Genomic DNA, 56,285 nt, shown 5'->3' on the forward strand with positions numbered 1-56,285 from the left:
ATATAGGGGTCGTCCGGGCCGAAGATGTGAGTCGTCAGCGTCTCGAACCCGTCCGCGCTGATGATGTCGTGCAGGTGAGCCGGGCGGTAGGGGTGACGGCCCAGCCCCTTGAGAAGGTTGCCAACCGCGCCATCGTCGGGAATGGGGTAGAACTTGGGCTTCACGCCCTTGAACCAGTATTCGCCCTGATCATTGTTGCGAAACACGCCACGCAGGTTGAAATCCGGCTGAATGCCCTTCTGCTGCACGTCGTAGAAGCCTTCGTCATTGGCTTGCCTGACATCGATCTTCGCATGCGCGATCGGGCTGCCGTCGGTCGTCAGGATGCGGCCTTTCACCAGCATCGGATCGCCTTTCTGATCAAGACAGATATCAGCGCCCAGCAACAATTTCGGCGCATCCGCGAAATGGAACCGACCAAGCACGGTCGATTCCGATGCGCCCGACGGCTTGCGGTTGTTGGTCGCATCCACCAGCATCGACACGCCCGTCACGTCGGACAGCAGGATGTATTCCTGACGCCATTCGTTGCACATCTGATCGGTCTTGGTCAAAAACATGATCGCCTTGAACCACTCCTCCTGCGTCGGATCGAACGGGCGCGGATCGGGACAGGGCGTCTGCAGGGCAATCGCAGCCGCGCGGCCAATGTCTTTGGTCGTCCAGTCAAGTTCCTGCAATGCCGGTGGCGCACCAATCGCCACGCAAAATCCCAAAGCCCCCCGCGCAGGATCGCATGAGTGGCGGCGTGAGGCGTGCCGAAACTTCCCGCGAAGACACGCGCCAGCTTGTGATAAAGCGCCATGACAACGTGACCCAGCGACGTCGAACGCAACCATTCCTCCTGCGGGGTGAACAGGACAAACGCGCTGGCATGGCCCAGTCGCGCCACGTCATCACCGGTCTGCGCCAGCGTGCCCGCGCCGGACGCGATGCGGGTTGCGATGCCCGGAAAGACGAAGCACTGCGAGACGTTCATCATGCGGTCCCGTCGAATACCGGACGTTGCGCGGCCATGTCGGCGATCATCCGACGGATCATCGCGATTTCCGGGGCGGCGACCGTGTGCGGACGACCCGGCAGCATGTCGGTGCGCAGGCGCGCGCCGGCACGTGTCAGATCGCCCAGCATGTCGTGATAGCTGGCCGCCGGAATCCATGAGTCTGCGTCGCCGCAACTGGCATAGACCGGCAGGCCGGCGAGGTCGGTGATCGGCAGGTTGTCACCGCAGGTCCCCACACGACACCCCGTCAGCAGCGCCGCCGCGTCCACCACCGGCCCCTCGGGCATCAGATACTCCACGCTCAGGCAGGCACCTTGCGAAAAGCCTGCCAGCAGCACGGGCTTTCCGGCTGCCATGGCGACAGCCTCTGTCACCGCCTCGTCCAGTTGATCCAGCGCCGCGCCGAGTTCCGCACGACAGTCGTCGGTCAGCGGATCGATCGCCCGGGCAGCATACCAGCCGGTCGGACCTGACTGCGGCAGGACATAGTGAACGCCCGCCGCATTCAGTGGGCGCACGACCAACTGCTCCATGTCGTCGGGGCTTTGGCCACGACCGTGAACAAGCACGCAAACGATGTCCGCGACCCCTTCGGCCTTGATGATGCGCGACTGGCCCATTTTCAGAAATTCGCCGGCTCAAGCCCTTCTTCCATCTCGGCCCGACGGTCGGCGAACCACGGCGGGAACACCAGCGTCTGGCCGATGGCATCGGCGGGTTCGTCGCGCGCACAGCCTTCGGGCACCGTCCAGGCCAGCTCGAACAGGGCTCCGCCCGGACTGCGGACGTAACACGACTTGAAATACATGCGATCCTTCTGTTCCGAGATGTCGGTGAACCCCAGCCCCTCGATATGGGCGCGCAGGGACATCTGGTTTTCCTCGTCGCCGGTATTCAGCGCCATGTGATGGATCGTGCCCCCCGCAAGGGTCCATGTTCCCTGCGGGCGGTCTGGTTCGTGCAGCACCTCGACCATGCTGGTGGCACCGTTGTTGGTGGGGACGGCAAAGACCAGCCCTTCGTGATTGTCGGCCACCTTCTTCATCGGCAGCGCGATCGTGAGGAAGCCATCCATTGCGGTGCGGTCCATGACGGATATCGCGCCACCGTAGATGCCCTTGATCCCATGTTCCGCGCTGACACCCTGATCGGGGTTCGCGATCGGCTTGCGGCTGTCCCAGGGGTTTCCGACCAGCTCGTTGGGAAGGCCGCAGGGATGTTCGAACGCGACTCGATCGGCACCGAATCGTGTGGTCTTTTCGGCCTTCACGCCCTTTTCGTTCAGCCGGTTCATCCAATAGTCGCTCGCCCCGACCGGGATCGCCTGCTTGACAACCTTCGACTGGTTGGATCCGCGCCGCCCACGGACTCCGGGTTTCTTGAATGGAAACGTCGTGATGATGGTCGAGGCATCGCCGTTCTTCGCACCGTAATACAGGTGATAGACAGGCAACACGCCGTCGAACACCGCCGTGCGCTTGACCGAATACAGGCCCACCGTCTTGGTGTAGAAATCGTAATCCTCCTGCACCGGCGTCCGCCTGCCAGACCTCGATCTGCGCATCGGGCACAGGCGCACCGTCCAGATCGGAAAGCCTCACCTTCAAAGTCAACGGCACCCCGATGCCGTCCTGGCTGATGCTGTCGCCACTTTGCATTTGCGGCGCACCTGAACGGTAGAATGGTCCGAGGATCGTGCTTGGCGTGGTGCCCCGCGGACGTGGCGTGGCGACCAGAGCGATGGCCGCACTCAAGCCCATCGCGTCGGCCAGCAGGATCTACTCCTGCCGGTTCTCACTGCATGTCGTCTCGACCTCGGACAGAAAGTCGATGGTGGCTTTCAAACCGTCACGGCTGATCCGGTGTCGCGCGATGACGGTGTAAAGCGCCGGCAGCAGGTCTGACAGCGCGGCGGTCAACCGCGCATCGGGCGCATTTTGCAGACGTCTGGCGACGTCCGGCTGCGGAACATGCGGCACGCCCATGACATATCCTCCGTCCACGCGATCCCCTCCCGGACGCAGACTCGAAAGAATGTTATCAAAGCGATAATTGCAGTGAATGATTTTATGGGTGCCGGTCATACCGTATTGCTATGAAGTTTGACGAGAGGCATTTGGCTCAGCTTGCCGCCGTCGTCGACGCGGGTGGCGTGACAGAGGGCGCGCATCTGTTGGGCATGACCCAGCCCGCCGTGTCACGCACCTTGGCCGCCATGGAAAAGCGACTTGGGGAACGCCTTTTCCTGCCAGGTCGCCGCCCTCTGGTTCCGACGCTGATCTGACGACAGCTCGCCGCGCATGGCAAGGTCATCCTCGAAGCGTCGCGCAAGGCGTCGGAAACCGCGATCAGTTTCCGGGCCGGCAGTTCGGGCACCGTGCGGGTCGGTAAGGTCCCGTTCTTCATGAACGCCTTCATCTCTCGCATGATCGGCAGTTTCCAGCGCGTCGCACCGGATATCCGCGTCGACCAGACCTACGGCAATCAGCCCGACCTGCACGCCGACCTGCGGTCCGGGCAGATCGACCTTGCCATCTGTCCGACCGGCCTGATGCTGCCGGGGACCGATATCGCCTTTACCGAGATCCTGCCCGCCCGCAACGTCGTGGCGGCATCCAATCGGCATCCCCTGATCCAGAAGCGGCGGCCGACATCGGTCGACGTGCTGAACTATCCCTGGATTGCACCGCTGCCCGGCTCGCCCCTGCTTGCCGATCTGCACTCGATTCTGCTGTCGATCGGCATGAAAGAGGTTCAGATCCGTTATTCCGGAGGATCGCTGTTGTCGGTGATGAACTACCTGCAGGAGACTGACGCCCTGACCGTATTGCCTCACAGCGTCGTGTTCGCCTACCGCACGCTGGGTCAGATCCAGACGATTCCGATCCAGTTTCCGCAGCCCGACCGGGCGCTCGGCATCATGCAGATTGCCGGAGCACCCCAGATACCGGCCGCCGAGAAGTTGAAACGCTATATTTTCGGCGAATTCGAAGAGCTGAAGGTCGCGATCCAGAGACACGAAAACGCCGTCGTATGGGGCTGACGGCGGTGAAGCATGCACCTTGGGCTCTTGAGGGGTGCATGCTCCGCATCCATCCGACGCCCACGCCGCTTTCCCTGAAGTGGCATGAATAGATGACCTCTTGGTCAGTTGCTATTCCAACAGATATGAGGGGCCAGACCGGGCCTGCACATCGCACAATCCAAGCCCGGAACAGTGCTAGGCCCAGGACCCTCTTTCTGAGTATCGGTTTCAGGTTCAGCAGCGGTCACAGCGGGGGTAAGCGACACAGTGTTCACCTCATCCCTCGCAACCATTTGAACGACACCGCGCCCAAGGGCGCCGCCCCTTAGAATGACCACAATTCCGCCATCATACTGATCCATGGTCCCGGCAGAGTTGCCTCGAAGTCCCTGCGTTGAATCTTTTTTACGAGCATCACCCTGATAGGGTTCCCTGTGAATCACCTTAGGGTTGTATGCTCTTAAGATTTTGTCAACTTATGGTGCAATCTAAGGTGTGGCTGGTGGGGTATGGTTCTGTGATAATCGGGTACATGGTGGTCAGCATCGTCGCTGGCGTGATCGGCTCTGCCACAGCGCTCTTAATGGGTGCGTCGTTCTGGTTGGCGTTCTGGGTTTATACCCTTGTGGGGTTCACCACGATGATCGTGCTGCCTGTTGCGCATCTTGTTTCGACGAGAATCGTGCGCCACTCCAGTCCGCAAGCGGATAGCGCGACAACCGGGAACTTGGATACCGCTCATCCTGTCGCTCCGCCTGCGGACCGCGCGGCGAATCCTGCGATGACGATTCTTGCCGTCGATGACGATCCCTTCATTCTCGAACTCGTGACGGTCATCGGTGCGAATGCCGGCGATTTCAGAATCGTGACCGCTGCGTCTGGCCATGACGCACTGCGGCTTCTGGCTCAGCCCGAAATCACCTTCGATTACTTGCTGTTTGACATCAACATGCCGGACATGAACGGCATCGAGCTTTGTCGGCAAGTCCGACAGATGACCGCCTATCAGGATTCGCCAATCGTCATGCTTACGGCCAAGCGTGACATGGAGAATATGGGCGAGGCCTTCCGGGCCGGGGCCACCGATTATGTCACAAAGCCGTTCGAGGTCGACGAGTTGCTCAATCGCTTTCAGATGGCGCATCAGATGCTCAAGGCACCCTACGGTGCGAACACCGCGGCTACGAAGGACACCTTGGCCGCAGGACTGGATCATCCACAGATGCAAATGGCTGACACGCTCGTCGATCTCCGGGCGCTTTCGAACTACCTGACCCGATTGTCCCAGCAGGACGCGGCCATCGTTCAGGTCTTGGCCCTCAAGATTGACCAGGTAGAGGCGATGCGCGCCAGATACGCCCCTGCCCAATTCACGGCCTTGCTCGACGATGTCGCAGCGGCAGCGGCCGACTGTCTCGGTGTCGATCAGACCGTGATGTCCTACACCACAGACGATGACCTTGTGATTGCGACAAGTACTGCAACCCCGCAAGTCATGAGCGACCTCGAGGCCAACGTCCTCTGCTGCCTCATGGATCACGCGTTGGATGATGAGGGAGACGACGGCACCGGGACTGGATCCGTGTCCGTCGGCGGTCCGGTCTCACTTCAGGGGGCCAGAAGCCAGCGGGCAAGAATCGCAATCGACCGTGCGATTGGCTTGGCAGAAGATCAGGCGCTGTCCCGCCACAGAAACACGGTGGCCCGCACGTCCTCAGGGGCATGACATAGCCTGATCGAATCGGACCCGCAGTCCACCGCGACAGCAACGGCTGCGGCGGGCAACCTGCCATTCCCCGTGATCGAAAACCCGCAGACAGTCGACAAAGCAAAGCGTGGATTGCCGCCCCCTTGTCCGAAGGCGAAACAACAGACCCTCGGGCAATAGGTGCCCGCCGCCCCGAACGGGGTGCAGCCGTCTGCCCTCAAACCGCGCTACTTGTTAGGTACCGAGTCGGACCAGATTACGCACCACTGGACAACCCAGCAACGTCAAGGCCCAAGCCTTGCCGGACGACAGCGCATGTTCTGACAGTGTGGTGCCGCACGAGGGATTCGAACCCCCGACCCCATCATTACGAATGATGTGCTCTACCGACTGAGCTAGTGCGGCCTACGGGGGTGGCATTAGCACCCCGGGTCAGTCTGGAAAAGACCTATTTTGTGTTCGGCGGCGGATCGTCGACGGTCGTAACGTCAAGGACATCCACGTCGGTCGCTGTGACGGTCGCAGGGGTATGTCCGACAATCAGAGGCAGCATTTCGGTCCCGGCCGGCATCGAGACTTCCCCGCTGGGCGGGCGTTTCCATTCCAGCGTATCGAAGGCGGCGCAGTTGTTGCAGACCGGCGTCCAGGCGGCGTGGATGTGCTGGCAGTTGTCGCAGATCCATTGCGGCCCGCGCGGCGCAGTCAGGGCGCGGGTCAGCCAACCGCGCACGACGGCGTCGTCGGCACCCTCGCCGCGTTCGATCGCAGCCATCAGGGTCAGGCTGCGGGCGGTCGGGTCTTCGGTCACAAGATGGCCCAGCGCACGCTTTGCCTCGGGAAAGTGTTCGGCGGCGATGTGCAGTTCGGCCAGCAGCATCCGGGTTTCCGGATGGTCCGGGTTCTGCTTGGTCAGGGTGCGAAAGCGCTTCAATCGCGCCTCGGGTGCCTCGTTCGGGGCGATTTCGGCGAACGCCGCGGCGATGTCGGGGTGCGGATTCACACCCCATGTCTTGGACAGGATGCGGCTGGCCCCGCGCGGATTATCATTGGCAATCAAGGCACGGGCGGCCATGACGGTGGCGGGAATCAGGTCGGGCGACAGCTTGTTGGCCTGGATCGCCGCCTCGCGCGCCTCCATCGACTGGCCTTCGTCGAGGATGTCCTTCGCCTCTGACAGGGCAAGCACGGCATCGCGCCGCTTGTGAACGTCGCGGGGCAGGTTGCCCGATTTCAGCTTGGCCCCAAGAGTTTGACGCGCACCGGACCAGTCGGATTTCTCGGCCTGAAGCCGGAGCAGGGTGTTCTGGACCTCCTCGTGTTTCGGCTTGATCTCGAACGCCTTGCGGGCAAGACCCAGCGCGGTATCCGTGTCACCCTCGGCCAGCTTCTGATGCATCAGACCCCGCACACCGACGAAACGCGTCTCGTCCCGTTCCAGCAGTTTGCGATAGCTCGCCTCGGCGGTGCGGGTGTCGCCGGTCATCTCGGCGGCCTGTGCTGTCAGCAAGGTCGTCAATTCTGGCCGGTCAAGGTATTTGTCGGCGCGCTTCGCCTTGGTCATCGCCAGATGCCCCTCGCCCGCGGCAAGGGCGAACAGACCTTCCGATAGCGCCTCATAGCCCTTGCGTTCGCGGTTCCGGTCGAAGTGACGCGAGATTGCAGTTTCATCGCCGTTCAGGAAATGAAAGATCGCAGCCAGCAGCTTCAGCAGTTTCAGGCCCAGCCAGACAGCAACCACCAGCGTCACGAAGGCAAAGACAAGCTGCAACGCGCTCAGCGTGATCTCATAGCCCGCGACGGAAATATTGGCCCCACCGCGCATGTCCAGCAATTGCACTGCGCCCCAGGTCAGGCCGGTGACAACGGCAACGAAGACCAGAATCTTGAGGAATGTCGTGAACATGATGCGGCCTTCAGTTTGCGGTCAGGGAAGCGTCGAGCTGATCGGCAGCATCGACGGCGGCGGCGCGCGCCTCGGCCTGCGCGACCCAGTCGGACATCGCGGCACGCGCAGATTCGGGAAGGGTGGCGATCTCGGCCAAGGCATCGTTCAGGCGGCCGTTGCGCAGGGCGTCTTCGGCCCGCGACAGGATCGCGTCGGCGCTGGTCCCTTCGCGCGGGGCGACGGACCGCACGTTCAGCTGGTTACGCAGGAACGACCCGAAGGCACCGGTGTCATCACCCGCTTCTCCACTGTTGCGGGCGGCGGCAAGGGCTAAGCGAGAGGTTTCGGGGAATGTTTCGCGCAGGGTCGCCAGGGTCGGCGTGCCTTCGGCGACAACGGTCAGCGCTTCGGGCACCGGATCGGTCAGAACAGAGCCGAGATCGTCGAGCGCCGACTGCATTGGCGCACCGCTTTCAATGGCCCCCTGCACGCGGGCCAGCGCGGCGCGCGCGGTTTCCGTTCGCGCGGCGTCGACCGCCTCCTGCTGGATTTGCTCGGCTTCGGCGCGTGTCGTGTCCAGCTGCGCCTGAAGGTCGGCGCGCTGCTGTTCCAGTTCGGCCTGCTGAGCTGCGATCTGGTCGGACAGTTGCGCCACGGCCTGTTCCTGTGCCTGCTCGCCTATCACCGGGGCCTGTTCGCTGGCCGTCGCGATGCGCTCATCCAAGGCGGCAAGGCGTTCGTCAACGCTGGCGCTCAGGTCCGCGATGTCCTGCGTCACAGGCGAAAGATCGGGCGGCGGCGCGTTGGCGACTTCGGCCTGCAAAGCTTCGATCTGGCTGCGCAGACCCGCGATATCGGCCGCGGCGGTCTGGCCAACTTGCATGTAGGCTATGCCATAACCGATACCGCCGGCGATCAGGCCACCCAGCAGCATCGGAAAGAACACGCCGCGCCGCTTTTCGGGTGCCTGACCCGGTTCGCTGCGTGGGGGTGCGGGCGGTTCGGGTGTGGCGGGGGTTTGCGGCACGTCCTTGGCCGCTGCAGGTTCCGGCTCCGGGATCACGACAGTCTCCGACTTTGGCATCACATGCGGCGTCACGGTCGGCGGCGGCATCGCCATCTCGATCCGCGCGTCGGTGGCTGCGGTTTCGACGACCTCGGCCTCTGGCACCGGGTCCGTCGTCTGCCTTGCCTTCGGACTGCGCCGCTTTGCCGGTTCTGTCGCCACGGAATTCACCATCCTGTCGTTGCCGGCCACGTCTCCGGCCCTTGATCATGGAACGTTAGCCCGCACGGTCTGCACCCTCAAGGGTTACTCGCCCGTGCCGGCCAAGCCGCGCAGTACCGCGACGGTCATGTCCCTCATGTGATCTGCGTCGGGATGTCCCACGGTCAAGAGCGTCGCCGGCTTCATCGGTCTGAAAAGAGTGGCAACGGCAGGGCTGATCGCCACGACATGCAACGGCGCGGTGAACGAAAGGCCCAACAATCCCTGCGCAGAACGCGGAGAGAATACGGGCGCGACCAGCGGAATCGATCCGGCAGCCGCCAGCTGTAGTTCCTCCGGCACAGGCAGCGGAACCTGGTCATAGGCCTCGACTGTCGTGCAGCGCAGACCGGCCTCCGTCAGACGGGCCGCGACGGCACCACGCCGATGACGGCCGGCAATATGAACGAGGGGGCTGTGCGGTCGCCGTGACAGGACCAGCGCGACAAGGGACTCTGCATCGCCATCAGCGCTGTATGTCGCATAACCGCGCGCCTCCGCCGCCTCTGCCGTGGCCCGGCCCACGCACCAGGCGGTCAGCCCGTCACCCGGCGGTGCCTGTTCGACCGCGCGGGCAGAGGTAAACACGACGTTGCGCGTATCGGGCATGGCATACGGCAAGGGTTCGATCCGCAGCGCCGGGGACTGAATGACCGTCAATGTGTGGCCGTAGGCCACTGTCACTGTGTCGGCGAAGTCCGTGCCCGCAGGGGCCGGGCGGGTCATGATCAGGATGGCGTCCATCGCGGCCTTGTTGTCTGCGTGCCTCGCCAGTGTTACCTGAGAGGGTGACCGGCACAACAGGCGAGCCCCATGACCCGCACGATTCTTGGCATCGAAAGCAGTTGCGACGATACCGCCGCGGCCGTCGTGCGGCAGGATGCGACGGGTGCGCATATACTGTCCTCGGTCGTTTTCGGGCAGACGGGTCTTCATGCGGCATTCGGCGGCGTGGTGCCCGAAATCGCCGCCCGCGCCCATGCGGAAAAAGTGGATCTCAGCGTCGAACAGGCTCTATCTCAGGCGCATGTCGCCCTGCGCGATTGCGACGCCATTGCCGTGACGGCAGGTCCGGGACTAATTGGCGGCGTTCTGTCGGGCGTGATGTGCGCCAAAGGACTGTCCGCGGCGACCGGCTTGCCGCTGATCGGGGTGAATCACCTGGCGGGCCATGCCCTGACGCCGCGCCTGACGGACGCTGTCGATTTTCCCTACCTGATGCTGTTGGTGTCCGGCGGGCATTGCCAGTTCCTGATCGTGCATGACAACGACCGGTTCGAACGGATCGGCGGTACCATCGACGACGCGCCGGGTGAAGCCTTTGACAAGACCGCCCGCCTGCTTGGCTTGCCGCAACCGGGTGGCCCCGCGGTCGAACAGGCGGCCATGGCGGGCGATCCGAAACGCTTTGCCCTGCCGCGCCCGCTGCTGGATCGCGCCGATTGCGACATGAGCTTTTCTGGCTTGAAGACGGCATTGCTGCGCGCGCGTGACAGCGTGATTGGACCTGATCAGAGCCTGAAAGCCGGCGATCAGGCCGATCTTGCCGCCGGGTTTCAAGCCGCGATGACCGACGTGTTGCAGGCCAAGACGGCGCGCGCGCTTGACCGTTATCTTGCCTTGGCACCCGTCGCACCGGTGCTGGCTGTGGCAGGTGGCGTCGCGGCGAACCTGTCGATCCGCGCGGCGCTGACCCGCCTTTGCGAGGGTCGGAAAGTTCGCTTTGTCGCACCGCCCCTCGCGCTGTGTACCGACAACGCGGCGATGATCGCCTATGCGGCGCTACATCGGCTCGAATCCGGGGATTTCGACGATCTGACCCTCTCGGCGCGACCCCGTTGGCCGTTGGACGGCGCAGCGCCCGCGATGCTGGGATCGGGCAGGAAAGGAGCCAAGGCATGATCGCCGTCATGGGCGCCGGCGCGTTCGGCACGGCGCTGGCCATCGCGCTGGCCATCGACGGGCGAGACGTAACGTTATGGGCGCGCGATATCGGTGACATGCCGACAACGCGGCGCAGTCGGCGATTGTCGGACGTAACGCTGCCGGACACCATCGCCGTAACTGACGTCATCGCGGACGTCGCACCGGCCGATACCGTCTTGCTGGCGGTTCCAGCCCAGACCCTGCGCGACGTATTGACGGAATACACGGCCATTTTGTCAGGCAAGGCGCTTGTCGCCTGCTGCAAGGGCATCGACCTTCAGACCTTGACTGGCCCTGTGGCGACCATTGCGCGGACCTTGCCAGATGCCACACCCGCGATCCTGACCGGACCGTCCTTTGCCAACGACATTGCACGTGGCCTGCCGACTGCGCTGACGCTGGCCTGCGCCGACGACGCGGCGGGCCGGCGGTTGCAGGCGGCATTGTCAACGGGCACGCTGCGGCTCTACCGCTCGACCGATACCATCGGGGCGGAATTGGGTGGCGCGCTCAAGAACGTCATCGCCATTGCCTGCGGCGTGGCCATCGGCGCGGGGTTGGGCGACAGCGCACGCGCTGCGCTGATGACGCGCGGCTTTGCCGAGATGCAGCGGCTGGCCGAGGCTTTGGGGGCCGACCCGCAGACGCTGACCGGCTTGTCGGGACTGGGCGACCTTGCCCTGACCTGCACGTCGTCGCTCTCGCGCAACTATGGTTATGGCTTGGCGCTGGGGGCCGGCACCGATATCGACCCGACGATGACGGTAGAAGGCGCAGCGACCTCGCGGGCCGTCACACGGCTAGGTCAGGAACGCGGAATCGACCTGCCCGTCTGCGCCATCGTCGCGGCACTGACGGATCGCCGCATCGGTGTCGAAACGGCCTTGCAGACCCTGTTGAGGCGTCCGCTAAAAGAGGAATGACATGGCTTACTGGTTGTTCAAATCCGAACCCGATGTCTTTGGTTGGCATGACCTTGTCGCCAAGGGTGTGTCGGAATGGGACGGCGTGCGGAACTATCAGGCCCGGAACTTCATGCGCGATATGGCGGTGGGCGATGAGGGGTTCTTCTACCACTCCCGCACCGGACTGGAGATCGTGGGGATCATGACTGTCGCGGCCCAAGCCCATCCGGACAGCACTGCAGACGATCCGAAATGGGTCTGTATCGACGTGAAGCCGGACAAAGCTCTACCCAAGCCTGTGACGCTGGAGGCGATCAAGGCCGACCCGAAGTTGGCCGAGATGGTTCTGGTCAAGAACTCTCGGCTTTCCGTCCAGCCGGTCGCCCCGATCGAATGGGCACATATTTTGAAATTGGGCGGGCTCTGAACCATCGCGAATGGCGGGATGGGTCCGTCTCCGTCCGTGACGACCGGACTCCTGCTGGCGAAATTTAGGTGTAGACGGCTTCCTTGCCAAAGTGCTTGGTCAGAAGATAATAGACGACGGCACGGTATTTGTTGCGGTTCGATCGGCCATAGGTCTCGATCGCCTTCTGGACACCGCCCATCAGGTCCGGCCCGTCTTTCAGACCCAGTTTCTTTTTCAGGAAATCATCGACGATGCGCTGCAATTCCTGCGTGTCGCTGCCTGCCACGGTGCTGGCGTCATCGCTGTAGATCGACGGCCCGCAGCCGATGGTGACTTTCGTCAAAAGGTCCATGTCCGTCGTCATGCCGCATTTGTCCTTGATGTCTGCGGCGTACTTCGCGATCAGATCGTCACGTTTTCCCATGTCGTCCCCCATTTTTGTCCGACCATCAGGCGGTCTTGGCGCAACCGTAGGGGCATAATCTTAAACTGATCAATAAAAAACCGGCCCCAAGGGGCCGGTTTTCCCGCGGAACCGTGTTTCGGGGTCAATAGCGATAGTGTTCCGGCTTGAACGGACCATCGACGGTGACGCCGATATAGTCCGCCTGATCCTTTTTAAGCTCTGTCAGTTTCACCCCGATCCGGGCCAGATGCAGGCGGGCAACCTTTTCATCCAGCTTCTTGGGCAGGATGTAGACGCCGGGCTGATAGTCGTTGCCCTTGGTCCAAAGCTCGATCTGCGCGAGCACCTGATTGGTGAATGATGCGGACATGACGAAGGACGGGTGGCCGGTGGCGTTGCCAAGGTTCAGCAGGCGACCTTCGGACAACAGGATCAACCGGTGCCCGTTGGGCATCTCGATCATGTCGACCTGTTCCTTGATGTTCGTCCATTTGTGGTTCTTCAGCGCGGCGACCTGGATTTCATTGTCGAAGTGGCCAATGTTGCCGACGATCGCCATATCCTTCATCTCGCGCATATGTTCGATGCGGATGATGTCGCGGTTGCCGGTCGTAGTGATGAAGATGTCGGCAGTCTCGACGACATCTTCCAGCAGGACAACCTCGAACCCGTCCATCGCGGCCTGCAGCGCACAGATCGGATCGACTTCGGTGACTTTCACACGCGCACCGGCCCCGCGCAGGGACGCGGCGGACCCCTTGCCGACGTCCCCGTAACCGCAAACGACGGCGACCTTGCCGGCCATCATTGTATCGGTGGCGCGGCGGATGCCATCGACCAGCGACTCCTTGCAGCCATACTTGTTGTCGAACTTCGACTTGGTGACAGAGTCGTTCACGTTGATCGCGGGGAACGGCAATTGCCCGTTCTTGTGCAGGTCATAAAGCCTGTGCACGCCGGTCGTGGTTTCTTCGGACACACCCTTGATCGCGTCGCGCACCTTGGTGAACCAGCCGGGCGACTGCGCCATGCGCTTGGCGATCTGCTTCTTGATCACCTCTTCCTCTTCGGACTGCGGAACGGGGATGATGTCCTCGCCCGCTTCGGCCCGCGCACCCAGCAGGACGTAGAGCGTCGCGTCGCCGCCATCGTCGAGGATCATGTTCGCACCCTCAGGGAATTGGAACGACCGATCAAGGTAATCCCAATGCTCTTCAAGGCTCTGCCCCTTGATCGCAAAGACCGGCACACCGGCCTGAGCGATGGCGGCAGCGGCATGATCCTGGGTCGAGAAGATGTTGCAGGACGCCCAGCGCACGTCGGCACCGAGGGCAGTCAGCGTTTCGATCAGGACGGCGGTCTGGATCGTCATGTGCAGGGAACCGACGATGCGCGCGCCCTTCAGCGGCTTGGCTTGGCCATATTCCTCGCGGCAAGCCATCAGCCCCGGCATTTCGGTTTCGGCAATGTCCAGTTCCTTGCGGCCGTAGGCGGCAAGGTTGATGTCCTTCACGATATAGTCTTGCGTCATCTCGCGTGCTCCTTGCACTTCATCTTTGGGCTGGCCAATAACAGAACGCGCGTAGCGTGACAACGAACGCGGTGCCGCAGGAGGACCGACCATGAAGACACCCCGCGCGTGGCAACGGATGCTCTCGGGCCGCAGGCTCGATCTGCTGGACCCGACGCCTGTGGATATCGAGGTAGCCGACATCGCCCACGGACTTGCCTTCGTCGCGCGGTGGAACGGACAGACGCTGGGCGACTACGCCTATTCAGTCGCGGAACACTCGCTGCTGGTCGAAGAGATATTTGCCCGCCAGAACCCCGGCACATCGGCCCGCTGGCGGCTTGCCGCCCTGTTGCACGATGCCCCGGAATACGTGATCGGGGACATGATCTCTCCCGTCAAGGCTGCGGTCGGGCCGGGGTATTCGGAACTGGATGCACGGCTGACCGCGGCGATCCACTTGCGTTTCGGCCTGCCAGCCATGCTGCCCGCGAAGATCAAGAAACAGATCAAGTCCGCCGACAAGGTCTCTGCCTGGCTGGAGGCGGTGCAGATCGCGGGGTTTTCGACCGCCGAGGCGGACAGGTTCTTTGGCAAGCAGGACGCCGCCCTCGTCGAGACCTTGACCATCACCCTGCGACCGCCGGTCGCGGTGCGGAAGGATTATACCACCCGCCACGCAGCGCTGCTGGGTCAGATGTAGCGGTCGATCCTACTTCGGACTTCGCTTTGCCAGAATGCGCTGCAAGGTGCGGCGGTGCATGTTCAGGCGCCGCGCGGTTTCGCTGACGTTGCGGTCGCAAAGTTCGTAGACGCGCTGAATGTGTTCCCACCGCACGCGGTCTGCACTCATCGGATTGTCGGGCGGCGGCGGCAGTTCGTCCTTGCGGGCCAACAGCGCATTGGTCACATCCGTTGCATCGGCAGGCTTGGCCAGGTAGTCGATCGCGCCGATCTTGACGGCGGCGACAGCGGTGGCGATGGCACCGTAGCCCGTCAGCACGACGATGCGGGCATCGGGCCTGCGTTCACGCAGCAGTTCGACCACGTCCAGCCCGTTGCCATCCTCGAGCCGCAGGTCCACGACGGCATAGGCAGGCGGCCGCGCTGTCGCGATGGCACGACCGGCGGCAACCGATTCAGCGGTCTCCACGACGAAACCGCGTTTTTCCATCGCCTTTGCCAGCCGCTTGACGAAGGCCTCGTCATCATCGACCAGCAGCAGCGTCTTGTCCGGTCCGAGATCGAGCGGCTCTGTATCCATCGCGATATTCCTCAGGTGTTTGATCTGATTTAGCTTTGCGCAGTCCCCGGTCAACCGGCGTCGATGGCACAGGCGACCTGATCCGCGACCTGCTGCGGGGTGTCCTCGCGTCGAAAGAACGTGGCAAAGCCTTCGTCTGGCATCATCAGGTAAGTAAAGACGGAATGATTCATCAGATAGAATTCCGGATCGTCGTCGCCACGGGAATAGAAGACGCGGTAGGCATCGGCGGCGGCCTTAACCTGCTCTGCAGATCCGGTCAGCCCGATCATCTTGTCCGAGAAGTTCTGGACGTAGTCGCCCATGATCTCTGGCGTATCGCGCTCCGGGTCGATGGTGATGAAGACGGGCGTAACGCTGTGACCCGCCTCGGCCAGCAGATCGACCGCTTGCGCGTTGCGCGCGTTGTCGATGGGGCAGACATCGGGACAGAAGCTGTAACCGAAATAGATCAGCGTCGGCTCGGTGATGACTTCGGCATCGGTCACCGTCTCTCCCACGCCGTTGACCAGCGTGAACGGGCCGCCGATGTCCGCCCCGCCCGCCGTGTTGCCGAAACAGGATTGCGGATCGGCGCGGCCAAGCGTCACGGCATAGGTCACGCCCAGCAGCAAAAAGGCTGCGCATCCGGCAAGAATTGCGGTCAGACGTGTCATGGTCACCTCGATTTTCCAAGCGCCGCATTGATCGCGCATTGCGGGCTCCGTAACAATGGGACAAGCGCGCACATCCCCTTGATCCGAAAAGACCCTCCATGACCAGCGAAGACACCGACGTCCTGCAGGACCGGGAACGCAGCAACTGGGTCCGGCTGCGGACCCTGCTGATCCTGCGCTGGTGCGCCATCGGCGGCCAGATTGCCGCGATCATCGTCGCCACGCGCTACTATGGCCTGCTGATCGAACCGGGTCCGGTCGCCATGACCATCGGGGCCGCGATGGTGGCGAACCTGCTGACCAGCTTCGTCTATCCGGAAAACAAGCGTCTGTCCGAACGCGAAGCCAGTGCGATGATGGCCTTCGACATCGTGCAGCTTGCGGTGCTGCTTTACCTGACTGGCGGGTTGAACAACCCCTTTGCGCTGTTGATCCTGGCCCCCGTGACCATCGCGGCGACCGTTCTGCATTTGATGAGCTTCGTCGCACTGGGCCTGCTTGCAATCGTCATGATCTCAATCATCAGCGCCGTGTCGGTGCCGTTGCAGATGGCCGACGGGATGCTGCTTCTTTTGCCGCCGCTGTTCCACTTCGGGTTCTGGGTGTCGCTGGTCATCGGCGTCGTGTTCCTTGGGATCTACGCCCGGCAGGTCACGACCGAGATGAACAACATGGGCGATGCCCTGCTGGCGACGCAGCTTGCCCTCGCGCGTGAACAGAAGCTGACCGACCTGGGCGGCGTGGTGGCCGCCGCCGCGCATGAACTGGGGACGCCGCTTGCGACGATCAAGCTGGTCAGCAACGAACTGGTCGACGATCTGGCCGATCAGCCCGAATTGCGCGAGGATGCGCTGCTGATCCGCAGCCAGGCGGACCGATGCCGTGACATCCTGCATTCGATGGGTCGGGTCGGCAAGGACGACCTGCATCTGCGCACGGCTCCGCTGGAAACCGTGGTCCGCGAAAGCGCCGAACCGCACCTGCAGCGTGGTCGTGAGGTGAGTTTCGACATCGCCCCCGAAGAAGGCTGCACATTGCCGCAGCCCGAGATTTCGCGCCGGCCCGAGATCATTCACGGCCTGCGCAACCTGATCCAGAACGCGGTGGATTTCTCTCAGGGGGACGTGGCGATCACGGTCAGCTGGACCGATACGGTCATCATCGTGCGGATCGCCGACGATGGGCACGGCTTTCCGCAATCCGTGATCGGGCGTATCGGCGATCCCTTCGTGCGGCGACGGCGCGTGTCGCTCGACGGGTTCCGGCGACCGGGTTACGAAGGCATGGGGCTGGGCCTGTTCATCGCCAAGACGCTGCTCGAACGATCGGGCGCGCACCTTGACTTTGCCAACGGCCAACGGCGATCCGAAGATCCCGCCACAGGTGCCATCGTGACGGTGACATGGCCGATGAAGACACTTTCCAGAACGACGACCGGCCCCTATCCCGCCCTGGGGGAAAATCAACCCATAGTAGAATGACCCGGAAATCTTAAGCCTGCGTTAACCTCATCGGCAGATGGTTCGGGAGGTGCTGACCCAGGATTCGAGATGAACTTGACCAATGAATTGATGCGCTTCGGCGCGATCTTCGGTTTGTCGTTGACCGGATTGATCGCGACACTGCAGACCTTGCGCCTTTTGATATCGTGGCGGCGGCCCGCCCCGGCAAGCCCGCTGCCGCAGGTGGCGACGCCGGCCTTCCTGTTCGATCAGGATGCGCTGGTCGACGCATCGCCCAGCGGTGCCGCGCTGATCGCCGGCGCACCGGATGCCATGTCGGAACGCGAGGCGTTGATTTCAGTCCTCGCGCGCCAGTTTCCCGACATGCGCGACCGCATCGACATGTTGAAACCGGGGGACCGTGTGATTCTGCCGGCCACGACGGACCCCAGTCTGCGGCTGACGCTTTCGGAAACCCATGGTCTGACGCGCATCAGCCTCGGTGCAAGCGATGTGCAAACGGCAGCGCAGCAGTACGAGGATCTTGAACGCGCTTCCCTCATGAACGAGCTGAACCAGATCCGGGTGATCGTGCGTGACACGCCACAACTGATCTGGACGGAAGACGATCATGGCAAGTTGGTCTGGGCGAACGCCGCCTATCTGTCCTACGCCGACCGCATGATGCCCGTCGGCGATCACGCCGGACGTGTCTGGCCGGCCGAACGGCTGTTTGCCGATATCCAGCCGCCGATCCCGAACGATCCCGGCACCTTTGGCGGTCGGCACGCCTTGCAACTGCCGGGCGAAAAGGCGGAACACTGGTTCGACATCACCGCCGTGCCGCAGGACGGTTCTGTCAACTACTTCGCCATCGATGCCAACGCGACCATGCGGGCGGAACGCGCGCAGCACGAATTCCAGCAGACGCTGGGAAAGACGTTTGCCCAGTTGTCGACCGGGCTTGCGATCTTCAACCGCAAGCGGCAGCTTGCGATGTTCAACCCCGCCCTTCTGGACATGACGGCGCTTCCTTTCGCCTTCATGTCGAAAAGGCCCACAATCGACATGGTGCTGGACCGACTGCGCGAGATGCGCAAGCTGCCGGAGCCGAAGAACTACGCGACCTGGAAGGATCAATTCACCGCACTCGAGGCGGCGGCGAAGAACGGCACCTATTCCGAACGCTGGGACATGCCGGACGGCCAGACCTTTCGCGTGACCGGACGCCCGCACCCGGACGGTGCCCTGGCCTTCCTGTTCGAGGATATCAGCGCCGAGGTGTCGTTGACCCGCCGCTTCCGGGCCGAGATCGAGACGGGACAGGCCGTCCTGAACGCCCTGCCGGATGCGGTCGCCGTGTTTTCGCCCAGCAATACGCTGATGATGACGAACAGCGCCTACGACGCCATCTGGAAGGATGCGACGGATTCTCAGATGACGGTGCTTGATCTGCGCAGCGCCCTGCGGACCTGGAAGGCGCGGACGGCCCCCACCGGTCTCTGGCGCGAGCTGGAGGAATTCGGCCGCCTGCGTCACGATCGCCGCATGATCTCGGACCGGCTGGTGCTGACGAACGGCCGCTGCGTGGACTGCGAAGTGCAGGCCATTCCCGGCGGACTGACGCTGGTGCGGTTTACACCCGCGACCGACCGCGCCGACATCGGACGCCCCCTGCCGACCCAGACCCAGCCCCGGACTGCGACCGGCTGAATTGCCTTGCAGCGCCGGTCCGGTGATCTAGTCTAGCCGGCATGTCGCCCTCATTTCTTAGTCTGACGCTGGCGGATGCCGATGCGACCGCACGGCTGGCCGGCCTTTTGGCACCGCGTCTGACGGCGGGCGACACCATCCTGCTGGAAGGTGATATCGGGGCCGGCAAGACGACTTTCGCCCGCGCCCTGATCCGCGCCCGCCTGCGATCGCCGCAAGAGGATGTCCCATCGCCGACATTCACCCTCGTGCAGACCTATGTGGCTGACGATGCAGAGATCTGGCACTGCGATCTGTATCGCCTGACCGACCCGCAAGAGGTGCTTGAGCTTGGTCTGGATGACGCCTTTGCACAGGCGATCTGCCTGATCGAATGGCCTGACAGGCTTGGCCCCGATGCGCCGAAAGGGGCGCTGCTGTGCCACTTTTCCGCCTTCCCCGACCATCACGTCCTGCACCTGACAGGCAGCGCCGCATGGCAGGACCGGCTGGGCGATCTGCATGTCTGATCGGGGTCTCCGCACGTCGCGATTCCTGTCCGGCACACAGTGGCAGGATTGGAAGGCATTTCCGCTGGCCAGCGACGCCTCTGCCCGCCGCTACTGGCGCCTGACCGGGCCAGCGGGCCGCACGGCAATCCTGATGGACGCGGACCCCGCCACGGGAGAGAACGTGACGCCCTTCCTGGCCATCGCGCAATGGTTGATCGCCAACGGCCTGTCGGCTCCCGGTCTGCTGCATGGCAATGTGCCACAGGGCCTTTTGCTGATCGATGATCTTGGGCCTGAAACCGTGGCCGCCGCGGCCGCCAACGTGACCGAGGACATTCTTTACGATGCGGCCGTCGACGTACTTGTGGTGCTGGATCGCCTGACGCCGCCACCCGGTCTGAAAGTCATGACGCCCGGGGTCGGCGCAGAGATGGTCGCGATCACCGCCGAAGCCTATCACCCCTGCGACCCTGCCCCCCTTGTCGGTGCAATGCGCGACGCCCTTGCGGCACATGCACCGACGGCCAGCCACCTCGCCCTGCGGGACTACCATGCCGAGAACCTGATCTGGCAGCCCCAGGCTGCGGGCCTTCACCGGATCGGGCTGCTGGATTTTCAGGACGCCTTCGTCGCACCCCGCGGCTATGACCTTGCATCATTGCTGCGCGACATCCGCCGCACCGTGTCCGCCGCACAGGTGACGCGTCAGACGGCGCGCTTTGCCGCTGCCGTGGGGATCGATCCCGATGCCCTCGCGGCGCAGCTTGCCACCCTTGGCGCGCAACGCAACCTGCGCATTCTGGGCGTCTTTGCCCGCCTTGATGCACGCGGCAAGCCGCGCTATGCGGACATGTTGCCGCGCGTCTGGGACCAGTTGCTGGCCGACTTGGACCATCCGGCGCTGACCGATCTGCGGCGTATCGTCGTGACCATGCTCCCCCGACCGCAGGACCGCCGATGACCGACCGATTTCCCGTGATGCTTTTCGCTGCCGGTCTGGGGACGCGCATGGCACCGTTGACCGACCATCGGCCAAAGCCCCTGATGACCGTCGGCGACCGCACCTTGCTGGATCATGCGCTTGACCTGACGCAGGTGTCTTGCGTCGGACCCAAGGTCGTCAATGTGCATTATCTGGCCGACATGGTGCGCCAGCATCTTTCCGGTCAACACATCGCGATCTCGTCCGAAGACGCGCTGCTGCTGGACACGGGCGGCGGCCTGCGGCACGCGATGCCGCTGCTGGGCCAGGGCCCTGTGATGACGCTGAACACCGACGCCGTCTGGCGCGGACAAAATCCGCTGTCGCTGCTGGCCACCGCATGGCGACCGGACATGGAGGCGTTGCTGCTGCTGGTTCCACCGGCAGATGCCGTGGGTCACACGGGCAAAGGCGACTTCAGCATCGGTGCCGACGGCCGCCTGACCCGCGCACCCGGGGCCATCTACACTGGCGCGCAGATCATCCGCACGGACCGCCTGGGGGACGTGCCGCAGGACGTGTTTTCGCTGAACGTGATGTGGGACGCGATGGCGGCGCGGGGCGGGCTGTTCGGCGTGATCTACGACGGAGTCTGGTGCGATGTCGGTCGACCCGAAAGCATCGCGCTGGCCGAGACTTTGCTGGACTGCGCCGATGTTTGACCCGGCCCACCAGCCGCGCGTTTTCGGCCTGCAACCGGGCATCGATTTTGCCAAGGTCTTTGTGCAGGGGCTGACCGATCGCGCCGATGACCTGAGCCGCGTGCGCATCTTCGTGAACACTTCTCGGATGCAGCGGCGCATCCGAGAGGTGTTCGATGCCGGACCGGCGCGTCTTCTGCCCCGCGTGCAACTCGTCACCGACCTCGCTTTTGAAGGCACGCTGGCCGGGGTGCCTGCGCCGATTTCACCGCTGCGGCGACGGCTGGAGCTTTCGCGTGCCGTCAGCCGTTTGCTTGATGCAGCACCCGGCATCGCGCCACGGTCAGCGCTTTACGACCTGTCCGACAGCCTTGCCACGCTGATGGACGAAATGCATGGCGAAGGCGTCGACCCGCACACGCTTGCGAACCTCGATGTCAGCGACCAGTCGGGCCATTGGCAACGGTCGCTGCAATTCCTGAACATCCTGCGGGACTACTTTGGCGCTGGGATCGACACGCCCGACGTGGCCGCCCGGCAGCGTCTGGTAATCGACGCGATGATCGCGCGGTGGGCTGGCACGCCGCCGACGGACCCAGTCATCGTTGCGGGATCGACCGGATCGCGCGGTGCCACGGCCTTGCTGATGCAGGCGGTCGCGCGATTGCCGCAGGGGGCGGTGGTGCTGCCCGGCTTTGACCGCGACATGCCGCAACCCGTGTGGACCGGGATGGAGGAGCAGCTACACCACGAGGATCATCCGCAGTTTCGGTTTGCGCGGCTGATGTCGGCGCTGGACCTGAGGGCCGGCGACATCGTGGACTGGACCCCTGCCCCGCCGCCCTATGCAGCTCGTAACCGGTTGATTTCCCTGTCCCTGCGCCCTGCTCCCGTCACGGACCAATGGCGCACGGAAGGTGCGGACCTTGGCGACCTGCGCGACGCGACCGCGCAGATGACGCTGATCGAAACCGACAGCCCCCGTGCCGAGGCCGAGACCATTGCCCTGCGCCTGCGGCAGGCGGCGGCCGAGGGGCTGACTGCCGCCCTCATCACGCCGGACCGGATGCTGACCCGGCAGGTTGCCGCGGCGCTTGACCGTTGGCGGATCCGGCCGGACGACAGCGCCGGTCTGCCGCTGGCCCTGTCTGCGCCGGGTCGTCTGCTGACGCATGTCGTGCGCACGATGGGCCAACCCGTCACGGCAGAGGCGCTGCTGGTCCTGCTGAAACATCCGCTGACCCATACCGCCAGCCCCGACCGCAACCAGCACCTGCTGTGGACGCGGGAACTGGAGTTGCGGCTGCGGCGCAAGGGTCCACCCTACATCGGCCCTGCCACCGTGACCGACTGGGTCGCCGATCTGAAGCACCCGCAGGCGAGTCAGGCGGATTGGGCCGCCTGGGTCGGTCGCATCGTCGACCTTCTCGGGCATGACGGCACCCTGCCCATTGCCACCCATCTGGACGCGCATCTGGCGGCGGTCAACATGCTGGCCGCCGGCCCCACTGGCACCGGCACCGGAGAGTTGTTCTTGCAAGCCCCCGGTCGCGCGGCAAAGGGTGTTTGCGACGCGCTTGCCCGCGATGCCGACGCGGGCGGCGACATGGACCTGCGCGACTACGCCGCATTGTTCGCGGCCCTTCTGGCGCAGGGACAGGTGCGCGAACCAGAGGCGACTGACCCCCGCATCCTGATCTGGGGCACGCTCGAGGCGCGGGTTGGCGGTGCGGACCTTGTGATCCTGGGCGGGTTGAACGACGGCATCTGGCCCGGCACACCAAAGCCCGATCCCTGGCTGAACCGCGCGTTGCGACAACAGGCCGGCCTGCTGCTGCCGGAACGCCAGATCGGTCTGTCGGCGCATGATTACCAGCAAGCGGCCTGCGCCCCGCAGGTGGTCATCACGCGGTCGCGTCGCAGCGCCGATGCGGAAACCGTGCCGTCGCGCTGGGTCAACCGGCTGACGAACCTGATGGCGGGCCTGCCCGGCCAGAATGGACCAGAGGCGCTGACCGCCATGCGCGACCGGGGTGACGCCTGGATCGCGCGCGCCGCCGCGATTTCCGCGCCCGCAACGACTGTGGATCGCGCAAGGCGTCCGGCCCCCTGCCCGCCTGTTGCCGCACGGCCCAGGGACATTTCCGTCACGCAGATCAAGACGATGTATCGCGACCCCTACGCGATCTATGCGCAGAAGGTGCTGCGCCTGCGGGCCCTTGATCCGCTGCTGGCGGATGCGGATGCCCCGATGAAGGGAACGGTCTTTCACGAAATCCTCGAAACGTTCATCGCCCTGCGCCCCGACGCGGCGGCAGAGGATGCCGTCGATCAATTCCTGACCGTGGCCGTGGCGGTGCTGGACGTGCATTGCCCTTGGCCGACCGTGCGCCTGCAATGGCTGACGCAACTGCGCGCCCTCGCCCCCGGTTTTCTGGCAGAAGAGGCCCTGCGCCAACAGCAGGGCCGGATGCTGGAGCTGGAGGCCTGGGGCGCGATCGACGTGCCCGGCCCCGGCATGCGGCTGACCTGCAAGGCAGACCGGATGGACGAGACAGGTGCCGGTGTGATGATCTACGACTACAAGACCGGCGCGATCCCCTCGGTGAAGCAGCAGGCGAAATTTGACAAGCAGCTGCTGCTGGAGGCCGCGATGGTCGAACGCGGGGCCTTTGCAACGATCGGCACACAGAGCGTCGCAGGTGCTGCCTTCCTTGGCTTCAACGCGGCGATGAAGACGGTGCCCGCGCCGCTGGACGATCACCCGCCGATGAAGGTCTGGGCAGAGCTTGAGACCTTTCTGACCATGACGCAATCCGCCGACTGGGGCTATGTCGCCCGCCGGGCGCCTGCCCTGACCAGCTATGGCAGTTTTTACGATCACCTGTCACGCTACGGCGAATGGACGGACGCGGACCCGGCCATGCGCGAGGTGCTGGAATGATCCGCGACGATGCGACGCAAAATCAGGTAACGGCCGCCGATCCGACCCTGTCGACATGGCTGTCGGCCAATGCCGGATCGGGCAAGACCCGCGTGCTGACAGACCGCGTGGCGCGGCTGCTGCTGGAAGGCGTGTCCCCGCAGAACATCCTGTGCCTGACCTACACCAAAGCCGCCGCCGCCGAAATGCAGAACCGCCTGTTCAAACGGCTCGGCGGCTGGGCGATGCTGGACGACACGCCCTTGCGCGCGGACCTTGCGGACCTTGGCGTCGAGGGTGTCATCGCGCCCGAAAAGCTGTCCGCCGCGCGCCGCCTCTTCGCCCGCGCCATCGAAACGCCGGGCGGGCTGAAGATCCAGACAATCCACTCTTTCTGCGCCAGCATCCTGCGTCGTTTTCCGCTGGAAGCCGGGGTCAGTCCGAACTTTCGAGAGATCGAGGATCGCACCGCCGTCCTGATGCGTGGCGAGGTATTGGACGCCATCGCCCTGTCCTCCGACGCACCCTTGCTGGCCGAGGTGCTGCGATATTTCGGTGGCGGCGAGATCGACAAGCTGGTGCGCGAGATCACCAACCGTGCCAATGATTTCGCCCGCCCCGTCGACGAGGCTGTGCTGCGTGACACGCTTGGGATCGCGCCGGGGCAGACGATGGACAGGCTGCTGGCCGACGTCTTCAATCCCGACACGACCGAGATCATTCGCGATCTGATCCCCGCCTGTCGCACCGGGGGCGTCACCGACAACAAGGCCGCCGACAGGTTGGCAGGCGTCAATCTGACCCGGCCGACCGTCGCCGACCTGTTGACGCTGGAAGGTGTCTTTCTGTTCGGAGAGACGGCGGCTGCAGCCTTTGGCCCCAAGATCGGAAAATTTCCAACGAAGGCAATCCAGACCGTCCACCCCGACCTGACCGACGCGCTGAACGGCCTGATGGAGACCGTCGCCGCCCTGCGCGAAGATCGTCAGGCATTGATGGCCTTCGATCGCTCCGTGGCGCTGCACCGTTTCGCGCACGTCTTCGTCCACGCCTATGCGAGAAAAAAGACAGCGCTGGGCGTGCTGGATTTCGACGACCTGATCGGCAAGGCCCGCGATCTCTTGACCGACAAGGCCGTCGCCGCGTGGGTGCTGTTCCGGCTGGACGGCGGCATCGATCATCTGCTGGTGGACGAGGCGCAGGACACCTCGCCGGGGCAATGGGCCGTCGTGCAGCACCTGACGCGCGAATTCGTCAGCGGCGACGGAGCGCGGGACGCACGGCGCACGATCTTTGTCGTGGGTGACAAGAAGCAGTCGATCTATTCCTTTCAGGGGGCCGACCCGGCGGAATTCGACCGGATGCGCGGCTACTTCGACGCCGCGCTACGCCAGATCGAAGACCCCTTGCAGACCCGGACGCTGGCCCACTCTTTCCGGTCCTCCACCGCAATCCTGCGCGTGGTGGACGAAACCTTCGTGCGGGAACGGGCCGAAGGGTTGGGCGATGCGGCGCAGCACATCGCCTTCAACACCGGAATGCCGGGGCGCGTGGACCTTTGGCCGGTGATCAGCCCGGAAAAGGCAGAGGACGATCCCGAAGACGACTGGCTGAAGCCGGTAAACGAGGTCAGCAGCGATCACCATCTGGTGCAGATGGCCGACCGCGTGGCGAAACAGATCAAGCGCATGATCCTGGAAGAGACCTTGCCAGTCCGGCAAGGTGACACCTATGCCCGCCGCCCGGTGCGGGCGGGTGACGTTCTGATCCTCGTGCAAAGCCGCCAGACGCTGCTTTTTCCCGAACTGATCCGCGCCTGCAAACAGCAGGATCTGCCCATCGCCGGTGCGGACGTGTTGCGCGTGGGAGGGGAATTGGCGGTCAAGGACATCGCGGCGCTTCTGCGGTTCCTTGCGTTGCCAGAGGATGATCTCTCGCTTGCCGCCGCTCTCCGATCGCCCTTGTTCGGCGGGACCGAACAGCAGTTGTTCACGCTGGCGCATCGCAGGCCGGAGGGCAGCTTTCTGTGGCCCGCCCTGCGCGAGGCAACGGGGTTCGACGACACGAAGGCCATCATCCGCGACCTGCTGGACCAGGCGGATTTCCTGCGGCCCTACGACCTGATCGCGCGGATGTTGGTGCGGCATGGCGGACGACAGGCCCTGCTGGCGCGGTTAGGGGCAGAGGCGGAAGACGGCATCGACGCATTGCTTGCGCAGGCGCTGGCCTACGAGGCCGACAACACGCCAAGCCTGACCGGCTTTCTGACGTGGATGGACACGGACGACCTGACGGTCAAACGACAGGTTGATACGCAGGGCGACCAGATCCGCGTGATGACGGTGCATGGTGCCAAAGGGCTGGAGGCACCGATCGTGATCCTGCCCGACACCGCGGAACGTCCGAACCTTGTGAAAAACCAGGTGTTGCCGGGCGACGCGCCACTGTGGAAATGTGCGAAAGCCGAGATGCCAGCCGCCATGACCGGCCGCCATGACGCATTGGCGGCGGCACAGGCGCGCGAACGTCTGCGGCTGCTTTACGTCGCGATGACCCGCGCGGAAAGCTGGCTGATCGTCGGGGCGGCCGGCGATCTGGGCAAGTCCGGCACCGCCTGGCACGACATCGTGGCCGAGGGCATGGAACAGGCCGGCGCGTTCGGCGCCCTGGCGGGCGATCTTGCCATACAGCGGGTCGAACACGGGGCTTGGGACGCGGGGGCGGTCCTGCCCGGTCCCGCCCCGCGCATGGCCCGGCAACCTGCCGAAGCCTTGGCGGCCTTACCCGAGGTGCTAAGATCAGAATCGCTTTCACCGTCGAACCTGGGCGGCGACAAGACGATTGCCGGGGAATTCGACGATGGCGATGCGGCATCCCTGATCCGGGGCAGCCTGATCCATCTGCTGCTGGAACATCTGCCCGCCCTGCCCGCCGTGGACCGCCGCCCTGTCGGCCAACGTCTGATCGCGGCCTACCCCGAGGCGGACACGGTTCAGACTGACGACCTGATCGACGCGGCGCTGGGACTGATCGACGCTGCACATCTGTCAGCGCTTTACGCGCCCGAGACGCTGGCCGAGGTCGGTGTGACCGCCGATCTGCCCTCCCTTGGCCGGATGCACGGCAGCATCGATCGGTTGATCGTGACGCCCGACACCGTGACGGCAGTGGATTTCAAGACCAACCGCAACACGCCCGTCGGTGCCGATGACGTGCCGGAAGGATTGCTTCGCCAGATGGGGGCCTATGCCACAGCACTGGCGCAAATCTACCCTGATCGTCACATCCGCACCGCGATCCTCTGGACCCGTACCGCGACCCTGATGGACCTGCCAGCGGCGCTCACCTCTGCCGCCCTCGCCCGGTCGAGCCTTGACCTTCCGCAGGCGCGTTCATAGGTTCCAGCCCTGACATAATCCTATTGGAGAAGCCCCATGGCTACCACCGCCGTCACCGACGCCACCTTCGATGCCGAAGTGCGCCAGTCCGACATTCCCGTCGTCGTCGACTTCTGGGCGGAATGGTGCGGCCCCTGTAAGCAGATCGGCCCGGCGCTGGAAGAAATTTCGGAAGAGATGAAAGGCCGGGTCAAGATCGTGAAGGTGAACGTCGACGACAATCCGAATTCCCCCGCCCAGATGGGCGTGCGCGGCATTCCGGCGCTGTTCGTGTTCAAGAACGGTGAAGTCGTATCGAACAAGGCCGGCGCCGCCCCGAAGGCATCCATCAAGGGCTGGATCGAAGGCGCGATCTGATCGCTTTTTCAAAATGCTGAAGGGCGTCCCTCGGGGCGCCCTTTTTCGTTCAGACCGGCCAGCCGTGTCGACGCAGGACGCCGCGGATCTTGGTTGTGACTTCCTCCTGCGGGCGTCCCGCGTTGATCGACATCTCTTGCAGAAACCACCAGATGTACGACTCGAATCCACCGGAATTGCGCCGGGCAGCAAAGGCCTTGTCCTCGCCGTCCCGCGGCACGTTTCCAGCAATGTGGTGAAAGTCGACCTGCGCGAACAGGACGGCAGGCTTGCGAAAGAAGAAGCCCGCCAGCGCGACCGAGGAATTCTGCGTCACGACCATCTCGCAGGCGTTCAGACAGGTCACCATATCGCGCCGGCTGACGTTCACATTGGGGTAAGCCTTTCCCAGCGTTTCCAGCGCCTTGTGGTCGGCGGCCTCGTAACTTTCATTCGGGTGCAAGGTCACGATGACGTCGCTATCAGGAAATCGCTCTGCGGTGCGGGCGATCATCTCGACCGGGCTGCAAGACTGAAACGACCGATGCTGGCGGACTAGCCCCTGCAATGGGATGTAGATCGGACCGTGGGGCGCGGGCGTGTCGCTGGCATCCGGAAACAGCCGTTTGCGCCAGAATCCAAAGAACTTCTGCGCCTCGACCGCGTCCACCTCCTCCGGCTTGAAGGGGGTCAAGGCGACCTTCCATTCCCAGCGCCGCGCCGACGTCTCAATCTGCCAGAAGGGATAGAAGTAGGACCGGCGCATGGTCAGGGCGCGGGGATGGGTCGGATCGTCCATGTGGAAAAGCGCATAACCGGGCCGACGTTCAGAGGCACGCCGCGCGGCATCGGAATTCGCCTCGAAAAAGACCCGAAGTCGGGCGTCAGAGACTGTTTTCGCGACCAAAGCGATAAAATTATGCCGCCCATCGCGGGCGCTTTGCAGCAGGCCGGGGTCAAGGTAGAATGTCACGTCGCCGGGCTGATCCATCACCGGACGCTAGGGCGCGGCCCTGCGGCGATCAAGGGCCGACCTTGTCCCGTGCAGCTATGGCGTCCATATACCCCTTGCAACAAGACAGGAGGTTCCCATGAGCCGCGAAGACTTCCCCGGCTGGCACGGGACCACGATCATCGGTGTGCGCAAGGGTGGCCGTGTCGTCGTCGCCGGCGACGGACAGGTCAGCCTTGGCCAGACCGTCATCAAGGGCACCGCCCGCAAGGTAAGACGACTGGCCATCAAGGGAACGGATGTCGTCTGCGGCTTCGCCGGATCGACCGCCGACGCCTTTGCCCTGCTCGAACGGCTGGAAAAGAAACTGGAGGCGACGCCGGGACAACTCCAGCGCGCCTGCGTGGAACTCGCCAAGGACTGGCGCACCGACAAGTATCTGCAAAAGCTCGAAGCGATGCTGATCGTCAGTGACGGCCGCGATCTGTACGTCATCACCGGCGCGGGCGATGTGCTGGAACCCGAACATGACGTCACGGCGATCGGATCAGGCGGCAACTACGCCCTCGCCGCAGCGCGGGCCTTGATGGACAGCGACCTTGACGCCGAAGAGATCGCCCGCAAGGCGATGGCGATCGCGTCGGACATTTGTGTCTATACCAACGGCAACCTGACCATCGAAACGATCCAGGGATGATCGACCGCGACGACCTGCGCGCCGCCACGGCTGCCGGTGTCATCAGCGAGGCGCAGGCGGCAACGCTGGCGACGCTCGCCGACAGCCGCCGCGGTGCGCGCGAAGGATTGAGTGCGGGCGACGAGCCCTTCGAACTGTTCAAGGGCTTCAACGAGATCTTCATCGGCGTGGGTCTGGTAATCCTGTCGTCCGGCTGGGTCGCCTTCGTCGGAGTGTTCATCGGGCTGGGCAACCGGAGTGGTGGAGCCTTGACCGGGTTGGTCACGGCTGCCCTTGTCTGGGCGCTGTCGGAATACTTCGTGGTCCGTCGCCGCATGGTCGCACCAGCCATCGCGCTGTCGATCATGTTCGCGCTGACCGCAATCATGAGTTTCGGCATCTTTCTGGCGCAGCCCTTCATGGTCGCGCAGAACGATTTCACCAGCCTGCCCTGGCCTGCCGTCTGCGCGACGCTGGCGGTGCTGGCCTACTGGGCGCGCTTCCGCGTCCCCTTTGCCTTGGCGATCGTGGCCATCGGCCTGTTTGTCATCGGCATCCTGCTGGCCGCCATTGCGCGTGGGTCGCCGGCCGCGTGGGAAGAAATGTTCAAGCTGTCCGCCAGCGGTCCCTTTGCCTGGGTCACCTTGATCCTCGGCCTCGCAGTCTTTGCCGTCGCCATGCGTTTCGACATGTCGGACCCGCACCGTGTCACGCGCAGGTCGGCGAACGGCTTCTGGTTGCACGTCGTCGCGGCCCCTGCCCTCGTGAATACGGTGGCACTGTCGCTACTGGACCAAGGCGGCACGGCGAACCTGATCCTGCTGGTGATCCTCGCGCTGTTTGCCATCGTCGCGATCATCATCGACCGGCGATCGTTCCTGATCGCGGCCATCGGCTATATCGTCGCGCTGTCGTTCACCGTGTTCCGTGGCGACAGTGCGGCCTTGCCGATCCTGCTGCTTGGAATCGTTCTCCTCCTCCTTGGCGCGTTCTGGCAACCGATCCGCGCCACTCTCCTGCGACCGTTGACGGGGGTGCTGCCCCTCGACCGACTGCCGCCTTCCCAGCTGACAAAGGACTGATCATGACCGATCTGACCCCCCGTGAAATCGTGTCCGAACTGGACCGCTACATCATCGGCCAGAACGACGCGAAACGCGCCGTCGCCGTGGCGCTGCGCAACCGCTGGCGGCGCAAGCAGCTGGGCGACGACCTGCGCGACGAGGTCTATCCCAAGAACATCCTGATGATCGGGCCCACGGGCGTCGGCAAGACCGAGATTTCGCGCCGTTTGGCCAAGCTTGCACGGGCGCCCTTCATCAAGATCGAGGCGACGAAATTCACCGAGGTCGGCTATGTCGGTCGGGATGTCGAACAGATCATCCGCGATCTGGTCGAAAGCGCCATCGTGGAAACCCGCGAATGGATGCGCGAGGACGTGAAGACCAAGGCGGTCGATGCGGCGATGGAACGCGTCGTCACCGCCGTCGCCGGCAAGGACGCCCGCGAAGGCACAAGAGAGATGTTCCGCAAGAAGCTGCGCGACGGATTGCTGGACGATACCGTGATCGAGCTTGAGCTGAAGGACACCTCCAACCCCCTTGGCGGGTTCGAAATTCCCGGCCAGCAGCCGGGCATGATGAACCTGGCCGACATGTTCGGCAAGATGTCCGGCGGGCGCACGGTGAAAAAGCGGATGACGGTCGCCGACAGCTATGACGCGCTGATCGCGGACGAAGCGGACAAGCTGCTGGACGACGAATCCGTAACCAAGGCCGCGCTGGAAGCGGTAGAGCAATCCGGCATCGTGTTCCTGGACGAGATCGACAAGGTCTGTGCCAAGTCCGATGCGCGCGGTGCTGACGTGAGCCGCGAAGGCGTGCAGCGCGATCTGCTACCGCTGATCGAAGGCACGACCGTCAGCACGAAGCATGGGCCGATCAAGACCGACCATATCCTGTTCATCGCCTCCGGCGCGTTTCATGTGGCAAAACCGTCTGACCTGCTGCCGGAATTGCAGGGTCGCCTGCCGATCCGGGTCGAACTGCGGGCGCTGACCGAAGAGGACTTCGTGCGCATCCTGACAGAGACGGACAACGCCCTGACCCTGCAATACTCGGCATTGATGCAGACTGAAGGTGTGACGGTCTCGTTCTCGACCGACGGAATTGCAGAACTGGCAAAAATCGCGGCACAGGTGAACGAAAGCGTCGAGAATATCGGTGCCCGCAGGCTTTATACCGTGATCGAGCGTGTTTTCGAGGACCTGTCCTTCACCGCGCCGGACCGGGGTGGCGAAGAGATCGTGATCGACGCCGCCTTTGTCGAAAAGCACTTGGGCGAGATGTCGCGGTCCACCGACCTGTCACGCTACGTGCTTTAGGGCTTTTCTTTCCCGACGTCCGGCGCGAACAAGGCGCATGAGCTTCCTTCGTTTTGTTCGCGCCAACTGGCTGTTCCTGCTGGCGGGATTTACCCTGACCGCGACGTCGTCCTACGGTCAGACGTTCTTCATCTCGCTCTTTGCCGGGCAGATCATGGCCGACTTTGGCCTGACCGACGGGCAATGGGGTGGCATCTACACCCTTGGCACGACGGCCTCTGCGATTGCGATGGTCTGGGCTGGCGCGCTGGTGGATCGGTTCCGCGTCCGCGCGCTGGGGACGGTCGTGTTGCTGGCCCTGGCCGCCGCCTGCCTGTTCATGGCTGCTGTGCCCAACGCGGGGTTGCTGGTCCTGGCGATCTTCTTTCTGCGTCTGTTCGGGCAGGGGATGTCGTCGCATCTGGCCGTCGTCGCGATGGCGCGGTGGTTCACGGCCTCGCGTGGCAAGGCGCTGTCGATTGCGTCGATGGGGTTCGCTGTCGGGCAGGCTGTGCTGCCGATCGTCTTCGTGGCGCTTCTGATGGCATGGGACTGGCGCACGCTTTGGGTCGTGGCCGCCGGGATCGTGCTGCTGACGGTGCCGCTGATGACCGTTCTGCTGCGGCAGGAACGCACGCCACAAAGCATGGCGAAAGACGAACAGGCCGCCGGCATGAACGGGCTGCATTGGACGCGGGGGCAGGTGCTGCGGCATCCGCTGTTCTGGTTGATGGTGCCCGCGTTGATGGGACCGCCTGCCTGGGGCACGGCGCTGTTCTTTCAGCAGGTGCATCTGACAGCCGTCAAGGGCTGGCCGCTGGCTGGCTTCGTCGCATTGTTCCCGCTTTATACCGTTGTCATCATCGCCGCGACCTTTGGCACCGGCTGGGCCATCGACCGGTTCGGCACCGGGCGGATCGTACCGTTCTACATGGTGCCGTTCGCCGCCGGATTCGCGTTGATGGCCGGGGCGCAAAGCCTGTTTGCCGCTGGGGTCGCGTTGTTGGTGATAGGCGTCGGGCAGGGGATGCAATCGACCTTGCCGGCGGCATTCTGGGCAGAGTTCTTTGGCACCCGTCACATCGGGTCGATCAAGGCCGCCGCTGCTGCGATCATGGTCTTTGGATCGGCCATCGGGCCGGGCGTGTCAGGCGTGCTGATCGACTACGGCGTTGATTTCCCCGCGCAAATGTGGGGCTATGCGGTGTTCTTTGTCCTCGCAGCCATTGCCGCGACAATCGGCGTCACAACGGCACGAAGGTCACTTGCGACGGCGTAGATAGACGTAATAGGCGCCGTCGCCACCGTGTTTCAGATGGGCTGGGCGCACCTCCAGCACGGCCTGGGCCAAGGGTGCCAGTTGCAGCCATTGCGGCACATATCGGCGCAACACGCCGCGCCCCTCGGGGGCCCACCCATCGGACACGCGCCCTTTTCCAGTGATGACCAGAACCAGCCGCTTGCCCGAGGCCTGCGCATTCAGGATGAAGGCCATCAGTTCGGGATAAGCCTCGTCCTGATACATCCCATGCAGGTCAAGACGGCCTTCCGGCTTCAGCTTACCCGCCTTCATGCGCAGAAAGTTCTTGGCGTCCATCGCCACGGGCGCTGACCGCAACCGTTCGCGCAGAGGCGGCAGAATGTCGTGGGGGCGCATGATGTCGGCCTTTGCGCCCATGTCGAAGGGTGCCACGGGCGGACGTGGCACCACCTTCTTCGGCGGCGGTTCACTGACCGGGGCAGGTTTCACACGAGTCTGCGGGTGAAGCGGCTTGACCTGCTGGCGGACATGATCCCAAACCGCCTTGTCGTCAGGTGACAGGTGCCGGGGCCGTCGCATCAGTAGGCCAGCGGGTCGCTGACCTTGGCCAGCGCATAGGAAATCGGCATCAGCACGACCATGCGCCCGCCATCCTTGACCGCGCTCGCCGCTTCGCCTGCCGCATCACCGGTGCCGTAATAGACGTCGGCGCGTTGCGCCCCCTTGATGGCCGAACCGGTATCCTGCGCAATCATCAGGCGGCGCAAGGGGACGACGCCATCCTTTTCGATCCAGACCGGCGCGCCAAGGATCGTGATCGCCGGATCGACGGCAATGCTGCGCATCGGCGTGATCGACCGGTTCATCGCGCCAAGCGGCCCTTTGTCGGCAGGCACCTGATCGATGGTGCGAAAGAAGACGTAGGAATCGTTTAGCCAGAGCAGCGCCTGGCCTTCCTCCGGATTGTCCTTGACCCATTGACGGATGACCGGCGACGACACCTGATCGAGGGTAAAGACACCGCGGTCCACCAGCGCCCGCCCGATGGATGTGTAATCGCGCCCGTTTTTGCCGGCATAGCCGACGCGGATCACCCGACCACTGGGAAGACGGATGCGACCCGATCCCTGCACCTGCAAGAAGAACAGATCGACAGGATCCGACAGCCACGCGATCTCCATGCCGCGTTCGGCATAGGGCAAAGCTTCCTCGATCTCGCGCCGGCTGAACACGCCTTCGGTGCCGTCATCCGGCAAGCGGTAGATGGGATAGCGGTAAACCTGGTCCGGGGTCAGGCTGCCGATGATCTCGGGCTCGTAATAGCCGGTGAACAGCATCGGGGTGCCGTCTTCGATCAGGACGGGTTGAAAGAAGGTCTCGAAAAAGTCGCGGGCGGCCGGGCCATCCTTGGCCACGGCACAGAGCTGCGCCCAGTCCGGGCGCGGAATGTCGCCGCAGGTCTGGGTGAAGACGTCCAGCGCCGCCGCGTGATCGTCGTCGGCCCAGCCGTCGAGATCTGCAAATTCAAGGAACGTGTAGCCCGGTTCAGCCATCGCGGCCCCCGTCATGCCAAGGGCCACGAGGGCCGTCCGCGCCAGACCTGCGATCATTCGCCAGTGGCAACAAGCCGCCAGTTCGGATCGGCGCTGTCCATCACCCGGGCAAAGGTCCAGACGTCCTTCTGCCGCTTGATCGCGTTGGCGTCGCCATCGACGATATCGCCATCGTGATCGCGCACCACCCAAGTCATTTCGCCGGTAAAGCGGACCGTCATCTCGGCCTCTTTCGTTTCCGGATCGAAGGTTGCCTCTTTCAGGCTTAGATCGCTGATACCCACGAAGGTCGCCTTGACCGTCAGCCCCTGATCGGCGCGCTGGTGAACCACCTGCTCGAACGCGTCATGGACGTCGGGCGAGATGAAGTTCTTCACCTCGTCCAGATCGCCATGTTCGAACGCCATGAGGATCATTTCGTAGGCGGACCGGGCACCCGTCAGGAACTGCGTCACATTGAAGGTCGGATCGACGCGCTTCATCGCGGCAAGGGCTTGCGCCGTATCGCTGCCGTCCTTGGCGTGATCGGTGATGTCGCGATCGGGACCGCCATCGATCACTTCGAAATTGCCGCGTCTGGGGTCGGGACGTGCCTGATCGGCGGGGATCTGCGGCTTTTCAAATCCCTCGCGTGTGCCAAGTACGCCCCGCAGCCGCAGGATCAGGAACAGTGCAATTCCTGCAAGGACAAGCAACTGGATGATGGGTGCGTTCATGGGATCCTCTTTCCGGGCGGCTGGAAACCGTCGATTGTCTTTCCTATGTAGGTGGCACAGGGGGTCAAGTCCACCTGTCCGCCCGTCTCCGTGACCAAAGGACCCGATATGCGACTTCTTCTGGCCTTCGTCGCCGTGCCATTGATCGAAATCGCCCTGTTCATTCAGGTTGGCGGATTGATCGGGCTGTGGCCGACACTTCTGATCGTGCTGGCTACAGCAATCCTCGGGTCGTGGCTTGTCCGCACGCAGGGGGCCCATGAATTGGGGCGGCTGCGACAGTCGTTCTCGACCTTGCAGGACCCGGCGGAACCGCTGGCCAATGGTGCGATGATCCTGTTCGCCGGTGCGCTGCTGCTGACGCCCGGGTTCTTTACCGATGCCTGCGGTTTCGCGCTGCTGGTGCCGGCGATCCGTGCGCGCGTCTTTCGCGCGATCAAGGCGCGGGTTCGCTTTACGCAGTTCGAGATGGGGCCGCAGCCGCAACGACCGGCACATCCGGATGATCGCGTCATCGATGGAGAATTCGAGACGATCGACCCTGAAAAACGACCGACGCACGGCCCCTCCGGCTGGACCCGGCATTGAGCAAACGGCTGTCGCCTGATATGTCCAGCCCCAACCCGTGTTGAGGAGACAAACCGATGGCCGATAATGAGACCCCCGAAGCCAAGACCCCGCAGCAGCCCGCCCAGCCGCCTGTGGTCACGAACCGTATCGTCGCGCAATACGTGCGTGACATGTCGTTCGAGAACATTTTGGCCCAAAAAGGCATCACCGGCGATGCGACGCCCGACATTCAGGCCCGTGTCGATGTCGATGCCCGCAAGCGCGGGGCAGAGGATCAGTTCGAGGTCATCACCAAGCTGAACATCACCAGCAAGACCAAGGAAAAGGGCGAAACTCTTTTCGTGCTCGAGATCGACTATGCCGGCGTGTTCCAGATTTCCGGCGTGCCCGACGAACAGATGGGGCCGTTCCTGATGATCGAATGCCCGCGCCTCGTCTTTCCCTACCTGCGCAAGCTGGTCGCAGATCTGACCCGCGAAGGCGGATTCCAGTCACTGAACCTTGAACAGTTCGACTATGTCGCACTGTATCGCGCAAAGCTGGCGGCCCAGATCGAAGCGCAGAAGAAGGCGCAGGCCGACCAGCCGATCAACTAGGCGAACTTTTTCCACACCGCGCCGTTGCCCAACTTGGCCACAAAGGCATCGTGGGCGGCGGCTTCTTCTGCCGTTAGGCGCGGGGGCAGGGGTGTTTCACGGGGAACCGGTCGCCACTGCGCCGAAGTATCCGTCGCGGATGCCTTGCCGGACTGGGCGGACAGCGCAAAGTCAGGCTGCCGGCCACCGATCAGCTCCAGATAGACTTCCGCCAGGATTTCGCTGTCCAGCAACGCCCCGTGCAGCGTCCGCGCGTCATTGTTGATCCCGAACCGGCGGCACAAAGCGTCCAGCGAGGCCGGTGAGCCCGGAAACCGCCGCCGCGCAATGGCCAACGTGTCGAGGGCGCGATCCAGCGGAATCAGGGGCTTGTTCACCCACCCAAGCTCCGCATTCAGGAATTTCATGTCGAAGGCGGCGTTGTGGATCACCAACTTTGCGTCGTTCCCAATGAAATCGATGAAATCCTGCGCGATGCTGGCAAAAACCGGCTTGTCGCGCAGGAACTCTTCACTCAACCCATGCACCTCGAATGCGCCCTGCGGCATTGAGCGTTGCGGGTTGATGTACTGGTGATAGGTCCGGCCCGTCGGCATGTGATTAACCAATTCCACCGCGCCGATCTCGACAATGCGGTCGCCGTCTTCAGGCTCGAAACCGGTGGTCTCGGTGTCCAGAACGATTTCACGCATGTTGTTTCCCCGTCAGGTCGAAGATGAGGTTTTGCACGGCCTGACGGGTCGCGTCCAGTGTCAGAGTCTCGATCACCACATCGGCGCGGGCGCGCTTTTCGGCGTCAGGCATTTGGCGCGACAGGATCAGGTCAAGCGTCGCTTGCGTCATGCCGGGCCGGGCCAGGACGCGGGCCGCCTGCACCTCTGGCGGGGCTGTCACGACAAGAACCGTATCAAGCCACCCGTCGGCCCCCGTCTCGAACAGAAGCGGGATGTCGAGGACGATCAGGTCACTGCCATGATCCGCGATAAAGGCATCGCGTTCAGCTTTCACCAGCGGATGTACGACAGCTTCGAGGGTTTTCAATGCGCCGTCATCCGCATGCAGAATCTCGTTCAGGGCCGGGCGGGACACGGCACCGTCGATCACTGCTTGGGGAAATATCTTCGCGATAGGGTCGACCGCCGATCCGCCGGCGGCGTAAAGGCGGTGAACGGTGGCGTCGGCGTCCCAGACGGGCACGCCCGCATCGCGAAACATCTGGGCGGTCGTGCTTTTGCCCATGCCGATGGACCCGGTCAGTCCCAGCAGATGGGTCATGAAAGAACAGCGGCCCGCAGGGCGTCGTCGACCTCTGGTCGCTTGCCGAACCACCGCTCGAACCCCGGCACACCCTGATGCAACAACATGCCCAGGCCGTCCACGGTAACGCAGCCCATCGCCGCCGCTCTCTGCAAAAACAATGTCTGAAGCGGCGCATAGACGATATCGGTGACGATCGTGTTCGGCTGAAGCCCATCCAGCGGCACGCGAAGCTCTGGCTGGCCGGTCATGCCCAGGGATGTAGTGTTGATGACGATGGCGGCATCTTCCATCACGTTGCCAGCCTGCACCCAGTCCACAATCTTGATCCGCTGTCCGAATTCGGCCTTCAACGCCTCCGACTTGGCGCGCGTGCGATTAGAGAGGAGGATCGTTGGCACGCCAGCATCCGCAAGTGCCACGATGATCGCCCGCGCGGCACCTCCAGCCCCGAGAACAACGGCCGGACCGGCCTTCGGGTCCCAGTCGGGCACAGCTTGCCGAACGTTGGCCATGAAGCCGTAGCCGTCCGTGTTGTCGCCATAGATCGTACCATCCTCGCGAAAGATCAACGTGTTGACGGCACCAATCAGAATCGCGCGATCCGACAGATGATCCGTAAACCGCATCACGGCAGCCTTGTGCGGCAGGGTGACATTCGTACCGACGAACCCCATGCGAGGCAGGGCGCGGACCACCGTTTCAAGATCGCCTTCGGCCACTTGAAGCGGGACGTAGTCGCCACGGATGCCATAGCGACGGAGCCAATGCCTGTGCATCAGCGGCGATCGGGAATGACCGATGGGATTGCCGATCACACCGGCGAGGGGAACTGCAGGGCGCATCATGCGGTCAATGTCCCGCGCAGCGCGAGATAAGACAAGAGCTCCAGCAAAGGCAGGCCGAGGATGTTGAAATAATCTCCCTCGATGCGATGAAAGAGCCGCACCCCCTCAGCCTCGATCTGATAGGCCCCGACGCAATGGCGGATGTCGTCCCAGTTGCGGGTGACATAGTCCTGCAGATAGGCGTCCGAGGCGTCGCGCACGTGCAGACGGACGACGCCCACGTGCCGCCAGACCGGCTTGCCGGCCTGATAGATGACGGCGGCCGACAGGAGTTGATGCACGTCACCGCGCAGGGCCTGCAATTGCGCAACGGCCTGGTCGGGGTCGGCGGGCTTTGACAGAATGGCTGTGCGGTGGGCCAGCACCTGATCGCAGCCGATCACGAGGGCGTCCGGGTTGCGGGTGGACACCTTGGCCGCCTTCATCTCGGCCAGGGCATCCGCGATGTCGCGTGGCGAAGCGCCGTCGGCAATCAGCGCGTCGCGCATGGCGTCTTCGTCGACGCGGGCCGGCTGGACGGTGAACGCCACACCGGCGTTACGCAGAAGCGTCGCGCGCATGACAGAGCCGCTGGCCAGAATGATGGCATCAGGCATGTGGACAACTCCGGGACAACCACGGGACGGCAACGGTGGCTTTCTGCGGCGTCAGGCGATGCGACGCAAGTGCGGCGTGACGGTTCGGATAACCTTCACGTTGATGAACAAGTTCTTAACGTGGGGAACGAACAAGTAGGGTGTGTGCACAAGTTCAAGCTGACGATGGAGTCAAGTGTTAATGAGGTGTTATTATTCCGGACTTAACGACGCAAATCATTGAAATAAATCATTTATATTTTTGATGGTATGTTCCGCTTGATCGTATTCAGTCAAATCAGTTGGGGACAAGTCTGTCCATGGAATTTTGATCCACAGATTCTGGGCCTCCCTAAATCATCATCATCTTTCTTTTCTCTCTTTATTCTTTAAAGAGGCGAGGACAGCGGACGGGGATAAGATCATGGAATGGCTCGCGCCGTATTACACGTGGATCAAGGCTCTGCATGTCATGGCCGTCATTGCCTGGATGGCAGGCCTGTTCTATCTTCCCCGACTTTTCGTCTACCATGCAGAAAAGGCCGTTGTGGGATCAGAGCTTGATCGGACCTTTCGTGTGATGGAACTGAAGTTGCTGCGCGTCATCATGAATCCGGCGATGATCACCGCCTGGGTCTGCGGTCTGCTGCTGATCGCGATGGGTGGCCTGGATTTTGGTGCGGTCTGGGGATGGGCGAAGATCGTGGCCGTGATCGCGATGACGGCCGCACATATCTGGATGGCGGCCCGCCGGCGCGAGTTTGCGGCAGGTCAGAACTCGCGGTCCGGTCGCAGCTATCGCATCGCGAACGAGGTGCCGACGCTCCTGATGGTCGTGGCTGTCATCGCCGTGATCGTCAAGCCGTTCTGAGCCGTCGTTGACTTTGCATCGCGGGCCGCTTAACTGTACGGCGCGCATCCCGTCCGGGTGTCTTGCGTCTTCCCGACCTGACCTCTTTGAAACGCCCTGAGCGGCGCTGGAACCTTACCCATGTCCGAACACCGTTTGAACCTTGCCGACCTGAAGGCCCAAAGCCCGAAGGACCTTCTGTCGATGGCTGAAGAGCTCGAGATCGAGAACGCGTCGACGATGCGCAAGGGCGACATGATGTTCGCGATCCTGCGTGAACGCGCGGATGAGGAATGGCTGATCGGCGGCGATGGCGTGCTGGAGGTGCTTCAGGATGGCTTCGGGTTTCTGCGGTCACCCGAAGCCAACTATCTGCCGGGTCCGGACGACATCTATGTGTCACCGGACATGATCCGGCAGTATTCGCTGTCAACGGGTGACACGGTCGAAGGGACCATGAAGGAACCCAATGACAACGAACGTTATTTCGCGCTGAAGACTGTCGAAAGGATCAATTTCGAAGATCCCGAAAAGACCAAGCACAAGGTCGCCTTCGAGAACTTGACGCCGCTTTATCCCGATGAGCGGCTGAAGATGGAAGTCGATGCTGAGCACGACAAAAAGGACCGGTCCGCCCGCATCATCGACCTGGTCTCGCCGATCGGCAAAGGCCAGCGGTCGTTGATCGTGGCCCCACCGCGGACCGGTAAGACCGTGCTGTTGCAGAACATCGCCCATTCCATCGAGAAGAATCACCCGGAAATATACCTGATTGTCCTGTTGATCGACGAACGCCCGGAAGAAGTCACCGACATGCAGCGCAGCGTTAAAGGGGAGGTCGTGTCGTCGACCTTTGACGAACCCGCTTCGCGCCACGTCGCCGTGTCAGAGATGGTGATCGAAAAGGCAAAGCGGTTGGTGGAACACAAGCGGGACGTGGTGATTCTGCTGGACTCGATCACGCGCCTCGGACGGGCCTTCAACACGACGGTGCCGTCGTCGGGTAAGGTGCTGACCGGTGGTGTCGACGCGAACGCTCTGCAGCGACCCAAGCGGTTCTTCGGTGCGGCGCGCAATATCGAGGAAGGCGGATCGCTGACGATCATCGCGACAGCACTGATCGACACAGGTTCGCGGATGGACGAGGTAATCTTTGAAGAGTTCAAGGGCACCGGCAACTCCGAGATCGTTCTGGATCGCAAGGTCGCCGACAAGCGCGTGTTCCCGGCGATGGATATCCTCAAATCCGGTACCCGCAAGGAAGAATTGCTGGTCGAAAAGGCCGATCTTGCCAAGACCTACGTCCTGCGTCGAATCCTGAACCCGATGGGCACGACGGATGCGATCGAATTTCTGATCGGCAAGCTGAAGCAAACCAAGACGAACGCCGATTTTTTCGACTCGATGAACACCTGATATCTGCAAACCAACAACGGGTTACGCGATGGATACGATCTATGCTCTCGCTTCGGCACCCGGCCGGGCGGGCGTGGCCGTATTCCGGATCTCTGGTCCTGAAGCGGTCGAAATCGCAGGGGCAATGCTGTCGAATTTGCCCCCGTCGCGCGGAGTAAGACGGCTTTTTGACGCCAATGGTGCTGTCATAGATGAAGCACTCGTTCTCTATTTTGCAGAGAATCACAGCTTCACGGGCGAAACTGTCGTGGAATTTCAATCGCATGGAAGCATGGCAGTTGTAGCGGCCGTATCTGCCCGGGTTGCAGAACTGGGCGGCCGTATGGCAGAGCCTGGCGAGTTCACCCGGCGCGCGCTGGAGAACGGGCGGCTTGATCTTGCGCAGGTGGAAGGTCTTGCCGACTTGATCGACGCCGAGACCGAGGCGCAGCGCAAGCAAGCGCTTCGGGTGTTCCAGGGTTCTCTGGGACACACCGCCGAACGTTGGCGAACGGACCTTATTCGGGCTGCTGCTCTGATCGAAGCCACCATTGATTTTGTTGATGAAGACGTGCCCATCGACGTTTATCCTGAAGTTTCAATCCTGTTGACCCGCACCCTTGCCGATATGACCAGAGAAATAGCTGGTGCGGGTATCGCCGAACGCATTCGGCACGGCTTCGAGGTCGCTATCGTGGGACGCCCGAACGTGGGAAAATCGACCTTGCTGAATCGCCTTGCCGGACGCGCTGCGGCGATTACGTCGGAAATTGCTGGAACAACCCGGGACGTCATTGAAGTGCGGATGGATCTGGCTGGTCTTCCAGTGACGCTTCTGGATACAGCCGGGGTCCGGGATACTGTGGACCGAGTTGAACAACTTGGGGTGCAACTTGCACAAGACCGTGCGCGTGCGGCTGATCTACGCATTTTCTTGGTGGAGGCTGGGGACGTACCACCCATTGCCCCAGTCGACGGCGATCTGGTGTTGCAGGCAAAGGCGGACCTAGGGGGTCTGGGCGTCTCTGGATTGACGGGGGCGGGTGTTGACAAGATGGTCGGTCGCGTCACCGAAATTCTAAAGGCGCGCGCTGTCGGGGCAGGCTTGGCAGTGCGAGATCGTCATCGCCAAGCCATTCAGTCCGCCACATTAGCAATTGGATCTGTACAGAACGGAATGCGGTTGGGCGCCTCGGCAGATCTTTTGGCCGATGACATTCGTGCAGCCTTGCGTGCGGTTGACATGATCGTTGGTCGGGTAGATGTAGAAGACCTTCTCGACGAGATATTCAGCAGTTTTTGCATCGGAAAGTGAGGATGTTTCACGTGAAACATTTTGACGTCATTGTTGTCGGAGGAGGCCATGCGGGTTGCGAGGCCGCGTTGGCTTCCGCGCGTACGGGCGCTTCAACGGCCCTCATCACGATGTCGTTGCAAGGCATTGGTGTCATGTCGTGCAACCCCGCAATTGGCGGCTTGGGAAAAGGGCATCTCGTCAGAGAAATAGATGCACTTGGCGGTGCGATGGGACAAGTCGCTGATGCGTCTGGCATCCAGTTTCGCCTCTTGAATCGCACAAAGGGTCCAGCTGTGCAGGGTCCTCGTACCCAGTCCGACCGCATTCTGTATCGCGCTAGCATGCAGGATACGATGCGTCGTCAAGCGAATTTGACGTTGATCGAAGGCGAAGTTACCGACTTTGGCGTCGCAGGCGGCGCAATCTCGCAAGCCATCATGGCGGACGGTACGGCATTGAATTGCCGGGCCATGGTGCTGACCACAGGGACGTTTCTACGCGGCGTGATCCATATCGGAGACGTCACATCAGCCGGTGGCCGAATGGGCGACAAGGCGTCGGTGCGAATGGCGCAGCGCCTGGATGCGATGGATCTTGCGATGGGTCGCCTTAAAACCGGGACGCCACCACGATTGGACGGCAAGACGATTGCTTGGGACCGGCTAGAGAAGCAGCTTGGCGATGACGAGCCTTCACTATTTTCATTCATGCCGCAGTCCACGACCATACCTCAAGTTGCTTGCGGCATCACCCACACGAACGAAAAGACGCATGACATAATTAGGGCCAATCTATCCCGGTCGGCAATGTATGGTGGTCATATCAAGGGCGTCGGGCCGCGATATTGTCCGTCGATCGAGGATAAGGTCACGCGATTTGCGGAGAAGTCGTCCCACCAGATCTTTCTGGAACCGGAAGGTCTGACGACAGATACCGTCTATCCAAACGGCATTTCGACGTCACTGCCCCCCGACGTTCAGGACGACTACGTTCATTCGATCCCGGGTTTGGAAAAGGCTGTCATCCTGCAACCAGGCTACGCCATCGAGTACGATTTTATCGATCCCCGCAATCTGAATTCCGGATTGGATCTCAAGGCATGTCACGGTCTTTATCTGGCGGGTCAGATAAATGGCACGACAGGGTATGAAGAAGCTGCAGCACAGGGATTGGTTGCGGGATTGAATGCCGCGCGACGGTCGCGCGGAGAGGAAGCTGCCAATTTCAGCAGAACAACGTCCTATATCGGCGTGATGATTGATGACCTTACGACGAAGGGCGTCACTGAACCGTACCGAATGTTCACCTCTCGGGCAGAATTCAGGCTTGCATTGCGGGCTGACAATGCTGACCAGCGATTGACGGAAATCGGGCATCAGCTCGGCCTGATCGATAGCTTGCGTTGGGATGCGTTCGATCGGAAAATGAATTCCATCAAAGCCTCTACCGTTCGACTCGAAGCATTGACGGTGTCGAGCGGCGACCTCGTCAAAGCTGGCATAAATGTCAGTTCTGACAGCCCAAATCGATCAGGGCTGGCAGCGCTGTCTTTAGCAGATTGCAGTTTTGAATCGCTGGTTGGCGTGATCCCGGAACTCGCAGATATCGAGCCGGAAGTGGGTCGGCAGATTCGCAATGATGCGCTTTACCTTACCTATATCAAACGGCAGGCCCGCGATGTCGAAGCGCTCCGACGCGATGAAACACTTCGTATTCCCGACAATTTCTCATACGATGACCTTCCGGGGCTCTCGAACGAAATTACCATCAAATTAAGGCGCACCCAGCCGCGTAACATGGCCCAACTTGCGGCAATGGAAGGGATGACGCCCGCCGCGACTTTGCTCGTTTCGGCTGCCATTCGGCGTAGCGCCATGAAGGCGGCTGGATGACAAGTCATTCGCTCGAGCAGCTTGATGTTTCACGTGAAACAATTGAACGGCTGAGGACGTATCACGATCTATTGCTGAAATGGACCTCAGCCATCAACCTGATCTCACGATCCACTGTCAGCGACGCATGGGATCGGCACATCGTGGATTCTGCCCAACTTTTTAAGCTACTTCCGCCGAATGCGACAATGCTCGTCGACATTGGTAGCGGTGGTGGCTTACCTGGCCTTGTGCTGGCAATTATGGCATTGGAGCAACGCCCCCGGCTTCAGACGATCCTTATTGAAAGCGATCAGCGCAAAGCGACGTTCCTACGTGCGGTTGTCCGAGATCTTTCTTTGAATGCGGAGGTCAGAGCAGTCCGCATCGAGTCCGTTACGGACATCGCGTGCGACGTCGTTACCGCCAGAGCACTGGCTCCGCTCCCGGAGCTCTTGCCATTCGCAAAAGCTTTGATGAAACCTGAAGGAGTGGCTTTGTTTCAGAAAGGGAAAGGCGCTGGAGAGGAATTGACGTCAGCACGCCAGAAGTGGAAATTCGAGGTGGAGATCCACCCCAGCCTGACAGATCCCGACGGACGCATCCTTGAGATCAAGGACATCGCCCGTGCCGACCAGTAGAACCGCTGAGGCACGCATTCTTGCCGTGGCCAATCAGAAAGGCGGCGTCGGAAAAACGACTACGACCATCAATCTTGGAGCGGCTCTGGCCGAGTTGGGCAAGAACGTTCTTTTGATCGACCTTGATCCGCAAGGCAACGCATCGACCGGTCTCGGGATCGGTGCCGAAAAACGGACCGTAACGACATACGACTTCCTTGTCGGTGACGCGACTCCAGCGGACGCCGTGCAAACGACAACGGTCCCCGGTCTGTCGATCATCCCGGCGACGACCGATCTTAGTTCGGCTGATATCGAATTAATATCGAACGAAAAACGTTCATTTCTGCTGTTCGATGCACTGCGTCAGCTGCCGATGGATGCATTTCAGTTCGATTACATCCTGATCGATTGCCCACCATCTCTGAACATTCTGACCGTGAACGCCATGGTCGCCGCCCATGCGGTCATCGTCCCTCTGCAAAGCGAATTCTTTGCGCTTGAAGGCCTGTCACAGCTGATGCTGACAATCCGCGAAGTGCGACAGGCAGCGAATAAGAACCTTCGGATCGCCGGCGTGGTGCTGACCATGTATGACCGACGCAACAACCTGTCACAGCAAGTCGAGGCGGACGCCCGCGAGAACCTGGGCGAGCTGGTATACAGGACGATCATTCCGCGGAATGTCCGGCTTAGCGAGGCACCGTCCTTTGCAATGCCGGTGCTGACCTATGACAGCAATTCCGCCGGTGCGCAGGCCTATCGTGATCTCGCGGTCGAGGTCATGGCTAAAGACACCCATGCGATGAGAAGGGTCAGCTAATGGCAATCACTCCCAAAACCCGTGGTCTTGGACGCGGACTTTCCGCACTTATGGCAGATGTAGCGTCTGACCAGACAGATACTACCACATCTACCAGACGCCGCGCTGATCTGACGGTAGCTGTCGAGCGAATCAGACCCAACCCCGATCAGCCCCGCCGGACCTTCGATGCTGATGCTTTGGCGGACCTTGCCAATTCAATTCGGGAAAAGGGTATTATTCAGCCCCTGATCGTCCGCGTCGCACCCGAAGACCCCGACCTGTTCGAAATCGTTGCGGGTGAGCGCCGCTGGCGAGCCGCGCAAATGGCGCAGCTTCACGAATTGCCCGTGCTCGTGCGCGAGTTCAACGACACCGAAGTGCTGGAAATCGCGATCATCGAGAACATCCAGCGCGCCGACCTCAATCCGGTCGACGAGGCTGCCGGATACCGCCAATTGATGGAGCGATTTGGCCACACGCAGGAACAGCTGGCGACCGCCCTCGGCAAAAGCCGCAGCCATATCGCCAATCAGATGCGCCTACTTCAGTTGCCTACGGAGGTTCTCGAATGGCTGTCGGACGGCAAGCTGTCGGCGGGACATGCCAGGACCCTCGTGGGGCATCCTGATGCCAAATCATTGGCGCAGCAGATGATCGCCAAGCAGATGTCAGTGCGCGAGGCCGAGCGTCTGACAAAGAAGGACCCTACTGCCGAACGCTCGTCCAAGCCGTCGCGCAGCCGGGAAAAGGACCCCGATACCGTCATGCTGGAGAGGGAGCTTTCCGCCGCGCTGCGCATGGGCGTCACTATCGATCACGCGGCGGGGCAGGAGGGTGGCAAACTGACGATCGCCTACAAGTCACTGGCGCAGCTTGACGATCTGATGCGGCAATTGACCGGCGACTAGTCCACCAGCAGACTACGCAGCACACCGTTTAGCACCGGACGCCCGGCAGGAGTGACGCGCAGTCGATCCGGGTCGTCGGCCAGCAACCCCATCGCCACCAGGTCATGCACCTGCGTCGCGTCTGGATCGAATCCATTCGCCCGCAGCCGGTCGCGTTCAATCCCTTCGCGCAACCGCAGACCCATCAACAGCAACTCCGTGCGATGGTGTCCGGCAGTCACGATCTCGCGCGGCGCTTCGCCTGCGCCGGTTCGTTCGACTTGCAACAGCCAGGGCAGGGGCTCCAGACCCGTCGACGTTGCCCAGCGGACGCCATCCGTCGTCAGACGGCCCTGCGCGCCCGGACCAATCCCGATGTAGTCGCCAGATTGCCAATAGATGCCGTTGTGAATGCTTGCGGCACCCTGGCGGGCGTGGTTGGAAATCTCGTAGCCATCCAGCCCGGCCGCGCCGCACATCTCTTGCGTCATCAGATACATGTCGGCACCCAAGTCGTCATCCGGCAGGCCGCGCAATTGACCGACCGCTGCACGGGCACCAAAGACCGTGCCATCCTCGACGGTCAGTTGATAGAGCGACAGGTGGTCGACGGCCAATGTCAGGGCCTGTCCAAGCTCGGTCTTCCAGTCAGCCAGGCCTTGATCCTGACGCGCATAGATCAGATCAAAGCTCACCCGGTCGAACACGCTCCGCGCGATGTCGAAGGCGCGCATCGCTTCCTTCGCGCTGTGCATCCGTCCCAGTCGTCGCAGATCACCGTCGTTCAGCGCCTGCACGCCCAGAGACACGCGGTTGACGCCCGCCGCGCGGTAACCGGCAAAGCGACCGGCCTCGACCGAAGTGGGATTCGCCTCCAAGGTGATTTCGATATCGTTCGCTGTCGGCCATGTCGCGCGGATCTGGCGAATGATCGCATCCACCAATTCGGGGGACATCAGGCTTGGCGTGCCGCCGCCGAAGAAGACGGATTGCAGGACCCGTCCTTCAGTTTCTTGCCCAAGACGTGCGATCTCACTGAGGTATGCAGCCTGCCAGCGGGCTTCGTCGATGTTTGCCACGACGTGAGAGTTGAAGTCGCAATAGGGGCATTTCGCCTTGCAGTACGGCCAGTGCAGGTAAAGCCCGAAGCCACCTGCGCGCCAATCGTCCGGGGGGATCATGTCAGGCAAAGCAGCCAGCCAGCAGTTTGGCAAAGGCATCGGCTCGGTGGCTGATCCGGTTCTTTTCCCAGCGGTCCATTTCGCCGAAGGTCACATTGCTCCCCTCCGGCTGAAAGATCGGGTCATAGCCGTGACCTTGACCGCCGCGCGGCGGCCAGACGATCTGTCCCGGCATCACGCCCGGAAATACTTCGTCATGCCCATCGGGCCAGGCCAGGACCAGGGTGCAACAGAACCGCGCCGTGCGTGGGAACGCGGCGTTGGCCGCCTCGAGCGCGTCCCAGGCCCGCTGCATCGCGATACCAAAGTCGCGGCCGGCGGGCGTTTCGGCCCAGTCCGCAGTCCGAACACCGGGCGCGCCGTTCAAGCCGTCAATCTCGATCCCGCTGTCGTCGGCCAGTGCCGGCAGACCCGTCGCCTTTGCCGCGGCATGGGCCTTGATCCGGGCATTGCCGACGAATGTCTCTTCGGTCTCGTCCGGTTCCGGCAAACCGTGATCCGCGTTCGACGTCAGGGTGACACCGTAGGGCGACAGCAGATCGGCAATTTCCTCGAGCTTGCCCGCATTATGCGTCGCGATCACCAGTTGGGTGCCGTCGAACCGGCTCACTTCACCGCCTCCAGCTGCACACGGTTCAGTTCACCGACCCCGGCTTCGGCCAGGTCCAGCAGGCGGTCCATTTGGGCACGGCTGAAGGTGGCACCCTCTGCCGACATCTGCACCTCGACCAGCTTGCCAGCCGTCATGATGAAGTTGCCGTCGACGCCCGCCTCGCTGTCCTCGGGGTAGTCGAGGTCAAGGATCTCCTGCCCGGCGTAGATGCCGCATGAAATCGCCGCTACCGGATCGATCAGCGGATCAGAAATCACGATCCCGGCCTTCATCAATTGGTTGACCGCCAGCTTCAGCGCGACCCATCCACCGGTGATCGACGCGCAGCGCGTGCCGCCGTCGGCCTGGATGACGTCGCAGTCCACCGTGATCTGCCGTTCGCCCAGCGCGACACGATCCACGCCAGCCCGCAACGACCGCCCGATCAGACGCTGGATCTCCTGAGTCCGTCCGCTTTGCCCGTTCTTTGCCTCGCGCCGCATCCGCGTGTGGGTGGCACGCGGCAGCATCCCGTATTCCGCCGTGACCCAGCCCAGCCCAGAATTCTTCAGAAACGGCGGCACGCGTTCGTCGATCGTCGCGGTGCACAGCACATGGGTGTCGCCCATGCGGATCAGGCAGGACCCCTCGGCATGGCGCGTGACGCCGGTTTCGATGCTGACGTCACGCATTTGGTCGATCTTCCGGCCGGAGGGGCGCATGGGCTGGTCCTTTCAAGGTTGCGTTCGTCGGATACGCCGCCCATCTATGAAATCCAAGCCCGATTGACGCGACGCACCCAGACGCTTTAATGGCCCAGCCCCCGCATACGGAACCCCATGCCCGACCGTACCCCCAAGATCGACGACATGAACGCCCGCTCGCGCGAGGTCTTCCGCCGCATCGTCGAAGGCTACCTTGAAACGGGCGTGCCGGTAGGGTCTCGCAGTCTGACCCGGACGATGACCGAACAGGTCAGCGCCGCGACGATCCGCAACGTCATGAACGACCTTGAATACCTCGGCCTGCTGGGTAGCCCGCATGTCAGCGCCGGGCGCGTGCCGACCCAGCTTGGCCTACGGATGTTCGTCGACGGCCTGCTGGAGGTGGGTGATCTGTCCGGGGAGGATCGGTCCCGGATCGACCAGACGCTTGGCACCGGCGACGACGACGTGGCAACGATGCTCGACCGGGTCGGCTCTGCGCTGTCCGGCGTCACGCAGGTCGCAAGCCTCGTGCTGACGCCCAAGCACGAGGCCCCGATCCGTCACATCGAGTTCGTCTCGCTGTCAACGACCCGCGCGCTCGTGGTGCTGGTCTTTGCCGACGGTCACGTCGAAAACCGGCTGTTCACGCCGCCCTTGGGCCAGACTCCCAGTTCAATGCGTGAAGCGGCAAATTTCCTGAACGCCATTGCCGAAGGCCAGACCCTGTCGACCCTCGGGGCCGTCATCGCACGTGAAATCAAGGCGCGGCGCCAAGAGATCGATACCCTTGCGGCAGAGCTTGTCCAGTCCGGTGCGGTCCTGTGGGAAAACGAAGGCGAACAGAACGAACGTCTGATCGTGCGCGGGCGCGGCAATCTGCTGGCCGATCCCGAACAGGCCGGCAACATCGACCTGATCCGCAGCCTCTTTGACGATCTGGAACGCAAGCGCGACATCGCGCAATTCCTGGAACTGGCCGAGGATGGCGACGGCGTGCGCATCTTTATCGGGTCAGAAAACAAACTTTTCTCACTTTCGGGTTCCTCTCTGGTCGTTTCTCCTTATATGAACGCCGACCGCAAGATCATTGGCGCCGTGGGCGTCATTGGTCCCACCCGGCTGAATTACGGGCGCATCGTGCCCATCGTGAACTACACAGCACAGCGGGTCGGCCAGATGATCGCCGACCGCACCTGACAGGAAGTGACCATGTCCGACGAGAATACCGAACCGATGACCCTTGACGAGATGGCCGCCGAAGGCGACGCCATGGATGCGGCGGGCGAAGAGGTTCTGGCCCGCATTGCGACCCTCGAAGCGGAACGCGACGAGATGCGCGACAAGTTCATGCGCGCGCTCGCCGATGCCGAGAACACGCGCAAGCGGGCCGACCGCGACCGCAAGGAAGCCGAGAACTACGGGTCTTCCCGCATGTCGCGCGATCTGTTGCCGGTCTACGACAACCTGCGTCGCGCATTGCAGTCGGCGGAAGAGGCCGATCAGGCCGCCAATGCCGCGCTGCTCGAAGGCGTGGAACTGACGATGAGAGAGCTGATCTCGGTTTTCAAGAAGCACGGTATCGACCCCATCGTGCCGCAGGTCGGCGACAAGTTCGATCCGAACCTGCACCAAGCCATGTTCGAAGCCCCAGTGCCCGGCACCAAGTCGGGTCACATCATCCAGGTGTCGACCGAAGGTTTCATGCTGCATGACCGACTGCTGCGCCCCGCGCAGGTCGGCGTGTCGTCCATGCCCGCGAGCTGATTTCGCCGCGCCTTGCGCGGCGACCCGGGGGGGGCTTTGCCCCCGGACCCCCAGGATATTTTTGACCAGAAGAAGCGTGGGTCGGCACAGTGCTGCTATTTGCCGGTCGTGTCCTTCAGCAACTCTCTCAACTCATAGACCAGCGCCAAGGCGTCTTTCGGTGACAGATCGTCCGGCAGGATGTCACGCAGCCGATCCTCGATGAGCGAGTGTTTCACGGGCACCGGTGGCGGGGACGGGGTGGCGGCAAATAGCGGCAGGTCGTCGATGACCGCCCGTCGCGCAGCACCGCCTTCGCGTTCGCCTTTTTCCAGTGCATCCAGTACGACCTTGGCACGGGCGACGACAGCGGCGGGCAGGCCGGCCAATCGCGCGACCTGCACGCCATAGCTACGGTCGGCGGTGCCCTTTCTGACCTCATGTAGAAAGATCACGTCGCCCTCCCACTCCTTCACGCTGACGGTCGCGTTGTCGACGCCCGCCAGCTTGGCCGATAGGCTGCTCATCTCGTGGTAGTGGGTGGCGAACAGGGCGCGGCAGCGGTTCACGTCGTGCAGGTGTTCCAGCGTGGCCCAGGCGATCGACAGGCCGTCATAGGTTGCGGTGCCGCGCCCGATCTCGTCCAGGATCACAAGCGCGCGGTCGTCCGCCTGATTGAGGATCGCAGCGGTTTCGACCATTTCGACCATGAACGTGGATCGGCCCCGCGCCAGATCATCGCTGGCACCGACGCGGCTGAAGATCTGGCTGACGATGCCGATCCGGGCTGCGGTGGCCGGCACGAAGGCTCCCATCTGCGCCAGCACGGCGATGAGGGCGTTCTGGCGCAGATAGGTCGACTTGCCGGCCATGTTCGGCCCCGTCAGCAGCCAGATCGGTGTCTCGGTCAGGTCGCAGTCATTTGCGACAAATGGCGCGCCGGATTTGCGCAGAGCGTCTTCGACCACCGGATGCCGCCCGCCGGTCACGTGAAACGCGCGGCTGTCGTCGATCACGGGCCGCACCCAGCCGTCTTGCCGCGCCAGATGCGCCAGTGCGGCAGAGAGGTCGATTTCGGCCAGGGCACGTGCCAGTTGGCCAAGTGCCGCCTGACTATTCATAGTTGACGCTGAAAGGTCTGCGTAGAGCCGCTTCTCGATCTCCAGCGCCTCGCTGCCCGCATTGAGGATGCGCGATTCGATCTCGTTCAGGTCGACGGTCGTGAACCGGACCTGGTTGGCCGTCGTCTGTCGGTGAATGAAGGTGTCCGACAGGGGCGGTGCCATCATGCGTTCCGCATGGGTGGCGGTCGTCTCTATGAAATAGCCCAGAACGTTGTTGTGCTTGATCTTCAGCGCGTTGATGCCTGTCTGCGCGATGAAGTCGGACTGCATCTGTGCAATGACGCTGCGGCCTTCGTCACGCAGTTTGCGCGCCGTATCCAGATCGTCGTCATAACCGGAGGCAATGAAGCCGCCGTCGCGGGCCAACAGCGGCGGCTCTGCGACCAGTGCCGCGTCAAGGAGTGAGAACAGATCATCCTGGCCGATCAGATCGTGCGAAATCCGGTCGAGCAAGGTCGGCAGTTCCGCTTTTGTCAATATCGCATGCAAGAGACCGGCCTGTCCGATCGTGTTCCGGATCGCGGCCATGTCGCGCGGGCCGCCCCGGTCAAGCGACAACCGCGACAAGGCACGGTCCAGATCGTGCACGCCGCGCAGAAGGTCGCGCAGGTCGGCGGTCAGCGTGGCATCGTCGACCAGCGCGGCAACCGCCTCTTGCCGTGCCGTGATCGTATCCAACCGACGCGAGGGCGACGACAGTCGTCGTTCCAGAAGCCGCGCGCCCGCGGCCGTGACCGTGCGGTCGATGGCATCCAGCAGCGACCCGGCACGACCACCGCCCATGGCGTGGGTCAGTTCAAGCGACCGGCGTGTCGCGGCGTCGATCTGCATGATCGCGGCACGGTTTTCCTGAACGGGAGGGCGCAGCAGCGGCAGGTTGCCTTTCTGCGTGATCTCGAGGTATTCCACCAGTCCTGCAAGGGCTGCGACCTCGGCCCGGTTGAAGCTGCCGAAGGCGTCAAGCGATCCGACGGCAAATAGGGTGCAAAGCCGCTTCTCGCCCTGCGTGCTGTCAAAGGCGGATCGGCCCAGCGGCGTCATGCTGCCGCCATTCTCGGTCACCGTTTCGCGGAAATCGGCCTCTGATCCGTCTGCGACCAGGACTTCGCGAGGGGAGAGCCGTGCCAGTTCGGGGCCTAGCCCGACGACAGGGCATGCCATCACCCGCAGCGCCCCGGTCGAGATATCGACCCAGGCGAGCGCGGTCGAGTCCCGTACCTGCGCGATTGCCGCAAGGAAATTGTGCCGCCGCGCGTCCAGCAACGTGTCCTCGGTCAGGGTCCCGGGGGTCACCAGGCGCACGACGTCGCGGTTTACGACGGACTTCGATCCGCGCTTTCTGGCCTCCGCCGGGTCCTCCATCTGTTCGCAGACAGCAACCCGGAAACCTTTGCGGATCAGTGTCAGAAGGTAGCCTTCGGCACTGTGAACGGGCACACCGCACATGGCGATATCCTCGCCCAGATGCTTGCCGCGCTTGGTCAGTGCGATGTCCAGCGCGGATGCCGCTGCAACGGCATCGTCAAAGAACATCTCGTAGAAATCACCCATCCGGTAAAACAGTATGGCGTCCGGATACCCTTTTTTCAGGTTCAGATATTGCGCCATCATTGGCGTCATGTCAGCTTTCGCGTGTTCAGTCATTGTTTCCATCCGCGTTCCGGATTGCCTATCATGCCCGTGTCAAAGTTAGAATTGCCTGTTGATGATCGTGACCGGCCGATGCCCTATCTGGTAGTCGATTTCGACCGCCCCATCGGTGAAGGGACTGAAAGACGTGTGGTGGATCATCCGGAACGCCCCGGCCGGGCGGTCAAGGTCTACAATGAGCGGCGACCACAGATGGTGGCCAAGGGGATGGCGGGCTGTGCCTATCGCTTTTCCCCGGCCGTGCGCAATCGCCGCCAGAGGCGAGAGCTGGAATGCTTTCTTGACCTGCACATGCGCGGAATGACCGCATCGCCGGACCTGCCGATCGCCAGCATCGTCGGTTTTTGCCAGACCAGCCACGGCCCCGAACTCGAGGTTGAGAAGATCAGGCGGACGGCTGCGAGCGACGAGGCCGCTCCCAATCTGCGGTGGCTTCTGGCACGCCCGCACCAACGTCCTGCTTTGCCGGGGCTGCTGAACGACCTGATGGATCGGCTTGACCGCTTTGGCATTTATGTCAGCGACGCCAACCATGAAAATCTGATGCTGTCCGACGTGAACGGTCAACGGCGATTGGTCATGGTCGATGGCTTCGGCGATTTTCGCCTGATCCGCCTGTTTCCGCATTCACCTTTCATGATCCGGCGCAGCATCCGCCGTGCCTTTCGTGCGCATGCGAAAGAGTGGGGTCTGGCGTGGGACGACGCCAGTGGACGCTTCGCGGTAAACCTGCCTTAATGGCTGCCGCCGCAACTCCTGACAGGAATACCCATGTCCAAGGCCAAGATGACACGCGAGGACGCGCTGGCGTTCCACCTGATGCCGACTCCCGGCAAATGGGAGGTGACGGCAACGGTGCCGATGACCACACAGCGGGACCTGTCTCTGGCCTATTCCCCCGGCGTGGCGATCCCCTGCGAAGAGATCTTCGCCGATCCCGCCACCGCCTATGACTACACAAACAAGGGCAACCTCGTCGCCGTGATCTCGAACGGCACAGCTGTCCTTGGCCTTGGCAATCTGGGTGCGCTGGCGTCGAAACCGGTGATGGAAGGCAAGTCGGTCCTGTTCAAACGGTTTGCCGACGTCAATTCCATCGACATCGAACTGGACACCGAAGACCCCGACGCCTTCTGCAATGCCGTGCGCCTGATGGGACCGACCTTTGGTGGCATCAACCTCGAGGATATCAAGGCACCGGAGTGTTTCATCATCGAGCAGCGGTTGAAGGAAGAGATGGACATCCCCGTCTTTCACGACGACCAGCACGGCACCGCCGTGATCTGCGCCGCCGGTCTGCTGAACGCGCTCCACATCTCGGGCAAGAAGATCGAGGATGTGCGCATCGTTCTGAACGGCGCGGGTGCCGCCGGGATCGCCTGTCTCGAATTGCTGAAGACGATGGGCGCGCGGCATGACAATTGCATCATGTGCGATACCAAGGGCGTGATCTGGCAAGGCCGCACGGAGGGCATGAACCAGTGGAAGTCCGCCCATGCCGCGAACACATCGGCCCGGTCGCTGGCCGACGCGATGAAGGGGGCTGACGTCTTTCTGGGGGTCAGTGCAAAAGGGGCCGTGACGCCTGAAATGGTGTCGGATATGGCCCCCAATCCTGTGATCTTTGCCATGGCGAACCCCGACCCGGAAATTACCCCGGAAGAGGCGCACGCCGTCCGCTCGGATGCCATCGTCGCAACCGGGCGCAGCGATTATCCCAATCAGGTGAACAATGTCTTGGGCTTTCCATACCTGTTTCGCGGTGCGCTGGACATCCATGCCCGCGCCATCAACGACGAGATGAAGATCGCCTGTGCCCATGCCTTGGCGCAATTGGCACGAGAGGACGTGCCGGAGGAGGTCGCCGTCGCCTACGGCAAGAAACTGACCTTCGGGCGCGATTACATCATCCCGACGCCGTTCGATCCCCGGCTGATCCACCGCATCCCGCCTGCCGTGGCGCGCGCCGGTATGGCGACCGGCGTGGCGCGGCGTCCGATCATCGACATGGACGCCTACGAGGCGTCGCTGAAATCCCGCATGGACCCGACGGCCAACATCCTGCGCGGCCTCAATGCCCGTGCGCGGGCGGCGCAGGCATCGGTGATCTTTACCGAAGGCGACGACGCCCGCGTCCTGCGTGCCGCCATCGCCTATCAACGGCAAGGGCTTGGCAAGGCGCTGGTCGTCGGTCGGACGAAGGACGTGGAGGCGCTGTTGACCGCCGAGGGGTTGGCCGACGCGATCGAGGAACTCGAGGTCGTGAACGCGGCGAATACCCCGCACCTGGAGACCTACAAGGCGTTT

55 protein-coding genes and 1 tRNA gene (1 of these 56 running past the window's edge) are annotated in these 56,285 nt (G+C 62.6%); 32 read left to right on the plus strand and 24 right to left on the minus strand.

Annotated features, from left to right (window positions below; genetic code table 11):
• The 4 genes from ACOI1H_RS00605 to ACOI1H_RS00620 all read right to left on the minus strand — a co-directional run.
• Positions 1-704: dioxygenase (locus tag ACOI1H_RS00605; RefSeq protein ID WP_422434774.1), on the minus strand; the 704-nt coding region annotated here is incomplete at its 3' end.
• A 274-nt stretch (positions 705-978) separates the two neighbouring features.
• On the minus strand, positions 979-1,623 hold the full coding sequence (locus ACOI1H_RS00610) for an alpha/beta hydrolase (protein WP_422434775.1): 645 nt from the start codon (positions 1,621-1,623) through the stop codon (positions 979-981).
• Positions 1,624-1,625: 2 nt separating this feature from the next.
• Positions 1,626-2,534, minus strand: coding sequence for a glyoxalase (locus ACOI1H_RS00615; RefSeq protein WP_422434776.1), 909 nt, complete (start codon positions 2,532-2,534; stop codon positions 1,626-1,628).
• Between the two features lie 247 nt (positions 2,535-2,781).
• Positions 2,782-2,988 carry a hypothetical protein gene (locus ACOI1H_RS00620; protein WP_422434777.1) on the minus strand — a complete coding sequence of 69 codons (207 nt, stop codon included), beginning with the start codon at positions 2,986-2,988 and terminating at the stop codon, positions 2,782-2,784.
• Positions 2,989-3,119: 131 nt separating this feature from the next.
• Here ACOI1H_RS00620 and ACOI1H_RS00625 point away from each other — a divergent pair, with 131 nt between their 5' ends.
• From ACOI1H_RS00625 to ACOI1H_RS00635, 3 genes are all read left to right on the plus strand, one after another.
• Entirely contained in the window at positions 3,120-3,287 is a 168-nt protein-coding gene (locus ACOI1H_RS00625; RefSeq protein WP_422434778.1) for a helix-turn-helix domain-containing protein, read from the plus strand.
• Positions 3,288-3,350: 63 nt separating this feature from the next.
• Entirely contained in the window at positions 3,351-4,046 is a 696-nt protein-coding gene (locus tag ACOI1H_RS00630; RefSeq protein WP_422434884.1) for a substrate-binding domain-containing protein, read from the plus strand.
• Between the two features lie 484 nt (positions 4,047-4,530).
• Positions 4,531-5,754, plus strand: coding sequence for a response regulator (locus ACOI1H_RS00635; protein ID WP_422434779.1), 1,224 nt, complete (start codon positions 4,531-4,533; stop codon positions 5,752-5,754).
• Between the two features lie 311 nt (positions 5,755-6,065).
• Here the strand turns inward: ACOI1H_RS00635 and ACOI1H_RS00640 are convergent.
• The 4 genes from ACOI1H_RS00640 to ACOI1H_RS00655 all read right to left on the minus strand — a co-directional run bounded on the left by ACOI1H_RS00640 (position 6,066) and on the right by ACOI1H_RS00655 (position 9,632).
• A tRNA-Thr gene (locus tag ACOI1H_RS00640) sits at positions 6,066-6,141 on the minus strand.
• A gap of 43 nt (positions 6,142-6,184) precedes the next feature.
• A complete protein-coding gene (locus ACOI1H_RS00645; protein WP_422434780.1) occupies positions 6,185-7,639 on the minus strand; it encodes a heme biosynthesis protein HemY in 1,455 nt (484 codons plus the stop codon).
• A 10-nt stretch (positions 7,640-7,649) separates the two neighbouring features.
• Entirely contained in the window at positions 7,650-8,879 is a 1,230-nt protein-coding gene (locus tag ACOI1H_RS00650) for a COG4223 family protein (RefSeq protein WP_422434781.1), read from the minus strand.
• 54 nt (positions 8,880-8,933) lie between these two features.
• Positions 8,934-9,632: a uroporphyrinogen-III synthase gene (locus tag ACOI1H_RS00655; protein WP_422434782.1), complete on the minus strand. Its 699-nt coding sequence runs from the start codon at positions 9,630-9,632 to the stop codon at positions 8,934-8,936.
• Between the two features lie 69 nt (positions 9,633-9,701).
• On the opposite strand from ACOI1H_RS00655, the gene tsaD reads away from it, so the two are divergent.
• The 3 genes from tsaD to ACOI1H_RS00670 are packed head-to-tail and all read left to right on the plus strand — an operon-like array spanning position 9,702 to position 12,146.
• Entirely contained in the window at positions 9,702-10,790 is a 1,089-nt protein-coding gene (tsaD, locus tag ACOI1H_RS00660) for a tRNA (adenosine(37)-N6)-threonylcarbamoyltransferase complex transferase subunit TsaD (protein WP_422434783.1), read from the plus strand.
• Positions 10,787-11,737, plus strand: coding sequence for an NAD(P)H-dependent glycerol-3-phosphate dehydrogenase (locus tag ACOI1H_RS00665; protein ID WP_422434784.1), 951 nt, complete (start codon positions 10,787-10,789; stop codon positions 11,735-11,737). The genes tsaD and ACOI1H_RS00665 overlap by 4 nt, the downstream gene beginning before the upstream one ends.
• Position 11,738: 1 nt before the next feature.
• Positions 11,739-12,146 carry an EVE domain-containing protein gene (locus ACOI1H_RS00670; protein ID WP_422434785.1) on the plus strand — a complete coding sequence of 136 codons (408 nt, stop codon included), beginning with the start codon at positions 11,739-11,741 and terminating at the stop codon, positions 12,144-12,146.
• A 64-nt stretch (positions 12,147-12,210) separates the two neighbouring features.
• Here the strand turns inward: ACOI1H_RS00670 and ACOI1H_RS00675 are convergent, their stop codons facing one another.
• Both ACOI1H_RS00675 and ahcY read right to left on the minus strand, forming a co-directional pair.
• On the minus strand, positions 12,211-12,552 hold the full coding sequence (locus ACOI1H_RS00675; RefSeq protein ID WP_422434786.1) for a DUF2853 family protein: 342 nt from the start codon (positions 12,550-12,552) through the stop codon (positions 12,211-12,213).
• Positions 12,553-12,676: 124 nt separating this feature from the next.
• Entirely contained in the window at positions 12,677-14,065 is a 1,389-nt protein-coding gene (ahcY, locus tag ACOI1H_RS00680) for an adenosylhomocysteinase (RefSeq protein WP_422434787.1), read from the minus strand.
• A 91-nt stretch (positions 14,066-14,156) separates the two neighbouring features.
• Between ahcY and ACOI1H_RS00685 the strand changes: the two genes are divergently transcribed.
• Positions 14,157-14,747, plus strand: a complete 591-nt coding sequence (locus tag ACOI1H_RS00685; protein ID WP_422434788.1) for an HD domain-containing protein — start codon at positions 14,157-14,159, stop codon at positions 14,745-14,747.
• Positions 14,748-14,756: 9 nt separating this feature from the next.
• On the opposite strand, the gene ACOI1H_RS00690 is transcribed toward ACOI1H_RS00685, so the two are convergent.
• Positions 14,757-15,308, minus strand: a complete 552-nt coding sequence (locus ACOI1H_RS00690; RefSeq protein WP_422434789.1) for an ActR/PrrA/RegA family redox response regulator transcription factor — start codon at positions 15,306-15,308, stop codon at positions 14,757-14,759.
• A 50-nt stretch (positions 15,309-15,358) separates the two neighbouring features.
• On the minus strand, positions 15,359-15,964 hold the full coding sequence (locus tag ACOI1H_RS00695; protein WP_422434790.1) for an SCO family protein: 606 nt from the start codon (positions 15,962-15,964) through the stop codon (positions 15,359-15,361).
• Between the two features lie 98 nt (positions 15,965-16,062).
• Here ACOI1H_RS00695 and regB point away from each other — a divergent pair, with 98 nt between their 5' ends.
• The 8 genes from regB to trxA all read left to right on the plus strand — a co-directional run bounded on the left by regB (position 16,063) and on the right by trxA (position 27,911).
• Positions 16,063-17,445 (plus strand): sensor histidine kinase RegB, encoded by a 1,383-nt coding sequence (gene regB / locus ACOI1H_RS00700; RefSeq protein WP_422434791.1) that lies wholly within the window; start codon positions 16,063-16,065, stop codon positions 17,443-17,445.
• A gap of 69 nt (positions 17,446-17,514) precedes the next feature.
• Positions 17,515-19,119 carry a PAS-domain containing protein gene (locus ACOI1H_RS00705; protein WP_422434792.1) on the plus strand — a complete coding sequence of 535 codons (1,605 nt, stop codon included), beginning with the start codon at positions 17,515-17,517 and terminating at the stop codon, positions 19,117-19,119.
• 41 nt (positions 19,120-19,160) lie between these two features.
• A complete protein-coding gene (gene tsaE, locus ACOI1H_RS00710) occupies positions 19,161-19,628 on the plus strand; it encodes a tRNA (adenosine(37)-N6)-threonylcarbamoyltransferase complex ATPase subunit type 1 TsaE (RefSeq protein WP_422434793.1) in 468 nt (155 codons plus the stop codon).
• Positions 19,621-20,571: an aminoglycoside phosphotransferase family protein gene (locus tag ACOI1H_RS00715; protein ID WP_422434794.1), complete on the plus strand. Its 951-nt coding sequence runs from the start codon at positions 19,621-19,623 to the stop codon at positions 20,569-20,571. The genes tsaE and ACOI1H_RS00715 overlap by 8 nt, the downstream gene beginning before the upstream one ends.
• Entirely contained in the window at positions 20,568-21,254 is a 687-nt protein-coding gene (locus tag ACOI1H_RS00720; protein WP_422434795.1) for a nucleotidyltransferase family protein, read from the plus strand. Before ACOI1H_RS00715 ends, ACOI1H_RS00720 begins: the two co-directional genes overlap by 4 nt.
• On the plus strand, positions 21,247-24,177 hold the full coding sequence (addB, locus tag ACOI1H_RS00725) for a double-strand break repair protein AddB (protein ID WP_422434796.1): 2,931 nt from the start codon (positions 21,247-21,249) through the stop codon (positions 24,175-24,177). Before ACOI1H_RS00720 ends, addB begins: the two co-directional genes overlap by 8 nt.
• Complete coding sequence (addA, locus tag ACOI1H_RS00730) at positions 24,174-27,554, plus strand: double-strand break repair helicase AddA (protein ID WP_422434797.1); 3,381 nt, start codon at positions 24,174-24,176, stop codon at positions 27,552-27,554. The genes addB and addA overlap by 4 nt, the downstream gene beginning before the upstream one ends.
• A 36-nt stretch (positions 27,555-27,590) precedes the next feature.
• Positions 27,591-27,911: a thioredoxin gene (gene trxA / locus ACOI1H_RS00735; protein WP_422434798.1), complete on the plus strand. Its 321-nt coding sequence runs from the start codon at positions 27,591-27,593 to the stop codon at positions 27,909-27,911.
• Between the two features lie 49 nt (positions 27,912-27,960).
• On the opposite strand, the gene ACOI1H_RS00740 is transcribed toward trxA, so the two are convergent.
• The gene (locus ACOI1H_RS00740) at positions 27,961-28,881 is read right to left on the minus strand and encodes a hypothetical protein (RefSeq protein WP_422434799.1); all 921 of its coding nucleotides are present in this window, start codon (positions 28,879-28,881) and stop codon (positions 27,961-27,963) included.
• Between the two features lie 100 nt (positions 28,882-28,981).
• On the opposite strand from ACOI1H_RS00740, the gene hslV reads away from it, so the two are divergent.
• The 4 genes from hslV to ACOI1H_RS00760 are packed head-to-tail and all read left to right on the plus strand — an operon-like array spanning position 28,982 to position 33,159.
• Complete coding sequence (gene hslV, locus ACOI1H_RS00745) at positions 28,982-29,539, plus strand: ATP-dependent protease subunit HslV (protein WP_422434800.1); 558 nt, start codon at positions 28,982-28,984, stop codon at positions 29,537-29,539.
• Complete coding sequence (locus tag ACOI1H_RS00750) at positions 29,536-30,600, plus strand: hypothetical protein (RefSeq protein ID WP_422434801.1); 1,065 nt, start codon at positions 29,536-29,538, stop codon at positions 30,598-30,600. Before hslV ends, ACOI1H_RS00750 begins: the two co-directional genes overlap by 4 nt.
• A gap of 2 nt (positions 30,601-30,602) precedes the next feature.
• Entirely contained in the window at positions 30,603-31,901 is a 1,299-nt protein-coding gene (gene hslU / locus ACOI1H_RS00755; RefSeq protein WP_422434802.1) for an ATP-dependent protease ATPase subunit HslU, read from the plus strand.
• Between the two features lie 37 nt (positions 31,902-31,938).
• Positions 31,939-33,159 (plus strand): MFS transporter, encoded by a 1,221-nt coding sequence (locus tag ACOI1H_RS00760; protein ID WP_422434803.1) that lies wholly within the window; start codon positions 31,939-31,941, stop codon positions 33,157-33,159.
• On the opposite strand, the gene ACOI1H_RS00765 is transcribed toward ACOI1H_RS00760, so the two are convergent.
• From ACOI1H_RS00765 to ACOI1H_RS00775, 3 genes are read right to left on the minus strand one after another with little or no spacing between them, the layout of a single operon-like run.
• Positions 33,142-33,720, minus strand: a complete 579-nt coding sequence (locus ACOI1H_RS00765; protein WP_422434804.1) for a Smr/MutS family protein — start codon at positions 33,718-33,720, stop codon at positions 33,142-33,144. The genes ACOI1H_RS00760 and ACOI1H_RS00765 overlap by 18 nt on opposite strands.
• The gene (locus tag ACOI1H_RS00770; RefSeq protein ID WP_422434805.1) at positions 33,720-34,751 is read right to left on the minus strand and encodes a murein transglycosylase A; all 1,032 of its coding nucleotides are present in this window, start codon (positions 34,749-34,751) and stop codon (positions 33,720-33,722) included. Before ACOI1H_RS00770 ends, ACOI1H_RS00765 begins: the two co-directional genes overlap by 1 nt.
• Positions 34,748-35,410: a Tim44/TimA family putative adaptor protein gene (locus tag ACOI1H_RS00775; RefSeq protein WP_422434806.1), complete on the minus strand. Its 663-nt coding sequence runs from the start codon at positions 35,408-35,410 to the stop codon at positions 34,748-34,750. The genes ACOI1H_RS00770 and ACOI1H_RS00775 overlap by 4 nt, the downstream gene beginning before the upstream one ends.
• Before the next feature lie 108 nt (positions 35,411-35,518).
• On the opposite strand from ACOI1H_RS00775, the gene ACOI1H_RS00780 reads away from it, so the two are divergent.
• Together ACOI1H_RS00780 and secB are read left to right on the plus strand one after the other, a co-directional pair.
• Positions 35,519-35,998: an FxsA family protein gene (locus ACOI1H_RS00780; protein ID WP_422434807.1), complete on the plus strand. Its 480-nt coding sequence runs from the start codon at positions 35,519-35,521 to the stop codon at positions 35,996-35,998.
• Positions 35,999-36,054: 56 nt separating this feature from the next.
• Positions 36,055-36,576 carry a protein-export chaperone SecB gene (secB, locus tag ACOI1H_RS00785; protein ID WP_422434808.1) on the plus strand — a complete coding sequence of 174 codons (522 nt, stop codon included), beginning with the start codon at positions 36,055-36,057 and terminating at the stop codon, positions 36,574-36,576.
• On the opposite strand, the gene dnaQ is transcribed toward secB, so the two are convergent.
• Genes dnaQ through ACOI1H_RS00805 form a run of 4 tightly spaced genes read right to left on the minus strand, consistent with a single transcriptional unit; the run spans position 36,573 to position 39,277 of the window.
• Entirely contained in the window at positions 36,573-37,268 is a 696-nt protein-coding gene (gene dnaQ / locus ACOI1H_RS00790; protein WP_422434809.1) for a DNA polymerase III subunit epsilon, read from the minus strand. The two genes, secB and dnaQ, sit on opposite strands and share 4 nt — an antisense overlap.
• Positions 37,261-37,851 carry a dephospho-CoA kinase gene (gene coaE / locus ACOI1H_RS00795; RefSeq protein WP_422434810.1) on the minus strand — a complete coding sequence of 197 codons (591 nt, stop codon included), beginning with the start codon at positions 37,849-37,851 and terminating at the stop codon, positions 37,261-37,263. The genes dnaQ and coaE overlap by 8 nt, the downstream gene beginning before the upstream one ends.
• Positions 37,848-38,681, minus strand: coding sequence for a shikimate dehydrogenase (locus ACOI1H_RS00800; RefSeq protein WP_422434811.1), 834 nt, complete (start codon positions 38,679-38,681; stop codon positions 37,848-37,850). Before ACOI1H_RS00800 ends, coaE begins: the two co-directional genes overlap by 4 nt.
• A complete protein-coding gene (locus ACOI1H_RS00805; RefSeq protein ID WP_422434812.1) occupies positions 38,678-39,277 on the minus strand; it encodes a Maf family protein in 600 nt (199 codons plus the stop codon). The genes ACOI1H_RS00800 and ACOI1H_RS00805 overlap by 4 nt, the downstream gene beginning before the upstream one ends.
• Before the next feature lie 403 nt (positions 39,278-39,680).
• On the opposite strand from ACOI1H_RS00805, the gene hemJ reads away from it, so the two are divergent.
• The 7 genes from hemJ to ACOI1H_RS00840 all read left to right on the plus strand — a co-directional run bounded on the left by hemJ (position 39,681) and on the right by ACOI1H_RS00840 (position 47,002).
• Positions 39,681-40,127 (plus strand): protoporphyrinogen oxidase HemJ, encoded by a 447-nt coding sequence (hemJ, locus tag ACOI1H_RS00810; protein ID WP_422434813.1) that lies wholly within the window; start codon positions 39,681-39,683, stop codon positions 40,125-40,127.
• Between the two features lie 120 nt (positions 40,128-40,247).
• Positions 40,248-41,522 (plus strand): transcription termination factor Rho, encoded by a 1,275-nt coding sequence (gene rho, locus ACOI1H_RS00815; protein ID WP_422434814.1) that lies wholly within the window; start codon positions 40,248-40,250, stop codon positions 41,520-41,522.
• Between the two features lie 28 nt (positions 41,523-41,550).
• The gene (gene mnmE, locus ACOI1H_RS00820; protein WP_422434815.1) at positions 41,551-42,816 is read left to right on the plus strand and encodes a tRNA uridine-5-carboxymethylaminomethyl(34) synthesis GTPase MnmE; all 1,266 of its coding nucleotides are present in this window, start codon (positions 41,551-41,553) and stop codon (positions 42,814-42,816) included.
• 2 nt (positions 42,817-42,818) lie between these two features.
• The gene (mnmG, locus tag ACOI1H_RS00825) at positions 42,819-44,690 is read left to right on the plus strand and encodes a tRNA uridine-5-carboxymethylaminomethyl(34) synthesis enzyme MnmG (RefSeq protein WP_422434816.1); all 1,872 of its coding nucleotides are present in this window, start codon (positions 42,819-42,821) and stop codon (positions 44,688-44,690) included.
• Positions 44,687-45,310 carry a 16S rRNA (guanine(527)-N(7))-methyltransferase RsmG gene (gene rsmG / locus ACOI1H_RS00830; protein ID WP_422434817.1) on the plus strand — a complete coding sequence of 208 codons (624 nt, stop codon included), beginning with the start codon at positions 44,687-44,689 and terminating at the stop codon, positions 45,308-45,310. Before mnmG ends, rsmG begins: the two co-directional genes overlap by 4 nt.
• A complete protein-coding gene (locus ACOI1H_RS00835; protein WP_422434818.1) occupies positions 45,297-46,112 on the plus strand; it encodes a ParA family protein in 816 nt (271 codons plus the stop codon). The genes rsmG and ACOI1H_RS00835 overlap by 14 nt, the downstream gene beginning before the upstream one ends.
• Positions 46,112-47,002 (plus strand): ParB/RepB/Spo0J family partition protein, encoded by an 891-nt coding sequence (locus tag ACOI1H_RS00840; protein ID WP_422434819.1) that lies wholly within the window; start codon positions 46,112-46,114, stop codon positions 47,000-47,002. The genes ACOI1H_RS00835 and ACOI1H_RS00840 overlap by 1 nt, the downstream gene beginning before the upstream one ends.
• On the opposite strand, the gene hemW is transcribed toward ACOI1H_RS00840, so the two are convergent.
• From hemW to rph, 3 genes are read right to left on the minus strand one after another with little or no spacing between them, the layout of a single operon-like run.
• Positions 46,999-48,162 carry a radical SAM family heme chaperone HemW gene (hemW, locus tag ACOI1H_RS00845; protein ID WP_422434885.1) on the minus strand — a complete coding sequence of 388 codons (1,164 nt, stop codon included), beginning with the start codon at positions 48,160-48,162 and terminating at the stop codon, positions 46,999-47,001. The genes ACOI1H_RS00840 and hemW overlap by 4 nt on opposite strands.
• A gap of 1 nt (position 48,163) precedes the next feature.
• A complete protein-coding gene (gene rdgB / locus ACOI1H_RS00850; RefSeq protein ID WP_422434820.1) occupies positions 48,164-48,772 on the minus strand; it encodes an RdgB/HAM1 family non-canonical purine NTP pyrophosphatase in 609 nt (202 codons plus the stop codon).
• The gene (gene rph / locus ACOI1H_RS00855; protein ID WP_422434821.1) at positions 48,769-49,476 is read right to left on the minus strand and encodes a ribonuclease PH; all 708 of its coding nucleotides are present in this window, start codon (positions 49,474-49,476) and stop codon (positions 48,769-48,771) included. The genes rdgB and rph overlap by 4 nt, the downstream gene beginning before the upstream one ends.
• Positions 49,477-49,593: 117 nt before the next feature.
• On the opposite strand from rph, the gene hrcA reads away from it, so the two are divergent.
• Positions 49,594-50,658, plus strand: coding sequence for a heat-inducible transcriptional repressor HrcA (hrcA, locus tag ACOI1H_RS00860; RefSeq protein ID WP_422434822.1), 1,065 nt, complete (start codon positions 49,594-49,596; stop codon positions 50,656-50,658).
• Between the two features lie 12 nt (positions 50,659-50,670).
• Positions 50,671-51,225, plus strand: coding sequence for a nucleotide exchange factor GrpE (gene grpE / locus ACOI1H_RS00865; RefSeq protein ID WP_422434823.1), 555 nt, complete (start codon positions 50,671-50,673; stop codon positions 51,223-51,225).
• A 95-nt stretch (positions 51,226-51,320) separates the two neighbouring features.
• Here the strand turns inward: grpE and mutS are convergent, their stop codons facing one another.
• Positions 51,321-53,972 carry a DNA mismatch repair protein MutS gene (gene mutS, locus ACOI1H_RS00870; RefSeq protein WP_422434824.1) on the minus strand — a complete coding sequence of 884 codons (2,652 nt, stop codon included), beginning with the start codon at positions 53,970-53,972 and terminating at the stop codon, positions 51,321-51,323.
• A gap of 78 nt (positions 53,973-54,050) precedes the next feature.
• Between mutS and ACOI1H_RS00875 the strand changes: the two genes are divergently transcribed.
• Positions 54,051-54,716 (plus strand): YrbL family protein, encoded by a 666-nt coding sequence (locus ACOI1H_RS00875; protein ID WP_422434825.1) that lies wholly within the window; start codon positions 54,051-54,053, stop codon positions 54,714-54,716.
• A 33-nt stretch (positions 54,717-54,749) separates the two neighbouring features.
• Positions 54,750-56,285, plus strand: partial view of an NADP-dependent malic enzyme gene (locus tag ACOI1H_RS00880; RefSeq protein ID WP_422434826.1) — the 5' portion only. Its footprint extends 720 nt past the window's final position; only the first 1,536 of its 2,256 coding nucleotides appear in the window; the start codon lies at positions 54,750-54,752; its stop codon lies beyond the right edge, outside the window.

The organism is Loktanella sp. DJP18 (genome assembly GCF_049310965.1).
Taxonomy (GTDB): domain Bacteria; phylum Pseudomonadota; class Alphaproteobacteria; order Rhodobacterales; family Rhodobacteraceae; genus Loktanella.

Excerpts from the sequence above, each read along its gene's own strand:
- ACOI1H_RS00705 (WP_422434792.1), top strand. The coding sequence starts at position 17,515 with ATGAACTTGACCAATGAATTGATGCGCTTCGGCGCGATCTTCGGTTTG.
- ACOI1H_RS00770 (WP_422434805.1), bottom strand. The coding sequence starts at position 34,751 with ATGATCGCAGGTCTGGCGCGGACGGCCCTCGTGGCCCTTGGCATGACG.
- ACOI1H_RS00620 (WP_422434777.1), bottom strand. The coding sequence starts at position 2,988 with ATGGGCGTGCCGCATGTTCCGCAGCCGGACGTCGCCAGACGTCTGCAA.
- mutS (WP_422434824.1), bottom strand. The coding sequence starts at position 53,972 with ATGACTGAACACGCGAAAGCTGACATGACGCCAATGATGGCGCAATAT.
- ACOI1H_RS00695 (WP_422434790.1), bottom strand. The coding sequence starts at position 15,964 with ATGACACGTCTGACCGCAATTCTTGCCGGATGCGCAGCCTTTTTGCTG.
- hslU (WP_422434802.1), top strand. The coding sequence starts at position 30,603 with ATGACCGATCTGACCCCCCGTGAAATCGTGTCCGAACTGGACCGCTAC.
- ACOI1H_RS00875 (WP_422434825.1), top strand. The coding sequence starts at position 54,051 with ATGCCCTATCTGGTAGTCGATTTCGACCGCCCCATCGGTGAAGGGACT.
- ACOI1H_RS00655 (WP_422434782.1), bottom strand. The coding sequence starts at position 9,632 with ATGGACGCCATCCTGATCATGACCCGCCCGGCCCCTGCGGGCACGGAC.
- ACOI1H_RS00665 (WP_422434784.1), top strand. The coding sequence starts at position 10,787 with ATGATCGCCGTCATGGGCGCCGGCGCGTTCGGCACGGCGCTGGCCATC.
- addA (WP_422434797.1), top strand. The coding sequence starts at position 24,174 with ATGATCCGCGACGATGCGACGCAAAATCAGGTAACGGCCGCCGATCCG.
- ACOI1H_RS00720 (WP_422434795.1), top strand. The coding sequence starts at position 20,568 with ATGACCGACCGATTTCCCGTGATGCTTTTCGCTGCCGGTCTGGGGACG.
- ahcY (WP_422434787.1), bottom strand. The coding sequence starts at position 14,065 with ATGACGCAAGACTATATCGTGAAGGACATCAACCTTGCCGCCTACGGC.
- ACOI1H_RS00645 (WP_422434780.1), bottom strand. The coding sequence starts at position 7,639 with ATGTTCACGACATTCCTCAAGATTCTGGTCTTCGTTGCCGTTGTCACC.
- dnaQ (WP_422434809.1), bottom strand. The coding sequence starts at position 37,268 with ATGCGTGAAATCGTTCTGGACACCGAGACCACCGGTTTCGAGCCTGAA.
- mnmG (WP_422434816.1), top strand. The coding sequence starts at position 42,819 with ATGTTTCACGTGAAACATTTTGACGTCATTGTTGTCGGAGGAGGCCAT.
- ACOI1H_RS00840 (WP_422434819.1), top strand. The coding sequence starts at position 46,112 with ATGGCAATCACTCCCAAAACCCGTGGTCTTGGACGCGGACTTTCCGCA.
- rho (WP_422434814.1), top strand. The coding sequence starts at position 40,248 with ATGTCCGAACACCGTTTGAACCTTGCCGACCTGAAGGCCCAAAGCCCG.
- ACOI1H_RS00765 (WP_422434804.1), bottom strand. The coding sequence starts at position 33,720 with ATGCGACGGCCCCGGCACCTGTCACCTGACGACAAGGCGGTTTGGGAT.
- ACOI1H_RS00775 (WP_422434806.1), bottom strand. The coding sequence starts at position 35,410 with ATGAACGCACCCATCATCCAGTTGCTTGTCCTTGCAGGAATTGCACTG.
- ACOI1H_RS00805 (WP_422434812.1), bottom strand. The coding sequence starts at position 39,277 with ATGCCTGATGCCATCATTCTGGCCAGCGGCTCTGTCATGCGCGCGACG.
- tsaE (WP_422434793.1), top strand. The coding sequence starts at position 19,161 with ATGTCGCCCTCATTTCTTAGTCTGACGCTGGCGGATGCCGATGCGACC.
- rph (WP_422434821.1), bottom strand. The coding sequence starts at position 49,476 with ATGCGCCCCTCCGGCCGGAAGATCGACCAAATGCGTGACGTCAGCATC.
- regB (WP_422434791.1), top strand. The coding sequence starts at position 16,063 with ATGACCAGCGAAGACACCGACGTCCTGCAGGACCGGGAACGCAGCAAC.
- mnmE (WP_422434815.1), top strand. The coding sequence starts at position 41,551 with ATGGATACGATCTATGCTCTCGCTTCGGCACCCGGCCGGGCGGGCGTG.
- ACOI1H_RS00740 (WP_422434799.1), bottom strand. The coding sequence starts at position 28,881 with ATGGATCAGCCCGGCGACGTGACATTCTACCTTGACCCCGGCCTGCTG.
- trxA (WP_422434798.1), top strand. The coding sequence starts at position 27,591 with ATGGCTACCACCGCCGTCACCGACGCCACCTTCGATGCCGAAGTGCGC.
- secB (WP_422434808.1), top strand. The coding sequence starts at position 36,055 with ATGGCCGATAATGAGACCCCCGAAGCCAAGACCCCGCAGCAGCCCGCC.
- ACOI1H_RS00675 (WP_422434786.1), bottom strand. The coding sequence starts at position 12,552 with ATGGGAAAACGTGACGATCTGATCGCGAAGTACGCCGCAGACATCAAG.
- ACOI1H_RS00750 (WP_422434801.1), top strand. The coding sequence starts at position 29,536 with ATGATCGACCGCGACGACCTGCGCGCCGCCACGGCTGCCGGTGTCATC.
- ACOI1H_RS00800 (WP_422434811.1), bottom strand. The coding sequence starts at position 38,681 with ATGATGCGCCCTGCAGTTCCCCTCGCCGGTGTGATCGGCAATCCCATC.
- ACOI1H_RS00690 (WP_422434789.1), bottom strand. The coding sequence starts at position 15,308 with ATGGATACAGAGCCGCTCGATCTCGGACCGGACAAGACGCTGCTGCTG.
- ACOI1H_RS00780 (WP_422434807.1), top strand. The coding sequence starts at position 35,519 with ATGCGACTTCTTCTGGCCTTCGTCGCCGTGCCATTGATCGAAATCGCC.
- hslV (WP_422434800.1), top strand. The coding sequence starts at position 28,982 with ATGAGCCGCGAAGACTTCCCCGGCTGGCACGGGACCACGATCATCGGT.
- hrcA (WP_422434822.1), top strand. The coding sequence starts at position 49,594 with ATGCCCGACCGTACCCCCAAGATCGACGACATGAACGCCCGCTCGCGC.
- hemW (WP_422434885.1), bottom strand. The coding sequence starts at position 48,162 with ATGATCCCCCCGGACGATTGGCGCGCAGGTGGCTTCGGGCTTTACCTG.
- ACOI1H_RS00610 (WP_422434775.1), bottom strand. The coding sequence starts at position 1,623 with ATGGGCCAGTCGCGCATCATCAAGGCCGAAGGGGTCGCGGACATCGTT.
- grpE (WP_422434823.1), top strand. The coding sequence starts at position 50,671 with ATGTCCGACGAGAATACCGAACCGATGACCCTTGACGAGATGGCCGCC.
- hemJ (WP_422434813.1), top strand. The coding sequence starts at position 39,681 with ATGGAATGGCTCGCGCCGTATTACACGTGGATCAAGGCTCTGCATGTC.
- ACOI1H_RS00670 (WP_422434785.1), top strand. The coding sequence starts at position 11,739 with ATGGCTTACTGGTTGTTCAAATCCGAACCCGATGTCTTTGGTTGGCAT.
- rsmG (WP_422434817.1), top strand. The coding sequence starts at position 44,687 with ATGACAAGTCATTCGCTCGAGCAGCTTGATGTTTCACGTGAAACAATT.
- tsaD (WP_422434783.1), top strand. The coding sequence starts at position 9,702 with ATGACCCGCACGATTCTTGGCATCGAAAGCAGTTGCGACGATACCGCC.
- coaE (WP_422434810.1), bottom strand. The coding sequence starts at position 37,851 with ATGACCCATCTGCTGGGACTGACCGGGTCCATCGGCATGGGCAAAAGC.
- addB (WP_422434796.1), top strand. The coding sequence starts at position 21,247 with ATGTTTGACCCGGCCCACCAGCCGCGCGTTTTCGGCCTGCAACCGGGC.
- ACOI1H_RS00685 (WP_422434788.1), top strand. The coding sequence starts at position 14,157 with ATGAAGACACCCCGCGCGTGGCAACGGATGCTCTCGGGCCGCAGGCTC.
- ACOI1H_RS00760 (WP_422434803.1), top strand. The coding sequence starts at position 31,939 with ATGAGCTTCCTTCGTTTTGTTCGCGCCAACTGGCTGTTCCTGCTGGCG.
- ACOI1H_RS00715 (WP_422434794.1), top strand. The coding sequence starts at position 19,621 with ATGTCTGATCGGGGTCTCCGCACGTCGCGATTCCTGTCCGGCACACAG.